We start from the raw sequence: 57,671 nt of genomic DNA, 5'->3' as shown, positions 1-57,671 counted from the left end.
CTGCATGATTGCGATCGGCAACGTCGTCTTGCCGGGGCCGACGAGCGGCAAGGTCATCTCGAGGTTCTCGAACGAGACGATGAAGCCGAACAGCGTGGAGGCGACGATCGCCGGCCGCAGCATCGGCAGCGTGACGCGCCACAGCGTGCGCCACGCACCGGCGCCGAGATTGCGCGCCGCCTCCTCGACGGTGGTGTCGAGCTGGCCCAGGCTCGCGGTGACGAGCCGGATCGTCCATGGGATCGTCAGGCAGACATGCGCGAGCAGCAGGCCGCCGAACGTGCCGACGATGTCGGTGTCGAGCGCATTCTCGGCGCGCAGGTAGAACAGATAGGTCGCAATGCCGGCGACGATGCCAGGCACGACTAATGGCAGCAGCAGCGTATTGCTGACGAGGCGACGCCCAGCAAACCGGTAGCGCGCAAGCGCGAGCGAGGCGGCGACACCGAGCACCACGCCGCCGATCGCGGCGCCGGCCGCGAGCTTCAGCGACAGCACGAAACCATTCGCGAACGCGTCGTTACGCCATGCGTTGACGTACCACGACAGCGTGTAGCCGGACGGCGGGAACGTGATGATCGCGTCCTTGAAGAAGCTCAGCCAGATCACGAAGATCAGCGGGCTCAGCATGAACAGATAGATGAGCGCGACGCCCGCCCTGACGAACCATTTCGCCGGGGACAGACGTGGGTGGGACAAAGCGCGCGCGGAAACGATGCTGCTACCGTCGATCGGAACCTGCGTCACCGCGCTTTCTCCTTGGTCGGGATTACACGTTGGGGTGTGTCCGCCGGAGTGGCGACCTCAGGCCACCCCCCGCTTCGCCTCGGCTGGTCGCAATGTAAATTTGCATAGCCTGACGAACTGCGATTCACAGTAGCATGAATAAAAAAAGGAGCAAAGCGGGTTCTGGCTAGACGCGCGCTGGGGTTTACGCGGGCGCTGGTCGCCCAGGGGAAAGGTGTTTGCGCCGCAATGGCAAACGCGTTGACCGTCGAGGAGGCTTGTATCAGCGCGCCACCGCTGCCCGTGCCCTGCCCGACTTTACGCGCCAGTTCGCGAGCGCGCCGAGCGCCATCAGCACGCTGGTGCCGAGAAACACCGCGCGCATGCCGATGTGTCCGCCGACGAAACCGCCCAGCAACGGGCCAGCCACCTGCCCCGCGTATTGCGACGACACCGAGTACCCAAGGATCGCGCCCGTCACGCTCGCCGGCACGTTATGGCGGATCACGCTCGCGATGCACGGCAACAGGCCGCCCAGTGCCATCCCCATCAGGAAACGCAGCACGATCAGTTGCCAGCTCGCGGTGACGAACGCCTGCGGAACGAGCAACACCGCCGATACGGCGAGGCAGCCGACGATCACATTCCAGTGCCCGGCGCGATCGGCGAATTTGCCGAGACGCGACGACGAGATCACGCTGCCGAGCGCCGCGCCCGACATCACGAAGCCCGCGACCATCGTGACGCTTTGAGGCTTCGTGAGCTGGGCGACGTAGACGGTGATGATCGGCTCGATCGACATATTCGCGACCATCAGCAGCAGACCCGTGGCAAGCATCGCGATGGCCGGCCGCTTGTCGTCCACCGAGGCCCATGCGCCCTGCTTCGGCGCGCTGTCCGCGCGCTTGCGAACCGGCATTTCGCGAATCAGGAACGCCGTCGCGAGAAAGGCGACGAAGATCGCCGCGCCCGAGGCCCAAAAGGTCGCGCGGATGCCGATCAGCGGCGGCAGGAAGCCGCCGATCAGCGGGCCGACCAGATTGCCCGCCATGATCCCCGACGACAGCACGCCGAGCGCCCAGCCCGAACGCGCCTTCGGCGTCTGCGTCGCGACGAGGATCATCGAGCCCGACGCATAGCCGCCGAGCAACCCGGCGAGCAGCCGCAACGCGACCAGCTGCCACGCCGAGTGCGCCATGCCGATCAGCGACATCGCGACCGCCATGCCGAGGCTCGAGCGGATCAGCATCAGCTTGCGGCCGTAGAGGTCCGCGAGCTTGCCCCACAGGGGCGCGACGAGCGCGGCGCTGAAGAAGGTCGCGCCGAACGCGGCGCCGGACCACTGCACGATCGCCGCATGATCCTTTACGCCGAGCTGCTCGACATAGAGCGGCAGGAACGGCAGCAGCAGCGTCATCGCGACGATGGTCGTGAACGAGCCGAACACGCACACGCACAGATTGCGCTGCCAATGCGCGGCGGCTTCATCGCCGGCCGGCGGGGCGGCCTTGGCTGTCGCCGTGGCCTGCGCCTGCGGCGGCACCGGTTCGGCCGATGGTACGTCGAGCTTGCGATTCATCTTCGAGGCTTTCCAAGGTGACGAGGGTCTGTTCGAGCTATCCAAAGCATCGTAACGGGCTGCGCCGCCGCCAGGCAGTCAACCCATCATCCTGGTATCGCTACTACCTCTTCGGAACGCGCGGGCCTGGCTGCGCGCCTCTTTGCAACTAGTGGCCCGCGGGCGACGTGCTGTGCGACGTCTGCGGCGCGGCCGCCGCCGATGCCGCCGCATCCGACACGCCCACCGCGCCGCCCGGCAGATCGGCCGGCTTCGTCGAACTCACCGCATCCGGATAGAGCTGCATCAGCACGCGCAGCACGCCATTGGTCCAGCCAAAGCCGTCCTGCAGCGGATACTCGCCGCCCCCCGCCGACTTGCCGCTCGCGTCGACGTCGTACTTCTCGACCAGCTTGCCGGTGCGCTGGTAGTACGCGACGTCGGTGCGGATCCAGCGCGTCGCGATATCGCGCGCGAGCTCCGGCTCGCTATAGCGGCGCAGCCCGATCACCGCGAGGTACTGCAGCGGCGCCCAGCCGTTCGGTTCGTCCCACTGCTGGCCGGTGTTGGTCCGCGTCGTCGCGAGACCCCCCGGACGCAGCAGATCGCGCCGGATCGTCTGCGCCACTTCGCGCGCGTCGTTGCGTGTCGCGACGCCGGCGTAAAGCGGGTACACCGTCGCGGCAGTAAGCCGGTGCGTGAGCGTGCGGTGCACGAAGTCGTAGTCGCCGAAAGCGTGCAGTTGCGGATCCCACAGCACCCGGCGGATCGCATCGGCGCGCACCCGGGCACGTAGTTCGAGATTCTCGGCGTGGCCTGCATCGCCGGTCACACGGTAGGCTTTCGCGAGCGTGCGTTCGAGGTCCACCATCAGGCAGTTCAGGTCCACTGGCACTAGCGAGGTCACGTCGATGCTCGCGAGCGTCCTGCCGTCGGCGAACCAGCGCGAGCTGAAGTCCCAGCCGGTTTCGCCGCCCGCGCGCAGGTTGCGCCACAAATCCCGCGCATCGCGTTGCGGCATCCGCTGCGCCGTCATCACATCCTCGCGGTACGACTCGTCGCGCGGCGCCGCGCGCTCGTCCCAGTAGCGATTGAGCAGCGTGCCGTCGGCGAGGCGCACGAGATGGTGGGCCGCGTTGCCCGGCGCGAGATGGTCGCTGCCGGCCATCCAGTACGCGTATTCACGGCGCAACTCGGGCAGATAGCGGGCGTAGACCTGATCGCCCTCCTTGCGCGCGACGAGCTGCACCATCTGCGCGAAGAACGGCGGCTGCGAACGGCTCAGGTAATACGTGCGATTGCCGTTGGGGATGTGGCCATAGCGGTCGATCAACGTCGAGAAATTGTTCAGCTCGTCGTCGACGAGCGCGTGCTGGCCGCTCGCGTCGAGCCCCAGCAGGATGAAGTACGAATCCCAGTAGTAGATCTCGTCGAAGCGGTCGCCCGGCACGATGTACGGCGACGGCAGCGGCAACAGCGACGAGTACGGGCTCGCGCTCGCATCCGGTTCGCGACGCAGCACGTTCCACAGCGTATCGATGTGCGCGGTGACGCTCTCGTCAGGATCGGACGCGTAGCGCTTCGGCGCGCGCGGGGGCAGCGTGAAGCGCTGTTCGACAAATTGTTTCAGGTCGAAGCGCGGCTGAGCACGCTGGCTGTCGTAGTCGGCGATGACCTGGGCCGGCGGCTCGCCTGGCGACATATCGGCAAACGTCTTGCTGTCCGGGTAAAGATGCGCGAGTTCGACGTCGCGATACAGCTCGCCGTATAGCTCGGACGGCGGCGTCGGCACGACCGGCGACGGCTGCGCGTGATCCGTGTTTTCGACGTGCCGGTCCGCGGCGCTGCTGGCGGTATTCGCGGCGGCGGCCGATGCGGGCAGCGTAACGGCCGGCGCGGCCGGCGGGGTCTGGCCGACCGTCGGCGCGGATTGCGCAATGACGCTGGTGCTTGCGGCGAGCGCCAGCGCGGCGGCCACGGAGGCCACAATGCGGCGGTATGGCCGCTCGCGGGAACACCAAACGGGAAGATCGTAACGAAATGGCATCGGCGGACCCGTTGAGGACGACGCGGTGACGTCGACGTAGGCGGCCCGCCGCGCGCGCCGATGAGATGCTGCACGCTGCCGCGGGGCTTCGAGACGGTCTCGCCAGCAAGTGCGGGGCCCGCTTCGCAAAACGATGTCGCGCGCAAGCGTTTCTCACCAAACTGCGCTCAAGGCATGAGCCTTCATCAGGCCGTGCATCGCGCCGTGCGCGCTGCCATTCAGAATCCAGCGCGGCCCGGTCCGGCGCCGGCTTGCGGCCCGCTCATTTTAAGCGGAAACCCAGCTTAGCCTCCGGTCCGGAATCCTAGTGACGCCGCCTTCGCGCGCAGATCCGCGAAGCGGTCCGCCGTCGGGTTGATCGCCAGCTTTTGCGACTGATCGATCGCCGCTACGGAGCTTGACGGCGAAGGCGCCGTCGCCCCCAGACAGGTCCCGCCGAACGACCCTTGGGCGACCGTGAACGCGGGAGCGTCGGTGCGCGGCGCGTCGTCGAGATCGAGCGCGTAGGCGAGATTGAACGTCGCCGGATCGCTGCCGCGCACGCCAAGCGGCTGTAAGCCGAAGCGCCATTGCAGCAGCGCGTGAATCGAGCTGGGGTCGAACGGATAGCGCGTGATCGAGTTCGCGCGCACGCGCGGGCCAAGCAGCGCGAGCGGCACGCGAAAGCCGAGCTTGCCGTCGTTGCCGAGTGTGAGCTCGCTGTTGCTGATCGGCCTGGTGGGCGGCACCACGTGCTCGAGAAAGCCGCCCCATTCGTCGTAGACGACGATCATCAGCGTGCGGCTCCACGTCGGGCTCGTGCGCAGCGCCTCGTAGACCTGCGCGAGAAACGCCTCGCCGTCGCGGATATCGGCATGCGGATGATCGTCGGCGGAAACACCTTCCAGCTCGCCCGCGAAGGACGGATCGACCATGCAGAACGGCGGCAGCGTCCCGGCCGCGGCATTCACGAGGAAATCCGCAAACGGGCGCGAAATGCCCAGATAACGCGTGCCATAAAGCGCCGTGAACGGCACGTCGTGGTAGTAGTAGCGACAGTCGATATTGCCGTCGCTCAGCTTGTCCCAGATCGTGGCGAGCGACGAAGTGTCGGTGCTGTCGTCGAGCCGATCCGTTGCGCCGCTATGCAGATAGAGGCGATTGGGAAAGGTGCTGGTCAGGATGCCGCTGAAGTAGAAGTCGCCGATCGTATAACTGCTCGCCACGGCGTTGAAAAATTGAAGATCGACCGACGTGTAGTAGCCGATAGGCAGCAGGTCGCCCGGGATCAGGCTCGTGCCCGGCGTGAGCAGCCAGCCATTCATCGCACCCGATGCCAGTTGCGTGCGCGCCCCCGAGAAGCTGTGATTAGGGTCCTGGTAGGCGCACGCCTGATAGCCGTACGCGGCATTCGCCGCGAGGGAAAACGGCGTTTGCGTCGCGCCGAACGCGTCTTTGAAGTGCTGGTTCGCGGGCATGCCCTCGGCCCCCGGCACCCAGCCGAGGAAATGGTCGAAGGAACGATTTTCCATCGTGACCAGCACGATGAAGTCGATGCCCGAACTGGCCGGCGCGGGCAACGCCGGGCGCGGCAGGCTGTAGCGGTCGGCGGCGTTGGGCGATGGAATGTCGGTAATCGAGGACGCGGGCTCGCTGGCGCTCCCTCCGCCCGGTTGGCCGTCTCCGCCCAATCCACCGCCGCCTCCGCAACCCGATAGCGCAACGCTGCCGGCCACCGCGGCCACGCCCGCAAGAAAGCGGCGGCGGTCGTGTCCGTGATTCTGGTGAGTCTCGTCGCCCATGACACGTCTCCTCGTTGGATGCGGCGCGGGCGTCCGTCCATGCCAGCCTGCCGCGAAGCAAAACGCGCGCGCCGATTCGAGCGGCGGGTTGGTCGTGGGCAGCAAGTTTCGAACCCGAGGTATCCGAGGGCCGTTGCGAAGCGGCGCTCAATGCTAGCGTGGGACAAGGGCGATTCGCCTCCGCCTCGCGTGCTGACTACGCAGGCGCGGCGGTTACGGTGCTGACGCAGCCTGGTCACGCCAACCAGACTGACGAACTTACAGGAGACCACTCCTACTCGATGCCCGAATTGGCCGAGGAGTATCGAAGCAGGCCGGCCGCTGCTCCGCGCTTGCTGAACGGCGCGCTCTAGATCTCCACGCGCGCGCCGACTTCGATCACGCGATTGGCCGGTAGTTTGAAGAACGCCGCGATATTGCCCACGTTGTGCAGCATCACCGCGAAAAGCCGCTCGCGCCATAGCGCCATGCCATGGCCGCGTTTGGGCACCACGGCCGCGCGGCTCAGGAACCACGATGTGTCGTCCAGGTTGAAGGCCAGTTCCGGCGATTTGTAGGCGGCCAGCGTGCGCGGCAAGTCCACTTCGTCCTTGAATCCGTACTTCACCGTTGCGTGCCAGCAACCCGTGCACAGCGGCCTGATCTGCACGCGCTCGCTGTCGGCCACCCACGGCACGTTCTTCGTTATTACGCTCAGGAAAACCGTGCGCTCATGCAGCACACGGTTGTGCCGCAGGTTGTTGACGAGCGCGTGCGGCACCGCTTCGGCGTCCGGCGTCAGGAAGATCGCCGTGCCGCCCACGCGCGTCGGCGAACTTTCGAGCAGCGCAGCGAGGTACGGCTTGAGCGGCGTCTTTCCCGCTCGCACGCGCGCTTCGGCCAGCATCATTTCCCACCCGCGTCCCCACGTCGCCATGACCGTGAACACGATCGCGCCGATCACGAGCGGGAACCAGCCGCCATCGACGATCTTGAGCAGATTAGCCGAGAAGAACAACGCGTCGATCACGAAGAAGAACGCGGTGGACAGCAGGCACAGCAGCCAGTTGTAGCGCCACGCGTAACGCACGACGAAGAACGTCAGGAACGTGGTGATGAGCATCGTGCCGGTCACGGCGATGCCATACGCGGACCCGAGCGCCGTGGACGAGCGGAAGCCCAACACCGCCGCAACCACGGCGATCAACAGGATCCAGTTGATGCCGGGCACGTAGATTTGCCCGATCTCGCGCTCCGACGTATGCACGACGTTCATGCGCGGCAGGAAGGAAAGCTGCATGGCCTGCATCGTCATCGAATAGGTGCCCGAAATAACGGCCTGCGAGGCGATCACGGTGGCGATCGTCGCCAGCACGATCATCGGCACGATGGCCCACTGCGGGAACAGGCGGTAGAACGGGTTTTGCACCGCGCCGGGGTTCGCCAGCAGCAGCGCGCCCTGGCCCAGATAGTTGAGCGCGAGCGCGGGAAAAACGACGCCGAACCAGGTAAGGCGGATGGGTCGCTTGCCGAAATGGCCCATGTCGGCGTAGAGCGCCTCGGCGCCCGTCAGCGAGAGCACCACCGCGCCGAGCGCGACGAACGCGAGCCAGCGGTGATGCATGACGAAGCCGAGCCCTTCCAGCGGATTGAGCGCATACAGCACGACCGGCGCGGACATGATGTTCGCGACGCCCGCCACGCCGATCACGACGAACCAGAGCACCATCACGGGCCCGAACACGGCGCCGATGCCGCCCGTGCCGTGCTTTTGCGTGACGAACAGGATGATGAGCGCGGCGAGCGTCACTGGAATCACATAGGTCTTGAGCCCGGGCTCGACGACTTCGAGCCCTTCCACGGCGCTCAGCACGGAAATGGCCGGCGTGATCACGCTATCGCCGAAGAACAGCGCCGCGCCCATCACGCCCACCACGAGGAGGCCGCGACGCAAACGCGGCCGCGACGCGATCGACGACGCCGCGAGCGCGAGCAGCGCCATGATGCCGCCTTCGCCATGATTATTCGCCCGCAGGATCAGTACGACGTACTTGAGCGAAACGACGATCATCAGCGACCAGAAGATCAGCGAGACGATGCCGACGATATTGAAAGCATTGAGCGTGAGACCGTTGCTGGGATCGAACACGGTGGCGAGCGTATAGAGCGGGCTCGTGCCGATGTCGCCGTAGACCACGCCGAGCGCGGCCAGCGCGAGCGCTGGCAGAGCCGGCGACGCTTCACCGTGGCCTTCCTTCGCCGGCGCGCCGGATGCGGAATGTGCCATGTCTGCCTCCTCATACGAATCGCGCGTGAGCCGTGAGGGCCGCGCCGCGGGTTCGCTTCGATTCTTTCGTTTCGTTGACTTGAATTCGTTTGGGTCGTACGGGCTGGATCGTGCCGGGTGTGCGCTAGAGAAAGTATAGAAATTTCCGGCGAAAGTGCGCTTCGCGCGGGGATGCCAGCTGCCGTCCATCGTCAGCTTAACGTCAGTCGAAACGGCGAAAGCGAAGCTACCCAGGCAGTGACGTCGCGCGTTTCCTGACGCGGATCAACGAGAGAATAAAGGCCGCCCGCCGCCAGGGGTTTCCCCTCCTTCGCCATACCGGAAAATATCCTAGCATCAATGAGTTAAAACTAACTAACTCATCAATTAGTCTGGTGTCCATGCCGCAACCCACCCGTTCCCGAATGGGTCGTCGTCCTCATCCGCAGGACTTCGACGCACGCGAACATCTGCTCGATGTCGCGGTGGCGCTGTTCGCCGAGCGCGGTATCGCCAACACGACGGTTGCGCAGATCGCGGCGGCGAGCGGCGTGACATCCGCGATGGTGCACTACTGGTTCCAGACGCGCGAAAAGCTGCTCGACGCGTTGTTCGAGGAAAGGCTCGTCGCCGCGTTCGGCGCGATCTGGGACCCGGTCGATCCCGAACACGACGAACCGCTCGCGCTGACGCAAGGCATCGTCAAGCGCATGTTCGATGTCACCGAAACCATGCCGTGGCTGCCTTCGCTCTGGCTGCGCGAGATTGTCAACGAAGGCGGTTTGCTGCGCGAGCGCGCGTTTGCGCGCATCCCCGTGCAAAAGCTCGCCGCGTTCGGTCAGAACATCGCGCGTGGCTGCGCGTCGGGTCAGTTGAACGCCCAGCTCGAACCGTTGCTGCTGTTCAACTCGGTGCTCGCTCTGGTGATGCTGCCGCAGGCAACCGCGAGGATCTGGCAGCGCCTGAATCCGCGCACCTCGTTCGATCGCGCGAGGCTCGAACGCCATGTCGTCGCGCTGCTCGCGCAGGGCATGAGCGCAACCACGGCGGTCGAGACCAACGCCAAGGCCGCAACCGGGGCGACGTCCACCGCACGCCGCGCGAAGGGCAAGCCGTCATGATCGTGTTCGCCAGCTCATCCCGACGTGCCGCGTTGCTCGCGCTGTGCATCGCGTGCGCAAGCTGTTCGCGACCACCGGCGAACACGTGGCAAGGCTATGTGGAAGGCGAGTTCCTGTGCCTCGCGTCTTCGCAGGCGGGACAGTTGACCGAGCTCGCGGTCTCGCGCGGGCAGACCGTCGCGCAGAACACGCCGCTCTTCGCGCTCGAAGCGCAGAACGAAACCGACGCCGTCGCGCAGGCGGCCGAGCAACTGCGCTCGGCCCGCGCCCAGCTTGCCGACCTTGGAACCGGCAAGCGTCCGCCGGAAGTCGATGTGACGCGCGCGCAACTCGTGCAGGCCGAAGCCGATGCGGCGCGCGCCGCGACGCAGTTCCGCCGCGACCAACAGCAATTCGGCGTGGGCGGCATCGCGCAAAGCCAGCTCGACGACTCGCGTGCGACCGCGTTGTCGAGCGCCGCGCACGTGCGTGAGTTGCAAAGCCAGCTGGCCGTCGCGCGTCTGCCTGGGCGGATCGAACAGATCCGCGCGCAGCAGGCGCAGGTCGACGCGGCGCAGGCCCAGCTCGGCCAGGCCCAATGGAAGCTCGATCAGAAAAGCGTGCACGCGCCGCACGCCGGCCTCGTGTTCGACACGATGTATCGCAGCGGTGAATGGGTGCCGGCCGGCAGCCCCGTCGTGCGCATGCTGCCGCCGGAGAACGTCAAGGTGCGCTTTTTCGTGCCCCAGGGGGTGGTCGGTTCGCTCGCGCCGGGCCGTCGCGTATCGATTCATTGCGACGGTTGCGCGGCCGATGTGCCGGCCGTGCTCAGCTTCATTTCGGACCAGGCGGAGTTCACGCCGCCGGTGATCTTCAGCAACGAAAGCCGGGCGAAGCTCGTGTTCATGGTCGAAGCCCGACCCCAGACCGCCGATGCGCCGAAGCTGCGGCCCGGCCAGCCCGTCACGGTCACGCTGCAATGAATGCGCCCGCGCCCCCCGGCAATGCCAGCGACCCCGTGTACGCGATCGACGTGCAGGGGCTGAACAAGCATTTCGGCACCAAGCACGTGGTCAACGATGTCACGATGCGCGTGCAGCGCGGCGAGATTTTCGGCTTTCTCGGCCCCAACGGCAGCGGCAAGACCACCTGCATCCGCATGATGTGCGGACTGCTGACGCCCGACTCCGGCAGCGGCACGTGTCTCGGCTACGACATCGTGCGGGACAGCGCGCAGATCAAGCGGCGCACCGGTTATATGACGCAGCGCTTCTCCTATTGGGAAGATCTGACGATCCGCGAAAACCTCGACTTCGTTGCGCGCATCTACGAGATGAAGAACCGCCGCGAGGCGGTCGATCGCGCGCTCGAACAGCTTGGCCTTCAAAGCCGTGCGAAGCAGTTGGCCGGCGCACTGTCGGGCGGATGGAAGCAGCGTCTCGCGCTGGCCGCGTGCATGCTCCATGAGCCGGCCCTGCTGCTGCTCGACGAACCGACCGCGGGTGTCGACCCGAGCGCGCGCCGCGACTTCTGGGAAGAGTTGCATCGCCTCGCCGCGCGCGGCATCTCGGTGCTCGTCAGCACGCACTATATGGACGAAGCGGAACGCTGCCACAAGCTCGCTTATATCGCCTACGGCAAGCTGCTCGCGCAGGGCACGTCGAAACAGGTCATCGATTCGCAAGGGCTCGTGACGTGGGCCGTGTACGGCCAGAATCTCGTCGAGCTCGGCGACCGGCTGCGCCGCTCGCCCGGCGTCGAGCAGACGGTGGCGTTCGGTTCGTCGCTGCACGTGAGCGGTCCGGACACGCCCGAACTCCACACCACGATCGACCAGCTAGCTCATTCGGACCCAGTGCTGCGGATCGAACCACAGGAAACCGGCCTCGAGGACGTGTTCATCTTCATGATGAACCGCTCGACCGACAATTACGCCACCCCTTCGGGCAAAGCATCGTGAATTCCGCGCGCCGACTTCCACGCTTTTCGCTGATGCGTTGGTGGAGCGTCGTGCGCAAGGAGTTTTTGCAACTGAAGCGCGACCGCATCACGTTTGCGATGATGATCGTGCTGCCGATCATGCAGATGGCGCTGTTCGGCTTCGCGATCAATACCGACCCCAAGCATCTGCCGACCGCCGTCATCGCCGCCGATCACAGCGAGTTCACGCGCAGTTTCCTGATGGCAATGCGCAACTCCGATTACTTCGACATCGTATCGACGCTGCCCGACGAAGAATCCGGTCGCCGCGCGCTCGCGCAGGGCAAGGTGCTGTTCGTGCTGAATATCCCCGTCGGCTTCACGCGCGATCTGGCCAAGGGCGCGCGGCCATCGCTGCTCGTCGAAGCCGACGCGACGGACCCCACCGCGGTGGGCACCGCGCTCGGCGCGCTGCCGTCGATCGCGCAGTCGGTGTTGCAGAAGGACCTCACGGGTCCGCTGTCGACGCTCGCGGTTGGCCCGGCCGCTTTCGACGTTCAATTGCACCGGCTCTACAACCCCGAAAGCCTGACCCAGTACAACGTGGTGCCCGGCCTGATGGGCGTGATCCTGACGATGACGATGGTGATGATGACGGGCCTCGCGATCACGCGTGAACGCGAGCGCGGCACGATGGAAAATCTGCTCGCCACACCGGTACTGCCGCTCGAAGTGATGACCGGCAAGATCGTGCCTTACGTGGCGATCGGCCTGGTGCAGGTCAGCATCATTCTCGCGGCGGCGCGCTTCGTGTTCAACGTGCCGTTCGAAGGCAGTCTGATCGCGCTGTATCTGTCCGCTCTATTGTTCGTCGCGGCCAATCTGACGATCGGCATTACGCTGTCGTCGCTCGCGCAGAACCAGTTGCAGGCCATGCAACTGACGATGTTCTATTTTCTGCCCAACATCCTGCTGTCGGGTTTCATGTTTCCGTTCGCGGGCATGCCGAAGTGGGCGCAGTACATCGGCAACCTGTTGCCGCTCACCTACTTCAACCGGCTGGTGCGCGGCATTCTGCTCAAGGGTGTCGGTTGGGCCGACATGTGGCCGCATGTATGGCCGCTGCTGATCTTTCTGTTGGTCGTCATGGGTATCGCCGTGAAGTTCTATCGGCGCACGCTCGATTGAGGAAGGCCTGCAATGTGTTCCGCTCCTGGCTTTCGTGACGCGGTTTTTCATCGCGCGGCTTGTTGGTCCCAGCGTTGCGCCATGCGCCGGCTGGCCGGCTTCTGCGCAAGCGCGGCATTGTGCGCGTGCAGCGTCGGCCCGGATTTCCATCGACCCGAGGTGACCAGCGTGTCGAGCTATACCGCCGCGCCGCTTGCGGCGAGCACCGTCGCAGCCGATGGTCCCGGCGGCGCCGCGCAACACTTCGTGCCGACAGACGTACCCGGCGACGGCTGGTGGCGCGCTTTCGGCTCGCCGGCGCTGGACGCGCTCGTGCAGCAGGCGCTCGACGATAGCCCGACTCTCGCGCAAGCCCGCGCGAAACTCGACGAAGCGCAGCAGGACTATCGCGCGCAGGCGGGCGGCACGCTATGGCCGCAAGTCGATGCGAACCTGTCGACCACGCGCGAGAAAATCGATCCCGAGGCGCTCGGCTTCGGTCAGCTGACGCAGGGCCGCGCGTTTGCGCCGTTCACGCTGTACAGCGCACAGGTCACGGTGTCGTACACGCTCGATCTGTTCGGTGCGAATCGTCGCGCGCTCGAAGCGGTGGCCGCGCAGGTCGACTATCAGCAATACGAACTCGAAGCCGCGCGTTTGACGGTCGCGGGCAACGTCGTGACGGCGGCGATCCGGCGCGCGTCGCTTGCGCGGCAGATCGCCCTCACCGAAGCGCTGCTCGCCAACCAGATGCAGCAACTCGATATCGCCGAACGCCGCTATGGCGCGGGCGGCATCTCCGAGGTCGATCTGCTGAGCCAGCGCACGCTCGTGCAGCAAACCCGCGCGACATTACCGCCATTGCGTACGCAGCTTGCGCAGACCGATCATCAACTCGCGATCTATCTGGGACGCGCGCCGGCGGAATTGGCCACCACCCACAACCTCGCCGCGCTCGACCTGGATACGCTCGTGCTACCGGCGGACCTGCCGCTGACCTTGCCGTCGACGCTCGCGCGGCAGCGGCCCGACATTCGCGCGTCCGAGGCGCTGTTGCATCAGGCGAGCGCGAACATCGGCGTCGCGACCGCGAACCTGTATCCGCGCATCACGCTGTCGGGCAGCGCGGCGACCGAACGCGTCAACGTGTCCGATCTGCTGACGGGCTTCAACGTGTGGAATTTCGGTGCGGGTCTCACGCAGCCGCTGTTCCACGGCGGTGAACTGCTGGCGCGCAAGCGCTCGTCGGAGGCGGCCTGGCAAGCGGCGCTCGCCGTCTACAAGCAAACCGTGCTGCAGGGACTGCAACAGGTCGCCGACGCGCTGCGCGCGCTCGATCAGGACGCGATTGCATTACAGGCACTCGACGCCGCGCAGCGCAGCGCACAGCACAGCGCAGGGATCGCCAGCCAGCGGTATGCGGCGGGCGGCATCAGTCAATTGACACTGCTCGATACGCAGCGTCAGGAATTGCAGACCGGACTCGATCGCACCAAAGCCGCCGCGCAGCGTTATGCCGATACCGCCGCGCTCTATCAGGCGCTCGGGGCGCGGCCTTGAGTCGATCGGTGGTTCTGTCGCGCTAACGATTACAGCTTGAGCAAAGCGTGATATCGGTAGTACTACTCACGCTACCAACGAGTAGAATTGTTCGGCTGCAGTCGGGGCGACGCCATCGTCACACATCTGCCCCTTGCGGATCATGTGTGCGATTTCTATGCCAGACAGGATGATGCGCGCACAGCGGAAATCCTTGAACCCCAGCATCGGTTTGATGATGCGTTTGATGGCACGGTGATCCTGCTCGACGACGTTGTTCAGGTATTTGTTTTGACGGACCTTGATCGGTGTTAAACGCTCGGCATTGAGCGCTTCAAGCGCAGCCAGATTCGCGCCACTCCTGTCCACGGTGATTGTCTCGGGCTCGCCGTTCTGTTCAATCGCCTTCTCGAAGTAGCGGCGCGCCGCGGCCTTGTCCCGATGGGCGCGCAGCAGGAAATCCACCGTATTACCTGTCTTGTCGACAGCACGGTACAAGTATTTCCATTGGCCTTTGACCTTGACGTAGGTCTCATCGACCCGCCAGCTCTTGCCCACAGGCCGTTTGCGTTTGCGGAATGCTTTTTCAAGCACCGGCAGCAGCTTAATAACCCACCGGTGCACGCTCGAATGATCCACCTCGATACCCCGCTCGGCCATCATTTCCTCGAGGTTACGTAGGCTCAGTGAGTACGCCACGTACCACCGCACGCACAGCAGGATCACGTCCAACGGGTAGTGCAGCCGCTTCAGTACCTTGCCAATGCCAGCGGGCAGCGTCTTGCGCGGCGTTTGCGTCTTTGCCATGATGCTTATCATGCGTTGCGGTCCACGGATTTTACTTGACCGCGTTAATGCGACAAAACCCCCGCTAGAAAATCCGAGGCCGTGCCTCAGGCGTACACGTAACCATCGAACAATCGGCGGGAGGTTCGGTAAAACGCGCCTGATTCGGCACGCCAGCCCTCCTCTCCATAACGGACATCGGCCGCCACCGTCAGCACGCCCGAGGGCATCGCCAGCCGCAATGCGCTGGCGTTGCGCCGCGGATCCGCAAGGCGGTTGGGGATGCTGCCGCCAATCTGCATCGCAACAGCCGTGCACAACGAAGCCGTGAGCGGCAACGCCTTATGGGGTTGTCCGCTCGACAGCATCCGTACGACGAGGTCGGCGTCGCTCGCATCAATCCTGCTTCCGTCGCTGGCGATTGTCTCCGTCGGGGCGGCGACGATCGCGATGAACGGAACCGTGCGGATCAGGTCCGCGGCATCGAGGCCGGACGCGATACCCATCGCAACCGACGCATGCCGTCTCAACTCGCCCAGCAACGCCATCGCCTCTCGACGCGTGGCGAGTTCCTCCGCGGACTCGGTACCTGACAAGCCTACCGCCGACGCCTCGACGAACACACACGCATTCGCCGCGTCGATCATCGAAACTTTGAACGCTCCCTCACCCGGTATGAACACGCTGTCGATAACGTTGCCGGTCGGCAATAGCTTGCCGGTGGATGCTCCACCAGGACTCACGAAGTCGAGACGGATAGGCGCCCCGGTTCCAGACACGCCCGAAATGGACAAATCACCGCTCTCGACGCTGCGTCCGTTTGCGACCTGAAAGCTCGAATGAATGATCTTGCCGGTATTCGTGTTGTGAATCCTCACGCGGGCCAGCCCATCGCGAGCAGCGTCCACGAGATTTTCATCGACTGCAAACGGGCCGATTGCCGCCGACATGTTTCCGCAGTTACCATTGTAATCCACCACCGCCTCGTGGATCTGGACCTGCGCGAACGTGTAGTCGACATCCGCATCGGCGACGCTGGGCGGCCCGACCACGCATACCTTCGACAATGACGAGACACCGCCGCCCATGCCGTTGAGTTGCCGTCCATAAGGATCCGGCGCGCCCATCGTGCGAAGAAAGATCTCATCCCATGCCGCGCGGTCGGGCGGGAGATCTTTGGAATGGAAAACAATAGCCTTACTGGTGCCGCCACGGATGAACGCAGCGGGATAACGATTTTTCATGTCATGTCCTCGAACAGGAAGTCGCCCGGCAAGTCAGCTGCGGGATGGAATCGCTTCTCGTCATTCAGCGTTGCCGCCGCACGAGCTCGCCGGGTCGCGGCTCGCCACCGCGAGAACGGTCAGGGTCGCGACGCCAGCCGCGATGACGGCCAGCCAGAAGGCGTCGTGGTAGCTGCCCGTGTGTTTGAAAACAAGCCCGAACAAGGCCGGGCCGCATCCGAGACCGAAGCTGAAGCAGAACATCAGCGCGCCATATACGGCGCCTAGATGGCGTTGCCCGAACTCGCGGGAAGCAAGATAGGCGAGCGCATCGACCTCCGCGCCCAGCGTCAGTCCGATCAGCACAGCGGCCGCCGCGACCGTAATCGCGGAAATACCCGATGCGAGGCAAACAAAGCCGATTGTCGCGCCGCCGAACACGAGCGCGGTGAGACGGGAAGCATCGAAGCGGTCGAGAAGCGCACCGAAGCCAAAACGCGCAACCATCATCGCAACGCCGACAACCGTCATCACGAGTGAACTTTGCTGCGCTTCAAACCCGGCGTCGGACAGAATGATCGGCAGCACATGCGTACCTGCGCCCACCACGACCGAAATCAGATAGAAGCTGATCGCGATCAACCAGAACGAACGTGTGCGTATTGCGTGAGGCAGCGAGGTTCCGTGCATGCCGACAGCGTTCTCCGGACGCAGGCTTCGCTCGCTGGTCGGGGCTTCAGGCGGCGGCTCGAGCAGCAGGAAGGCGACGGACGGAATGCTTATCACCCAGACGATGACCGCGAGCGCAACGTAAGCCATCCGCCAGCCAAACGCGCCGATCAACGCCGCTGATAACGGCGGAATCAACGCGACGCCTGCACCGCTTAGAATCATCGCCGACCCTAATGCGAGTCCAAGCCGGCTCCGATACCAGTTCGAAACGGCCTTCACGTAGGGCACCGGCACCTGGGCGGCACCAAAGAGAAAGCTCAAGGCAAACAGGAACACGAAGGTCCCGGCACTATCCGCTAGCAAGCCGATCAGCATCACCCCGAGTCCCAACGACGGCCCCGCGAAGCGCGCCACCCTTCTCGCGCCATAGCGGTCCACAGCGAGTCCCGTCAGCGGCGCGCCCAGCGCGATCAGCAGTTGCCCCCAGAGGACCGCGGCACTGATCTGGGATCGCGACCATCCCGTGTCCGCGACGATGGGCTTGACGAAAACGCCGAAGCTGAACAGTAATACCTGGCCGGTCCCCATGAACAGATTGAGTCCAGCACCGAGCACTACGCCTCTCACCCGCCACCTGTTTGCGCGACCGGCGACGGACCCGGCCGCCCTGGCGCCCATCGCTATCTTACCTTCCATCACTGCCTCCCTGCTCTGGAAAAATCACATCCATTTGCGCCGGGCAGAAACTCTGCAATCGGGCGGATACGGTCACCTGCCCGATCCATACCATCGATCCCGCGCGCGCTCAGAAGTACGTCTTCACGCCCACCTGAAAGGTTCGGCTGGTCGCGTTTGGCGCGGCAATACTTCCGGTGTAAAGCGCTCCGCCCAGAGACAACGCCGAGCCCCCTCTATTTTTCAATTGCGCGTAGTCTGCGTATAACGTGGTCCGTTTCGACAACGAGTAATAGGCAGCCAGAGAGTAGATAAAAGTGTCCTGTGATTCCGGCAGGTTGTCCGAAGTATTGACGAGCTTCGTCACGCCGCCCACCATCCGACATGCCGGCGTTGGGTAATAAGACATCGCCAGGTTATACAGCGAGTAGCGCTGAACCTGACCAGTGAATTTTCCAGCAGCGTAGCTACTGCTGTTTTTGTCGAATTCGTAATCGAAGGAAAACTTGACTTGCGATAAACGATAGGCAGCGCCGGCGTTGATCGCCTCGTACCCACCCGCACCGTCGGTATCCTCCATATGCACGATACCTGCGCGAGTTTCGAGGTTGTACATCGCGTATTGAAACATGGCACCCGTGGTCTGCCCCGCGGTCACATTGCCCGGCACACCGCCCACGCCGTACATCAAGCGGATCAATGATCCTGAAACCGTGGGCGAGGTGTAAACGATCGAATTGTTGACGCGGACCGTAGTCGTATAAGCACCCAACAGGCCGCGGGTTGTCTTTACTCCGCCGACGGTTACCGTTTCGGCCAACGCTTGCAGACCCGCCGCCAATCCCAGGTTGTGAGGGTCGTTCTGGGTGAATGACCACCACTCAGGCGAGTATTGCCTGCCGAACGTGAGCGCCCCAAGGCGATCCGATTGCACGCCGAGAAAAGCCTGGCGCCCGAACAGAAGGCCACCCTGTTGTAGCGCCCCGTCACTAACACCGAAGCCATTCTCGAACGTGAAGATTGCCGACCAGCCACCGCCCAGATCTTCTTTGCCCGTGAATCCGAGTCTGGACCCCACAGATCCACCCGGTCCCATGCGGGTCACCGTGCCATAACCGTTGTTCGAGATATCAATTGCAGTGTCCAGCACCCCATATAAGGTGACGCTGCTTTGCGCCAACGCCGGCCCGGTTGCCGACGCTGCGACCAGACAGAGCGCCAGCCGGCGCCTCTTGAAGTGTGAGATTGAGATCATTGAAGTTATTGCGCAGTGAAACTGCGCTTTTTTTATGAACGTTCTTCAGCGCGAGCTAGTGCCGCGCATCGTGATTGAAATCATCGATGCGACGCGCCCTCGCACTCCTCCCGCGCCGCAGCACCCGGACTGTCCCGATTCAATCGGGCAAGCCTGTCGACTCATTCCGGCACACCTTGCGCCGCGACTGTCAACCACCGCACGCCAACGTACATCGCGCCAATGCCAACCGCTGCGAAAAAAGCCGGGCTCGCAATCGCCCTGAAGATGAGGTCGTAACTCCAGCCCGTGGATAGAAGGAAGCTTCCCGCCAGCGTGCTGAAGATCGCGCCTATTCTGCCTAGTGCCAGCACGCAACCCAATCCGGTGGCGCGCATCGAGGTCGGATATAGCAAGGTGCCCAATCCGTTGACGCTGGAGTTCGATCCGGTTAGGAAAAATCCGACCATGAACGTAATGCCAGCGGCTAATGAAACGACGGGATAGAACTGCCCGAGCGCAATGATGGTTACTCCGGCGAGCACATAGGTTCCGGTAAGCAGCAACGAGAAAAACGACGAACGCACCCTTCCCGCCAGATAGCCGAGGCACAAGGTGCCGCAAACCCCGCCAATCGAATGCATCGCGGTCACGACCGACGCCGCCTTGATCGACCCACCTGCCGCCGTCAGGATGATCGGCAGCCAGTTCCAGAGCAGATACAGCGCGAAATTGCCCGCAAACGCGGTGATCCAGAGCAGCAAGGTGCGCAAAGCCAGATGCGGCGCAAACAACTCTCGAATCGATACGTGCGTCTGATTCCTTTCCTGACGAACGGCGAACGTGAAGTGATCGGCAATGGGTCCGGCCGCGATGGGTTTCGCAATGGCGCGAATGCGCGCTTGTCCATTTCGATGTTTGACTGCCAGAAAGTACATCGACTCCGGAAGGTAAGCGATCAGAAACGGCGTGAGAAGCAGCGGTACACCGCCGCCCAGCACCAGCATGCTCCGCCAGCCGTACGCGGGCACGAGGTGAGACGCGATCAGCCCGCCTAGCGCCGAGCCCAGGGCCGGTCCCGTGAACATCACGCTGACGAACTGCATTTTCCATTTCGGCGGCGCAAACTCGGCTATCAACGCGACGACACTAGGTCCCGCTCCACCGAATCCCAGTCCGCCAATCAGACGGGCAAGCGCAAGTTGATGGACGTTGTGGCACAGCAGCGTTGCCATCGCGGCCAGGCCGAAGAACAGAACCGACACGATGATGATTGGACGCCGCCCGAATTTGTCGGCAAGCGGACCAAAAACGAATGAGCCGACGGCGGTACCGACCAGAGCAGCCGCGAATACGGGCGACAATTCAACGAGCGAAAATCCCCATTCGTGACGAACTGCCGGCGCGATATACGCGATCAGCCCGATATCCACGCCCTCGATCAGAACCACGAGAAAACATAGCGCCATCACGACGACATGAAACGCCGACAGCCCATTCGCCTCGATAAAATGCTCCACGTCGATGGATTCGGATCGAATCATCGTTGTCTCCCGTATTCCGATTGTTGATTGTTGTTAGTGATAGCGATGCGTGTCGCTGGCCGGCTCATCCCACTGCCGCGATCCTGACGGGTTCGTGCATGGCCGGCCCGACGCAATACACCAGCTCCGCTTCGAGCACGGGCGTGTCGCTCACGTCGCATTCCATCTTGCAAGCCAGCACCCAATGGCCACGCTCGCCCGTCATGCTGGCGGTTTTGACCGCCACGTCGAGGCGCACGCTCGAATCGACCGGCACCGTTCCGGAAAAGCTCAGCCGGTCGATGCCGTGAACGATATTCACGCCGATATCCTCGAGGACAAACACGTCGTGCAGCAAAGGCACGATCAGGCTCAGGATCAGCGTATTCTGCGCGACGGGTTTGCCGAAGGGCCCGCGTCTCGCGCGGGCCTCGTCGACGGAAATCCAGTCCCAGTCGTCGGTCGCCGACGCGAAGGTATTGATCATGTCCTGACTTACTTCGACCCAGCTGCTCTTGCCGAGATGGAAGCCCGAGTAAGCCTTGATCCCTTCGATACCTCTTAACAGTATCGGCACGTTGCTCTCCCGTGGAAACTGGCTCAAGCGCCTTGCTTCATTCGCCAGACTGGCAGTTCGCGAGTCGTTCGCCATTGCCCGCGCCGAGGGATGGCGCCGGCTTGCCAGGCTTTAGCAGATGGCCATTGAAACGAGCCGGATAACGGATCGCACGGACGGTGCCGCCCGGCGTCTGCAGCTCCGAATACAGTTCGTTGTGAATCACCTGCGGGTCGCTGAAATGCGCATGAGGTTCGTTGACGGGCCCTGCCGGCACATCCAGCTCCCGAAACCGCTCGATCCACTCGGCGGTGGTCTTCAGTTTCAGCGGACCGGCCACGCGTTCGAAGAACGTGTGAGTCATCTGCTTGCGGTCCTTGATCTGCTTGAGCTCATCCTTCCACTCCGGGTGGCCGATGGCATCCAGCGTACGGCTAAGCTGTTTGCCCGAAACCGGCGACAGCACCATATGACCGTCACGCGTCGCCAGCACCGGCTGCGGTGCCAGTGTCGCTGCCGCCGTGTCGTCGACGAAGGTCTGGTTGTGGAACATATCGGGAAAGTTGTAGTACGCGATGATGTCGAGCATCGACGTTTCCAGATGCACCGCCTGCTGCGACCGGTCGCGCGAAATCAGCCCGGACAGCGCCATCTGCGCGGCGAATACCGCGGCGACCTTGTCGGCGAGAAACGTGTTGGTCGCGCGCGGTTCGCCGCCGGCGGCCTCATAGCTCAACAACCCCGTGCGGCCCTGAATCAGCGCGTCGAATGCGGGTTCTTTCGCAAGCACGCCGTCCGGTCCATAACCGGTGATAGAGAGTTGGACGATGCGTGAATTCAACGCGCTGACCTGATCGAAACTCAGGCCTAGCGAAGCCGACACATGCGGCCGCCAATTCTCGATGTAGATGTCCGCGTCTTTCAGCAGCGTCTTGAACTTCGCCAGATCTTCTGGTGACTTCAGATCCAGTACAACACTATCCTTGCCGCGATTGGAATTCGTCCACACGGTGCCGACACCTTCCCAGCTGTGACCGAAATTTCGATACGGATCGCCCGACGGCGGTTCGACCTTGATCACGTCCGCGCCGAGATCGGACAGCATCTGCGCGCAGAACGGGCCGGAAATATAACTACACGCCTCGACCACTTTGACCCCTTCGAGGGGACGACGAAAATCACAAGCCGCGCCGGCCGTGCTGGAATTAGACGCAGATGTCATGAATGCAGCTCCCTGGTACGAAGATTATTTAACGCGGTGCCCTCGCGCAGTCCGGCTAGCGCGAGAACGGTATCGAGTGTCGGCGTGCGCATATCGGCAAGTTCGCGTACGGCCTCCAGTGAACGTTGCAGCGGTTCCAACTCGAGCGGGCGTCCCGCTTCGAGGTCCTGCAACATGGACATCTTGTGATGCGGCGCACTGAGCGTCAGCGCGATGCGCCTGTCGGGATCCGGGCCGACTTCGAGTCCCATGGCCACCGCGAGCGCGTCGGCCTCGCGCATCATCGTCCTGACGAGCAGCACGACGTTCGCGGCGTCGCGCATTTCGCCGAGTGTTCCCTGCGTCAGCATCGCCACCGGGTTCCAGCACAGGCTATTCACGAACTTCACCCAGATTGCCGCGCGAATGTTGTCGTTGAGCTTTGCCGGAATACCGCTTGCGCCCAGCAATTCACTGAGACGGCCCGCTCGCTCCGAGTGGCGGCCGTCAAGCTCGCCGAGCGGGCAACCGGCTTTCGCGCCGTCCTGCGCGACGACACCAGGCGCGACCACGTGCGCACCGATCCAGTACACACAGCCCAGTACCTGCGCCGGGGGAATGGCCTGCCATTGCCGTGCGCCGGGATCGAGCACGGGCATCTGACGATCGGGAAAAAAATAATAAGGAATCCCGGTGGTCGGCGGCAGCACGACTGTGCGCGCATCCATCAGCGAACGGATCTGCTCGAGTGCATCGTCGACCTGATGCGTTTTCAGCGTGACGAAAACATAGTCCTGGACGCCGAGTTCCCGGGCATCTCCAACGGCATTCACACGCACCGTGAAGTCTTCCGACGCGGTGATCACACGCAGTCCCTGGCTACGAATCGCCTCAAGCGTTTCGCCGCGTGCCACCACGCTGACCTCGCACTGTCCCGCCCGGGCGAGATGCCCCGCGATATATCCGCCGATCGCACCACCTCCGAAAATACACACCTTCAGCATAGGTCTCTCTCTTGCAACTCATGGATGCGGCCTTGCCCCGACGCCTTCGACAGCAAGACGCGGATAACGCCGAACGATGAGCAGACGATATGGTGCCGTCAGGTGATAGGGGAAATACTAAAAAACGATGATTCGAGCGCATCGGCGTATAGCTGACCTGAACCGACCCGGTCAGTGGCAACCCCGGCGCCGGACGCGCATCACCCCGACCGCATGCCATCGCATCCGTCAGACGATCATGCCCCGCGTCCAATTGAGACGATCCGTAAAGTTAAAGAGATGATTGCTTATGGAACATCTCGCGACGTTTCGATAACGTGTGGAAACTCGAACCGGCGACGCATGGATATCCATGCGATGCATCGGACAAAAAATGCCTGCTGAAGGGCACTAAAAAACGGAGACATTGCATGAGCAAACTCGCGAACAGAGTGGTGATCGTCACGGGCGCGGCGCAAGGCATGGGCCGCGCGATCGCGATCGAAGCGGCCCGTCAGGGCGCCGCGTGGGTCATTCTGGCCGATCTCCAGGAAGACAAAGGCGTAGCCGCAGCCGAGGCGGTCAAGGACGCCGCCGCGAAATCCCTGTTCATCAAAACCGATTTGTCGAACAGTGCTTCGATCCGTCACATGATCGAAGAAACAGCCGCCCAGGCGGGCGGCATCGACGTGCTGGTGAATAACGCGGGTGTCACCGACGACGGCCTCACCGGCCGCGCTCCGACGATCGAAGATCTGCCGGAAGAAGTCTGGGACACGGTGATGAACGTCAATCTCAAGGCGATGTGGCTGGCGGCGAAATTCGCCGCCCCTCATCTGCGCAAATCGACCCGCGGCCCCGCCATCGTCAACGGCGCGTCGGTCGCGAGCACGGTGGCGTATCCGGGATTGCCCGCGTACGCGGCCAGCAAGGGCGGCGTCGTGATGCTGACGAAAGCCATCGCGCTCGATCTGGCCGACGCGGGTATTCGCTGCAATGCGTACGTGCCCGGCGCGATCGACACCCCGATGCTCAGCCGCAGCCTCGCCCATGCGCCCGATCCGGAGAAGGCACGGGCGCGCCTGTGGGGCACGCATCTGCTCAAGCGACTGGGCCAGCCGGAAGAAGTGGCCCGTCTCGTGTGCTTTCTCGCGTCGGACGAGGCCTCGTTCTCGACCGGCAGCATGTTCGGCGTCGACGCCGGCACGCTGGCGTGGCGCGGCGTGCACTAACTCACTCGACTGCCAAATCACGATGAACCTCGCCTACTGGCTGCGACTGGTCAGCCTGGCCCTTTACATGACAGATCCGGGTCGCGCGGCATTCGACCCCGCGCTCGTGAGCGAATATGCGGCCGGTAGGCCGCGCGCTCGCTCTGCCGGGCGTTAGCGACACGACCTCAATACAGGAGTGCGGAAATGAACATGCGCCAACTTCAATACTTCCTGGCAGTGGCTTCCGAATTGAATTTCACTCGCGCGTCCGAGCGCGTGAACATTGCGCAGCCCGCGTTGAGCGCGCAAATCATTTCCCTCGAAGACGAACTCGGCACCGCGCTCTTCACGCGGGAAAAGCGCAAAGTACTGTTGACCCCGGCGGGTGAGATTCTCGTCGAACACGCGCAACGCGTGCTCAATACGGCATCGGCTGCTATTGCGGCGGTGCGCGCGTCGGGACGCGGCGCCCGCGCGCATCTGATCGTCGGTTCCATCTATACCGCGATCTACTGCTTTCTGCCGAACACGCTGCGCCTGTTCAAATCGCTTGCACCGGACTCGGATGTCAGTTTGCAGGAGATGACCATCTCCCAGCAGATTGCGGCACTCAAGGAAGGCGCGATCGAAGTCGGCCTGGTACGTGGTCATATCTATGACCACAACATCGTGACCGAGCTGCTCTATCGCGAGCTGCTGGTGGTCGCGGTGCCGGCCGGCAGCGAATACGACGTACCGGGCCCCGTCAATCTGCGCGAACTCGCAAACTGGCCGTTGATCGCGGTAGCGCGCGGCACGGCCACGGAGCGTGGCTACGGCGACCGGATTCTCGATATCTTCGAAGACGAAAACCTGAAGCCGACGATCGCCAAGGAAGCCCACGACATGCACACGTCCGCGTGCCTCGTGGCAGCGGGCGTCGGCGTCGCGGTGGTGCCGGCCGTGATGCAGCTGATGCAACCGCTCGGCGTCGCCTACCGGCCGTTGAACGCGGATACGCCGGGCGTGTCGTTGTCGCTTGCATGGCACAAGGATCGCGTGCCGCCTTTGCTCGGCGCATGGCGTGAAGCAGCGCGTGCGAACGCGGCAGAACTGACCGCACGCCATCCGCAGTATTTCCTCGATCCCTCGCGTCCGGAGCTGATCGAGCAGGCCGCCTGACTCAGTGCTCCTCACCAAGCCAACGCTCGAGCGCTTCGCTGTGTTCGCCGAGCAACGGTGCGCCCGCCACGTCGTTCGAGGCCGCGCCGTGAAAGCGCACCGGCGCGCGCATCTCCAGATACTCGCCTTCCGTCGCGTGCGTTTTGCGCCTGAAGAACCCGACCGCCCGCAGATGCGGATCGTCAAATACATCGTCCAGACTTTTGACTTCGGCAGCGGGGATATCGTGCTGCGCAAGCAGTTCGAGCCAGTAGCGTAGCGGTTTGCCGGCCACGATCCGGGCCAGTTCCGTCTGCATCCTGCCCAGCCCATTGAAGCGCTCGCGCGCGGTCGTGAGCCCTTCACGTTGCAGGAATTCCGCGTGACCGGTGATTTCGAAGAAGCGCAGCCAGCGTGCGTCGGTATAAGGCGCAATCGACAGATAACCATCCGCGCATTTGACCGGCTGACGCAACGGGTCGAGCTGTCGCGGATAGCCGGCGGGATCATTGGGCGGCACAAAAGCGCGCCCATACAGATGATCCTGCAGCAGGAAATGCGTGAAGCTTTCGAACATCGGCACTTCCACCTGTTGTCCCGATCCGGTCCGTTCCCGATGCAACAACGCGCCGAGTACCGCATACGTCGCATGCAGGCCGGCAACCTTATCGGCCATCGCCATCGGCAGAAAACGCGGCATCGGGTTGCCATCGGTACGCGGCAGCAGGCTGGCCGCGCCGGAGGCGGCCTGGATGATATCGTCGTACGCCGGCTTGCCGGCGAGCGGTCCCCCCTCACCGAAGCCCGAGCAATGCACGTACACGAGATCGGGGCGGATCGCGCTCGCGGCTTCGTAGTTCAGGCCCAACCGGTCGATCGCATCACCACGCAGGTTGTGAATGAATACGTCGCAGCGCTTTAATAAGCGAACCAGCGCCGCCATCCCACGAGGGGTCTTGAGATCCCAGACTACCGAGCGCTTTCCGCGATTCAGCGTCATATGCGCCGGCCCCATGCCGCGAGTCGCCGCGGGACGTCCTACGCGCCGGATTTCGTCGCCGGAAGACGGCTCGATCTTGATCACCTCGGCGCCCATCTCGGCGAGCGTGGCCGTGCAATAAGGACCGAAGATCACCGAAGTCATATCGAGGATGCGGATGCCGTCGAGTATCGGAGAAGCCTTCGTCATGGTGTTTGCCGTGTGCCTGTTCGTGCGTACTCAGGCCGTCACCGCGGCGGCGAGCAACGACTTGAGATCAAACGTGAGGTCCGCGGCCTGCGCCCGCGACGGACTGATCCGCCGCTGCAACAGGCGCCGGGCGGCCATGTGGTCCGCCGGACGGTTGAAAGATTCAACCGCGGTGAGCCGGTCATAGCGGTAGCGGAACACGGAGAACGCGCCGCTCGCAGGATCACCGCGCAATACGCTCGCGTCGAGCCGGCGCGCGACACCGGCCATCTGCAGCCGCATGCCGCCCTGATCGCTCCAGAACACCGGCACCTGATCGTAGGGTGAGGCATCGGCCGCACCCGCGATGCGACGCGCGACATAGCAGGCCTGGTCGACGGCGTTCTGCACCGACTCCAGTCGCAGCTGGTCGCCGCCGTCGAATGCGTAGGGAAAGGCCGCGCAGTCGCCGATCGCGGAGATCGAGTGATCAGTAGTGCGCAGTTGTTCGTCGACGATGACGCCGTTGTAGATATCGAGTCCGCACGCAAGGCCAAGCTCGCTGTTCGGCACGACACCAATCGCGACCAGCACGAGGTCGGCCTCGATCCGGCTGCCGTCGGCGAGCTTCACCGCCCTGACACCGCCATCTTCCGTACAGAAACCATCGACGCCCGCATTGAGCGAGAACGCCACGCCTGCCGCGCGATGATGCCGCAGACTCGCCTCCGACATCTCGACCGAAATCGCCCGCCGCATCAGCCGGTCGGCCGACTCGACGACATGCACGTCGCAACCTTGCGCAATCGCGATGCTCGCCACCTCGAGACCGAGAAAGCCCGCACCGATCACGACGACCCGACGCGACGCGCGCAACTTCGACGCGAGTGCCGCCGCATCGGCCACGGCGCGCAGCGAGATCACCCCATGAACCGGCTCGCTCAATGCGGTCAGTGGCCGGTTGCGCGCACCTGTCGCGAGGATCAGATGGTCATAATCGAGCGTTTTCCCCGAGGACAGCTTCACGCGCTTCAAACGCCGCTCGATTGCTTCGACATGCGTATCGCCCCATCGCTCGACGCGCTGTTCGTCGAACCACGCCGCCGTTTCCAGATGCAACTCCTCAACGGCGAGATTGCCCGACAGATAAGACTTGGAAAGCGGCGGTCTCTGGTACGGAAGGCCCGGTTCATCGCCAAGCAGATGAATCGCGCCGCCATACCCTTCGGCGCGCAACGCGCTCGCTGCCTGCACACCGGCCTGGCCCGCACCGACGATCACGATCGAACGCGCACTCGTACTCACAGCCCGCTCTCCTGCGCAACGGCGTCATCCGCGATCTTCTCGACCTTGATCGCTTTCGACGGACATTTGCGCGACGCGCCGAGTACTTTTTCGTAAAGCGCCTCGTCCGGCGACGTCTGCAGCAATTTGACGACACCGTCTTCGTCGCGCTGATCGAATACTTCGCTCGACGACAACACGCACAATCCCGCGCCTACGCACACGTCCTGATTCACGGACACCCGCAGTTTGAAGCCGCTCTTCGACATGTCTGCCTCCTCCGTCCGGACGCACCGGATCAATTGAAATTCACCAGGTTACCGGCAGGGATTCGAGGCCCTGCACGAAGTGATCGCCCTTGCCCTTGATCTGATCCTGCGGCACGGCGAATCGCAGCGTCGGAATCCGTTGGAACAGCGTGGCAAACACTACTTGCAGTTCGACGCGCGCCATCGGTTGACCCAGACACTGGTGGATGCCGTAACTGAACGCCACGTGATGATCGGCCTTGCGCGTAATGTCGAACTTCTCGGGATTCTCGAACGCGCTGGCGTCGTGATTCGCACCCGAAATCAGCGCGACCACGCCGTCCCCCTTGCGGACCAGCTGGCCCGCGACCTCGACATCTTCCAGCGCAACGCGGAACGCGTTGTAGTGAACGATGGTGTGAAACCGCAGCATTTCCTCGACGGCGCCACGCAGCAGCGAAGGATCGTTGCGCAATAGTTCCAGCTGATCCGGGTTGGTCAGAAAGCTGTACACGCCCAAGGCCATCTGGTTCGCTGTCGTTTCGTGGCCGGCCATCAGCAGCAATTCGGCCATGATCACGAGTTCGCGATGCGTCAGATGCCCCGGCCGAACCTGCTCGACAATCAGGCGGCTCAACAGATCTTCACGGCTGTCGGCATCTTTGGCGCGCTCGGTAATGAGCTTGTCGAGATACGTGAGAATGCGGTCCGAGGCCGCCTTCGGAATGGCCGGGTCGACGTCGAGCAGCACCTTCAGGCGGCTCTGCTCCTGAAAGAAGCCGTGATCCTTGCCGGGCACGTCGAGCAGCCCCGCGATGACTTCAGAGGTCAACGGCAGGAACAGATCTTCCACCAGATTCGCGGGCGGCCCCTTCGCGAGCAGCTCGTCGAGTAGCCGGTCGAAGATCGATTCGATACGCGGGCGCATCGCGCTGACGCGCTTGATCATGAACTCCTTGGTCAGCATGCGCCGGAAACGCCCGTGCTCAGGCGGGTCCATGCGAATGAAGGCCGGCTCCAGATCGAGCACCGCGTTTCTTGCGGGCGACAGGCTCGGAAAGCCGGTCACGTGCGGATCACCGCTAAAACGGTTGTCGCCCAGCACAGCCCGCACGTCGTCGTAACGCGTGAACAGCCACGCATCCTTGCCGTCCCACATCTGCACTTTGGCGGGACCCGGCTGCTGCTGAAAATCCCGGTACTCCTGCGGCGGCAGAAACGGACATTGCCGTGGCATTGGAAATGCCGGTTTGCTGAAAGGACATCCAGACATGGTTCCTCCGGTCACATTGATCAGTGAGAACGTTTTTTCCAGAGGAAAATCACAATCCGCCGTTGACGTCGAGCGTCGCGCCCGTCACATAGCGCGCGTCGTCGCTGACGAGAAAGCCCACCGCCGAAGCAATTTCTTCCGGCTCCGCCGCGCGTTGCAGCCCCGAACTTGCGATCAGTCTGTCGCGCACCTCTTTGGGCACCTTCTCGCCCATCGCGGTGTTGATCGTGCCCGGCGATACGGCTGCGACGCGGATACCATGCGGGCCCAGCGGCTTCGCGAGACTCTTGGTGAGATTGACCACCGCTGCTTTCGAACCGCCGTAGTCGGTTACGCCGCTGCCTAGCGTCGCGACAATCGAGGCGAGATTGACAATCACACCGCCGCCGCCCGCCTTGATCAGACGCTTCGCCACTTCCTGGCTCAGGAAGAACGGCGCACGCGTATTCACGCCATAGGTAAAGTCATAATCGGACGGTGCGATGTCGAAGAACGTCTTGCCGTGCCAGACGCCCGCGTTATTCACCAGCACGCGAATCGTGCCGTACTGGGCATCGATCGCCTCAACCGACGCGGTGATCTGCTCGTAATCGGTCACATCGCACTTGCGGTACGCGTATTCGCCCTTGCCCGAATCCGCGATATCCATCCCGACGACGGTGTAGCCCCGTGCCGCCAGATCCTTGCAAATCGCCTGTCCGGTCAGTCCATTGGAACCCGTGACCACTGCAACCTTCTTCGTCATGCCTCACCTCATCTCACGATATAGTTTTGAACGATCTTCTGTGTCGGTGCTTTGCGCATTTGTTCTGCAAAGCCTCAGACTCAAGATTCGACTTAAATCGCAGTCGGGTCCAATACTGTTTTGCGAGATCGTGAGACCGATTTCTTATGGTTTGAAGCGGGCGCGGACAAGTCGACGGATCAGCGCCTGAGGACGCGCCCGGATTGCTCGCGATCCCAGCAATCCGCCGTCACGCCTTCATTGCGAAGCCGATATTTTTCGACGCGCTCGCTCGGCGTTTTGGGCAGCGTCGCGCGAAAGGCGATATAGCGTGGTATCGCAAAGTAAGCGAGCCGCGGCTCGCACCAGTCGATCAGTTCGGCTTCCGTCACGACGTGTCCCGCTTTGAGCACGATCACGGCCTTCACATCGTCCTCGCCGAGTTCGGAAGGCACGCCGACCACACAGGTTTCGACGACCGCTGGATGCGCGCTGATCACAGCCTCCACCTCGAACGACGAAATGTTCTCGCCGCGCCGCCTGAGCGCCTGCTTCTTGCGATCGACGAAGAAGAAATAGCCGTCCTCGTCCTGAGTCGCGAGATCGCCCGTATGAATCCATAGATTGCGGAATAGTTCGAGCGTGGCTTCCGGGTTCTTGTAGTAGCCCGTCGTGCCCAGATAGGAACGTTGCGGACGCACCGCCAGTTCGCCCACCTGCCCCGGTGCTACGGCGTTGTCGAGATCGTCGACCAGCTGCACGTCGTAGCCCGTGCCCGCCTTGCCGCATGAGCCGGGTTTGCGCGCGTCGAAGGGATTGACCAGCGCGCTGCTGCACTCGGTCATTCCATAGAGTTCCAGCAGCCGCGTATTGAAGCGCTTTTCAAATGGATGCCAGAGATGCTTTGGCGCCGCCGCGCCCACCATCAGTCGCAGCGGGTTGTCGCCGTCTTCAGCACAAGCCTGCTGCTTCATCAGAATCGACACCATCCCGCCGATATATTTCGCCGACGTGCAGCCCCAGCGCCGGCAGTCATCGATCATCCGGCTCGCGGAAAAACGCTCGACCAGCACCGCCTTCGCACCGGTCAGAATCGCGGGGCCCGTCGTGCCGTGCGCGCTCGTATGGAAGAACGGCAAGCCGGTGTAGAGCACATCGTCTTCCGTATAACGTGCATAGCGCACCGCCTCCGACCATATTTCGTACCAGTAGTGATGACTCATCATCACGCCTTTCGACAAGCCCGTCGTGCCGGACGTATACGAGATGGTCGCGAGACTTCTAAAGTCGACAGTGATATCCGGCGTGGTTTCAGGGCGGCTTAGCAGATCGTCGAAACGCAAGTTCTCGACGCCCGGCCACGCATCGAGCCGCACCGCATGCTGATCGGCAACCACGATCGAATGGCGCAGCTTCGACAACTGGCCGCTGATCGCGTCGAGCGCCTCGAAAAAGCCTTCCTCGGCAACGAGTGCAATACAGTCGGCCTGATCGATCTGATACGCGAGGCCCGCACCTTTGAGCGCGATATTGATTGGCACGCAAACCGCGCCGATCCGGTTCAGCGCGAACCACGCAAGCAGAAACTCCGCGCGATTCGACAACATCAGCGCGACCTTGTCTTCGGGGCGGATGTCGAGCGCAATCAGGCCGTTGGCGACACGATTGACCAGCAGATTCAACTGCTCGTACGTGATGACCCGGTCGCGGAACTGAAATACTTCGCGGTAAGGTTGCCCGCGTGCCTTGTCTTCGATGATCCGGCCAATCACGCGGTCGGTCTGCGCATATTCCTGCATTTTCCAGCTTGCCCACTTGCGTTCGGCGCGCTCGAATTTATCGTCCCACTGGCCCATACGCTTCATTCCCCTGATGGTTCTCGCGTCGCTCATGACGTTCGCGCAATAGCCCCTCCTGCATCGCCGTGCTGACGAGAAAGCCGTCCTGATAGAGCGCGCCGCGGCCCAGACCGCGATTGTTGGTAGCGCCCGGACCTTGCAGGTCGTAGTAGAACCAGCGATCCGGACGAACCGGCGCATGAAACCACATTGCGTGGTCGAGGCTTGCCGCCTGCACGGTTCTATCCAGCGAGCCGCGGCCGCGTGGCCGCATCGCGGTGTTCATCAGATCGAGATCACACACGTACGCCAGCAACGCCTGGCAGAGCAGCGGATCATCGCCGCACGGCGCCCTCAACCTGCACCAGATGCCATTGACCGGCGGTAAAGGTCCAGGGTCGAGCCACGCGCGCCAACGCTCGCTGCGCCGTTCGAAAAGCCGCATGATCAGCGGCACATGCGATCGGCAGTTCTCCAGCAGATGAAGCTGGTCCGCATAGAACGCGTCTTCGGACTGCATCCGTTCGGGTGGGGCGACCTCGGGCATCGCATCGAGCCGCTGATAGTCACCCTCGGGCGCCTGGAACGATGCGGCACCACTGAAGATCGGCTGATCGTCCTGCAACGCGAGCACAAGCCGTGTGCTGAAGTTGCGCCCTTCGCGGATGGGCCGCACGTCGAACGTGATCGGTTTGGTCACGTCGCCCGGTTGCAGGAAATAGCCCTGCATCGAATGCAATCGATGCGGATCCCGCACCGTTTTGCCCATCGCCATGATCGACTGCGCGAGCATCTGACCGCCGTAGATGCGTCGCGCGCCGTCGAGCGGCGACCAGCCGGTAAAGCGCGTAGCCGTCCCCCGTCTGAGCTGCAACAAGTCGATCAGCCCGCCTACCGTCAGCGCCATGAGGGCTCGCTCAAGCCGGAATCGCGACGACAAGGCCGTCGAGCTCGGGCGTGATCTCGATCTGGCAACTCAGGCGGCTATTGCTGCGCAGCGCGCTCGACGCGGCCAGCATGTCCTTTTCGATGTCGCACGCTTCGCCGACAATCTCCATCCACGCCTGATCGACGTGTACCTCGCAGGTCGCGCAACTGCACGCGCCGCCGCACTCGGCGGCGAGACCTTCGACCATATGATCCACCGCGCCCTGCATCACCGAACTGCCAAGCGGCACATCGGCTTCGACGACCTGACCATTCGACTGCACGTATTTGATGACTGGCATTGCATACCTCTCTTAAAGCTGGAGTCAATTAATCTGCAACTTTGGCAATTTCAATCAGCGACTTGAGCGGCAACGCCTCGTCGGCGAGTTGCGCTGCGCTGACCTCGATCTGTTCGGCAATCAGTTTCTTGCTGAACATGAATTCCTGCGGACGGTTCACGCAATCCGCCGCGATCAGACGGCCGTCCTTCAGATAGAACGCGCAGAAGCTGCGGCCGCTTTCCAGGTCGCCGCGCACCGCGACCTGGTCATAGCCCTGGTTGAGCCCGGCAATCTGCAACTTGATGTCGTATTGGTCCGACCAGAACCAGGGCAACGCGGCGTAGGGCTTCTCCTTGGCGCACACCGAGGCCGCCGCGCTCTTTGCCTGCTCGGTGGCATTCGGTACGGATTCCAGCCGGATATAGCCGTAGTACGGCGACGGGTGCATCGTGCAATCGCCGGCGGCGACGATGTCGGGGTCGCCGGTCCGCGCGCAGGCATCGACGAGGATGCCGTTGTCGGTGGCGAGATTCGCCTGCGCGGCGAGTTCGACGTTCGGCATCACGCCGACGCCGATAATCACGAGATCGGCAGCGAACACCGTACCGTCCTCACAGACGACCTGTTCGACACGCGACGTGCCTTCGAAACCACGCACTGCGATTTCAGTGCGGATGTCCACGCCCTCTTCGCGATGCACCCGCTCGAAAAAGCCCGATACCTGCGGAGCGGTCACGCGCGCCAGCACGCGCGGCGCCATTTCGAGAACCGTGGTGTGCATGCCGAGCTTCGTCAGCACGGCCGCCGTTTCGAGTCCGATATACCCGCCGCCGACGATCACCGCGCGGCCACCGGCACGCACATCGGCCTTGATGCGATCGATATCGTCGATATTGCGCAGATAATGGACACCCAGCAACGTCGAACCGGGCAAAGTGACCGTGCGCACGCGAGTGCCGGTGCATAACGCGAGCTTGTCGTACGCCAGCTTTTCGCCGCTTCGCAGCGTGACCGTCCTGTCACTCCGGTCGATCGAATCGACCCGCTCGCCGAGGCGAAACTCGATATTGAAACGTGCGTACACGTCGGCGGCGCGAATCAGAAGATCGTCCGCCTGTTTATCGCCGAGCAGATACGCCTTGGACAGCGGCGGCCGGTGATACGGCAAACGCGGCTCGTCGCCAATCACGACGATGCGTCCCTCCCAGCCTTCCTGCCGAAGGCTCGGCGCCAGCTGCGCCGCCGCGTGGCTGGCGCCGACAATGATGCAGGTCCGTTCCATCACACTCGTCTCCTTGCCGGCCTTTGCGTTGTTGCGTGATTGCGTTTGCGCTTGGGTGTAGTTGCTAACTGTTGCTAGCCGTCGATCGACGGCCATCCGCCAGCGCCACGCCCAAGTACTTCTTCGTTATGTTGCCCAAGCAGTGGCGGCGCACTGCGGATCTGCGTCGGCGTACCCGAGAATTGCAGCGGGTTGTTGATGACCTTGAACTCGCCGCCTTTAGGATGCTGCACGGTCTTGAGCAAGGTATCGACCACATGCGGGTCGCTGAACACTTCGGGCCATGTACGCACCGAGCCGTAAATGGCGCCGGCAGCGGACAGCACGCTTTCCCATTGCGCGAGACTGCGGGTCGCAAAAATCTCCGAGAGCTTCGCATCCACCGCGGCGCGGTTCTCGAGACGTGCGGCTTTGGTCGCGAAACGCGGGTCGGTCTTCAGTTCGCTCGCGGCCATCGCGTCGCAGAGCACGTGCCAGAACTTGTCGTTGATCGTGATGATCATGATGTCGCGGCCGTCGGCGGTCGCGTACGTATTGTTCGGCACGATGTCCCAGTGCTGGTTGCCCATCCGGGCCGGCGTCTTGCCCGTCAGGTCGAAATAGACATCGCGAGGCACCTGGCTGAAGATGCTCGCGTCGAGCATCGACAGATCGACGCGCTGTCCTTCGCCGCTTCGCTCCCGCGCCTGCAATGCGGTCAGAATGCCGATGTTCGCGAGCAATGCCGTAATCAGGTCGGAGAACGGAAAGCCGGTTTTCAGCGGCCCCGATTCTTCCGTGCCGGTCACCTGCATGACACCGGATACGGCCTGAATCACCATGTCGAGCGCGGGCCGGTTCCGGTCTGGCCCGTTGCGGCCGAACCCCGAGATCGAACAGTAGACGAGGCGCGGATTCAGCTTGCGCAGCGCGTCGTAGCCGAGGCCCGCCTTGTCCGTCAGACCTGGCCGGAAGTTCTCGACCAGCACGTCCGCTTCCATCGCAAGCGCGAGCGCCCGGGCGCGCCCTTCCTCGCTCTTCAGATCGAGCACGATGCCGCGCTTGTTGCGATTCACGCCCAGAAAGAACGCGCCGTCGCCATTCAACGTGGTTTCGCCCGAACGCCGGAACGGATCGCCGTCCGGCTGCTCGACCTTGATCACGTCAGCGCCCGAATCGCCCAGCATCATGGTGGCGAACGGTCCCGTCATCATCTGCGTGAAGTCGAGAACTTTGAGTCCTTTGAGCGCGGTGTTCATGCCTTTTCCTTCGCGACGTAAAACTCTTCGCGTTCGTGATTCGACGCGCGCACACCTTTGTCGCGGCGCTGCTTCATGAAGTTGTATTCGTCGGCTTCGTAGCGAACGTTGGTGGCCAGTGCGTGCAGCACGTGTCCATACGAGAACTGCGCGTCGATGCCTAGCGCGTTCATCGCCAGGTTCGTCGCGGCCTTGCCCATGACGATGCCGTCGCGCGGCAGCCGCACGATCCGCTCCGCCCACTCCTCGCCGGCGGCCGTCAGCGAGTCGAGCGGCACGACCTTGTTGACGAGGCCATTGGCGAGACAGGTCTGCGCGTCCCACACGTCCGCCATCAGCAACAGTTCACGCGCTTTGCGCGGACCCAGCGTCATCATTTCCCAGGCGGCGAAATACGCCGCGCCGGAGAGGCCCAGTTTCTGTTCCGGATGCCCCATTTTCGCGGTATCTGCGGCGATCACGAGGTCCGACGCTTCCGCGAGGTAGAGGCCTCCACCGAGGCAATAGCCCTTGACCAGTGAAAGCGTCGGCTTCAGAAACTTGAAGATGCGCTCGAACCGTTCGATGTAGCGCTTGTCGTGCAGCAACCGTGCGCGCTGACTCGGCTTGCGCGGGCGGCCTTTGTCGTCGTAAGTGGTCGCCCCGTACTCGGTGCCGACTTCAGCGAGGTCGTGCCCGGTCGTGAAGTCGGCGCCAGCGCCTTGCAGCACGACGACCCGCACGTCGTCGTCAGCTTCAGCGCGGTCGTAGCCCGTCATCAGCTGATCGAGCATGGCGCTGGTCATCGCATTCTTCTTCTCGGGGCGATTGATCGTGATGTATGCCCGCCCATCCTTCGCGACGTAATCGATGCTGCCAGTCATGCCGTTCTCCTCCGCACCCGGTCTGAACCGGGCGCCGTTATCAATTGTTCAGGTTGATCGCTACCGCTTTGACCTCGGTGTACAGCTTGATCGCGTCGTAACCTCGCTCACGGCCCCAGCCGGATTGCTTGTAACCGCCGTACGGCAGGGTTGCGTCCGGCGAGGACAACGCATTCACGTTGACGATTCCCGCCTGCATCCGGCGCGCCAGCTTGTGCGCCCGGCCGATGTCCCGGGTCCAGATGCTCGCGGCCAGTCCGTAGGTGGTGGCGTTGGCGGCCGCGGCGATGCCGTCGAGGTCGTCGTCGTTGAAGGACATCGCGCACAGCACGGGGCCGAAGATTTCCTCGTCGTGCACGCGCATGCCGGGCTTCACGCCCGTGAGAATGGTTGGCTGAACGAAGTAGCCGTGCTCGCTGCTGGAGCCGCCGCCAGCGAACACGGTCGCGCCTTCCTCTTGCCCCTGGTCGATATAGCCCGCGACACGATCCAGTTGACGCCGGGAAATAACCGGACCCATCTGCGTGCCGGCATCCATGCCGTGGCCCATCTTCATCGCATTCGCGCGTTTGGCGATACCTTCCAGTACCTCGCCGAACGCCCGTTCATGCACGTAAAGACGCGAACCGGCCGCGCAAATCTGCCCGGCGTGGAAGAAGATCGAAGAACACACGCCCGCCGCCGCCGCATCCAGATTCGCATCGGGAAACACGATGACCGGCGACTTGCCGCCCAACTCGAGCGACACGCGTTTCAGATTGCCGCTCGCGGCCTGCACGATACGTCGCCCCGTCTCACCGGAGCCGGTGAACGCGACCTTATCGATACCCGGATGCGCGGCAATCGCCGCACCCACGGGATTGCCGAAACCAGTGACGATATTGAGCACACCGGCGGGAATACCAGCTTCGAGCGCGAGTTCACCGAGACGCAGCGCGGTCAGCGGCGTCTGTTCGGACGGTTTCATCACGATGGTGCAACCAGTCGCGAGCGCGGGCGCGATTTTCCACATCGCCATATTCAATGGAAAATTCCACGGAATGATTTGCCCGACCACACCGACCGGGTCGCGCAGCGTGTACGCGTGCCATTCGCCGGGCAGCGAAACATTCGGCGTTTCACCGCCCATTTTCGTGGTCCAGCCGGACATGTAACGCAGCATCTCCGCGATGCCGACCACATCGCCATTGCGGCAGAAAGGCAACGGCTTGCCACTGTTGATGCACTCGAGTTCCGCGAGTTCGTCCGCGTGATCTTCGATCAGCGTGGCGAAACGCAGCATCATCCGGGTGCGCTCGGCGGGCGTGACCTTGCTCCACGGTCCTTCAAACGCACGGCGCGCGGCGGCCACGGCGCGATCGACGTCGGTTGCCGATGCCTCGGCGGCCGTGGTAATGACTGCACCGGTGCCGGGGTCGACGATCTCGGTACGGCGGCCGGAATCGGACTCTTCCATACGGCCGTCGATCAGCAATTGATGCGTACGCGCCAGAAAGGCGCGCGCCGCGTCGCCGAGTCCGGGATGTAACGTCGAAGTCATATCAGTATCCTTCCTGTGTCATTGGATTGATGGCGTGCTTCATTTGCCGAGCAACTGCCTCGCGATGATCACGCGATGAATTTCGTTCGTGCCTTCCAGAATCTGGTTGAGCTTGGCATCGCGCATGAAGCGTTCGACCGGATACTCCGTCGAGTAGCCATACGAGCCATGGACCTGCACCGCTTCCAGTGCGACTTCCATCGCAACGTCGGTGACATAGCATTTGACGATCGAAGAAAGCATCGTGAGACGGCTGCTGTCGCCTGCGTCGATCTCCTGGGTGCTCGAATAGAGCAGCCTGCGCGCCGCTTCGATCTTCATCGCCATGTCGGCGAGCTTGAACTGGATTGCCTGAAAGTCGCCGATCCGTTTGCCGAACTGACGGCGGTCTTTTGCGTAGTTGATCGATTCGTCCATCGCGGCCTGGGCCAGACCTAACGACGATGCCGCCACCGAGGGCCGGTTCAGATCGAGAATCTTCATGCACGCCTTGAAACCGTTGCCCTCTTCTCCGAGCAGACAATCGGCATCGATGCGCATGTTTTCGAAGAACACCTGATAGGTGGGCGAGCCATGCCGGCCCATCTTCACTTCCTTGCGGCCAATCTTCAGACCGGGTGTTTTCGTATCGACGAGAAACACGCTGATGCCCTCGTGCCCGCGCCCATCCGCGGTGCGCGCGAACAGCAGCATGTAATTCGCCTGGGCCGCCCACGTGATCCAGCTTTTCTGACCGTTGACGACGTACGAATCGCCGTCGCGCCGCGCGGTGGTGCGAATCGCCGACACGTCGGAGCCCGCTTCCGGTTCGGTGATCGCCACCGCTGAAATCGTGCGTCCCTTGGCCGCCTCGGGCAGATAACGCTGCTTCTGCGCTTCGCTGCCAAAATGCAGCAGCGGCAGAATTAGCCCGATCGAGTTGTTGGCGCACAAGGTCGATGCAGCCAGCGACACCTTGCCGATTTCTTCTTTCGCAATGCATACCGACGTCAGATCGCCACCCGGGCCACCGTATTCATCGGGCACCCACATCTGCAGCAAGCCGAGATCGCCGAATACTTCGACCAGTTCTTCCGGAAAGCGCTTGGTCTCTTCCATCCCCGCGACGAGCGGCCGAACCTGTTCTTCGGCGACCCTGCGCACCATGTCGCGCAGCATCTCCTGTTCTTCGCTGAATTTCACTACCGTCTCCTTGCGTCGCGTGTATTCAAAGGTCTTTAAAAGTGATTCGGCGGCTTCACGCGGACTTCAGCTCACGAAAGCCGAGCGCCGTCATCACCGGTTCGTCGCTCACGCGTATCAGTTGCGACCAGTCATCGAGCCCTTCGATCGTGAACGCGTGCCAGCACGGAATCGCGATCACGTCGCCGCGCACGAGATCGACTACGCCGAGTTCTTCGACGGTCATGCGCACACTGCCGCGCGTCACCGTGTACAGGTTGTTGTCGATCCGTTTGTCGTGCGAGCGCGACTGCGCGCGTTCAATCCCGACTGCCTGAAGACCGATTGTTTTGAGTCCGGCGGACGCAAAATCCAGCGTGCCTGCGTCTCGTGCGCCACGTTCGAGTTCGACGCCCTTGTGCCGTAACGGCGAGTCGGGCTCGTGCGAGACCATCGGCTCGTTGCGTTGCGGATGGTCCTCGAAATACATGCATTCGAGGTTTTGCACGAGCGGCACGTCGAGAAAGTCGATCCAAAAGGCGGGCTCGCTACCGAAGTTGCTATGTCCATGCCAATGCCACGAAGGCGTCAACACCACGTCGCCCGGCGCGACATCGACCTGCACGCCGTTGACGATCGTGAACGTGTCGGCACCCGCATCGAGAATCAGGCGCAGCGCATTCGGCGAATGACGATGCGAGCGCGCCGTCTCGCCGGGCAACACCAGCTGATACGCGGCCACCAGGTTGCGACAGGTCGGATAGATGTTGTCGGCAATCGGATTCACCATGATCAGGTTGCGGCGCTCGGCCTGCTCCGGCGAAACGAAGGCGCAGGCTGCATCGAGCGCGGCGCGCGCGTCGGCGTAGCGCCATACCGCGGGGACGAAGCGCGGGCGCGGCACCGGCCACATCTGTGGCACCTTCTTCGCCCAGCCCGGTGACAACGCACGGGCCTCGAGCGAATCGAAGAAGCCTTCTGGTACCACCTGATCGGGTGTAGCGGATTCAGACATCACGGTCCTCTGCGAAAGTGCCGTCGTGAGTCGACAGCTTGCGATACGGCTTGTTTCAAGCGCTGCAACATCACACGGCCAGCACGCCTTTCTCCGTGTCCCACACCGGGTGATCGCCGACCGTTCCGCGCGTCACCGGCAGACGCATCGACCCCACGCCGTCGATCTCGATCTCGATGACATCACCGTCCTCGACCGGCCCGACGCCTGCCGGCGTCCCGCTGGCAATGATGTCGCCGGGCTCCAGCGTCATCACCGCCGAGGACATCGCGATCATCTCCGGGATATTCACGATCAGATTGCGCGTGGACGCGGATTGCCGTTCCTCGCCGTTCACGCGCAGGCGCATTTCGATGTTGTCGAAGTCGGCGATTTCGTCGGCGGTCGTGATCCAGGGACCGGTCGGGCAGAACGTGTCGTACGACTTGCGCATCACGCGCTCTTCCTTGCCGCGCACCACCATGTCGAGCAGGCACGTAAAGCCGAAAACGTATGACCGGCTATCGGCATGCGACACGCCCCGGCCACGCTTGCCGACGATGATGCCGAGCTCGCACTCGTGATGGATCTCGCGGCCCGCCAGCGGCGGCAGCACGATTGCATCGGCCGGGCCGCTCAGGCTTGAATTCGCCTTGAGAAAGAAACCTTGACCGCTGGCCTTGAATGTTGAAATCACACCAGTGCCGGCGCCCTGCTTCATTTCATCGATGTGCGCGTGATAATTCGCCGGAAACGCGATCACCTTGTTCGGCCATTGCACCGGTGCGTCGAGACGCACCTCGCTCAATGCACGGCCGGCTCGCGATCGAACCGCATCCAGCAACGCTGCACGCGAATCTTCCCAGTGCGCGATAAAGCGCACCATCCCGACCGGCGGCCACGCGCCAGGAACGGCGCCGGCGATGTCGCTGACGTCGATCACATGACCTTCCTTAACCACGCCGATGCGGCCATTGTCGAAAGTTACGAGTCTCATCGCGCGGCCACCTCTTCGGCGACGCGCTCCGTCACGCTTAGCGGCTGCACGCCACGGGCAATGTCGATCAGTGCATCGGCGTCGTCCGGCTGGCTGTTCGCCCGCCAGGTGACGTGACCGTCAGGACGCACCAGCACCAGCGCGCATTCATACAGTGCACGGGCCTGCTCGTTGTCGATATCCACGACGGTCAACGGCATGCGGGCCCGTTTGGCAGCCTCCGTCATCGCGTCGGCGGAAACCGAGCGGTCGAAGCGCATCAGCACGAACTTGCGTCCCAGCAGATCGAGCGTCGATTGCCCCGGCGCGAGCCACACATGCGGCGCCCGATGTCCGGGCCGCGCCGTCTGTACGTAGGTGCTGACCGTGTCTTCCGGTTCGGGCGTGCCGTCCGGTACGACGATCGACGAACCCTCGTAACGGAAGCCAAGATGAATGCCGATCGTGTACCACTCGCGTTTCATCATCTGCGTGTACGCATCGCCGAACACCTTGCGAGCCTGATCGCCTTCCGGTCCCGCTTCGAATACGGCTGGAGTCAGCGTCTCGCGTGGCGTCAGCATCAGCTTCAGATTGTTGGTCGCCTCGTTGACATTGCGGATCGCGACCGGCCGACGCTCGAATTCGTACGTATCGAGCAGGTGGGCGCCGCCCCAGCCCTCCACCATCGCCTGCAACTTCCAGCCGAGATCCACCGAGTCCTGCACGCCCATGTTCATGCCGAAACCACCGGTCGGCGACGTCAGATGCGCGGCATCGCCGGCGATTTTCACGCGCTGCGTGCCGTAGTTGTCGGCAACCAGCTGGCGGCGAATCCACGGCATCACGGAGATGATCCGGAAATCGACATCGTCGCGCCCCACCGCGCGCCGGAACGCTGCGGCGACATCGTCTTCGGTGAGCGTTCGCATGGTCCCGTCACCGACAATCGAAAAGCGCCACCAGTTGCGCCCGTTGATTGCGACGACAGTGCTCCAGGTCCCTTCCGGCCCAATGAAGATGTAGCGATAGCCTGGCTTCTTGTCGTGCAGCTTCTCGAGACCCTCGCATTCGATGATCGCGTTCGTCGTATACGTGAGCGCCGGCGTGCCGGTCATCTTGATGCCGAGCGCTTCCTTCACGCGGCTCGCCCCGCCATCGCAACCGACCAGATACTGGCACTCGATCTTCTCTTCTTCACCCGTGACCAAGTTGCGAACCGTGACCGTGACGCCGTCGCTACACTCGTCGTGTGATACGTACTCGGTGCTATACCGGATCTGTACATTGCCGGTTCTGGCGGCGAATCGCGTCAGCACCGGATCGAAAAAGTTTTGCGGGCAACGCTCGCGTTTTTGCGGGCTCTGCTCCGGTTTGGGCTCGTCGCGCACCGTCGGAAACGACTCACGCCCGAACTCATAGCCGCCGTGCAGTTGCGACACCCATGCATAGTCCTGCGAATAATCGCGGTTGTAGCCGGCATTCTCGACATCGTCGACAATGCCCCAGCGGCGGCAAAACTCCATCGTGCGGATTCCGACCATGTCCATCTTGGGCTGGAACACCTGGCCGTCGCCGCGTTCGATCAATACACACGGCACGCCCCGCCAGCCGAGATCGCCGGCTAGTGCCAGGCCAACCGGCCCCGCTCCCACGATCACCACAGGGGTGCGCCCCACTTCGCTCTTCTGCGCCATAGTCGAAAGCTCCATCATCTTTTTGCGTGTCGGCTTGACTGTGCGTCGCGCCCTTTGAAAGTGAACTCACGGTGCTGCAATGTGGAGTCAATGTACCCGGCGCATGTTTGGTAAGGCCAATACTGTTTCCGAAGGGATTAAGAGGATTTCCTTATGATCCGACGCAAGGTTCTTCGTCTCAGTGGATCGGAAAATCGTATTGGTGTGCGCGGTATGCGCGTGACTATCCTTTGGACCAGCCTCGGCTCCTCGCAGCCGTTGCCCGATAAAGACAACACTCAGGAGACGTCAATATGCATACGAATCATGAAAGGCCGTGGTACCGGTGGTACGTGCTGTTCATGCTGACCTTGATCTATACGTTCAGTTACGTCGACCGCCAGATTGTCACGATCCTCGCGCCGTATCTGAAGAAAGACATGGGCATTTCCGATGCGCAGCTGGGTTTGCTGTACGGCACGTCGTTCGCGCTGTTCTATTGCGTGTTCGGCATTCCGCTGGCACGTCTCGCGGACGGCTGGAGCCGGGTCCGCACGCTCGCGCTAGGGCTGTCTTTCTGGTCCTTGATGACCGCGATGTCCGGCCTGTCACGTAATTTCACGCAGCTCGGCATGGCGCGTATCGGGGTCGGCGTGGGCGAGGCCAGCGCGACGCCCGCGGCCGTCTCCCTGCTCGGCGACTATTTCGAGCGTGCGAAGCGCGGCACCGTTCTGGCGCTGTATTCGGTGGGCGTGTATGTCGGCGCGGGCGCGTCGCTCGCGATCGGCGGATCGATCGTAGCCGCGTGGGAGCATGCATACGGCACAGGCGGCGTGTCGGCGCCGCTCGGGTTGTCGGGCTGGCAGGCGTCGTTTATCTGCGTGGGCGTTCCCGGATTGCTGTTCGCGCTGATCGTGCTGCTGACGATTCGCGAGCCCGCGCGCGGCCGCCTCGATGCCGTCGCCCCCAGGAAAGACCCTCATCCGTTTGCGCATGCCATTCGCGATCTCGGCGCGATGGTGCCGCCGTGGAGTTGGCTGACCCTGCGCACGCTCGGCGCACCGCGCCGCGAATACGTGCGCAACGCCGTGTATCTGCTTATCGCGATCTGCGTCGTGGTGTTCGCCACTTCCGCGACCAATCACGTGCTGTCCGCCAGCCGTAACGCGCGAATCGGAACGCTGTTCGGCATGCCGGTGACGAGCAATCTGATCCAGTGGCTCGCCATCGCGATTGCGGTCTATGTGTGCTCGAACTGGTATCAGGCGACTCGACTCGGCGACGCCGTCGCTCACCGCCTGATCACGGGATCGAAGACCTTCTTTTCGTTGACGGTGGCCGGTGCGTTCCTCGCGTTCGCGATGAACGCGGTGAACGGGTTCGTGTTCGTCTATGCGAGCCGCGACCTCGGCTTGACCGCTCAGGCCGGCTTGCATCTCGGGATCATCGCGATCATTGCGGGCGGCACCGGGATCAGCGTCAGCGGCTACCTGTCGGATCTCGCGCGGCGCAAGCATCCGCTCGGCAGACTCTACTGCGTGTGCTTTACCGCGACGATGTTCACGGCCGCCAGCGCGCTCCAGTATGTGACGCGAGACGTCACCGTGTTCTATTGCGCGTACGCCGTCGCGACGTTCTTCGTGCCCATGTGGTTTGGCCCGCTTCAGGCGACCACGCAGGATCTGGTCATTCCGCGACTGCGCGGCACCGCATTCGCGGCATTTTCGCTCGGAGCCAACATCTTTGGCCTGGGGCTTGGACCGTATTGCGTTGGTCTGATCAGCGATGCATCGGGCAATCTGCGCCTGGCAATCCTCTGCGCACTCGCTGTTTTGCCCGTTTCGATCGGCTCACTGGTTCTGGCTAGCCGGACTCTGGTCAGCAGCGAAGCGATCGCTCGCGCGGAACTGGAACGCTTCAATACTCAAGCCAGCGAAGAAGAGATCGAGTTGGCCGGCGCCCAATTGACTCACTGATTGTGCGCTGACGATAGCGCTATCGATTAGCGGCGAAGGCGGCTCGCGCTCTGCATTTCGCAGGCGAGCCGCCTATTTTTATTGCGGCTGAAAATACCGAATTGCCGCGCCCCGATTACTTCAGCCGGTAACGAATCGGCAGTGACTTCAAGCCGCTGATGAAATTGGACTGCAGCAATCTTGGCTCTCCTGCCAACTCCACGTGGGCCAATCGCGGCAACAATTCTTCGAACAGAATTCGCATATCAAGCTTCGCCAGATGTTGCCCGATACACATATGCGGACCATTACCAAATGCCAGATGCGGATTGGGATCGCGGTCGACTCTGAATACGTCCGGGTCGTCGAACACGTCCTCATCACGATTCGCGGACGGATAACTCAGCAGCAGCCGGTCGTTTGCCCGAATCGATTGGCCCCGCACTTCCACATCTCGCGACGCGCACCGCATGAAGTGCTTGATCGGCGTCGACCAGCGGATCGATTCGTTGATGAATGACGGAATGAGTGCGGGCGACGACTGCAGTTTTGCAAATTGCTCCGGGAAGGTAAGCAGGCCCAGCATCCCGCCCGCGGACGCCGCCGAGGTCGTGTCGTGGCCCGCCGTAGCGATCGCGACGTAGTAGTCGACCTCGCGATCCTCATCGATCAACTCTCCGTCGAAACGCGTGTTCGCAATCAAGGAAATGAGGTCATTGCGAGGACGAGCGCGACGTTCGTGGCTAAGTTCACGGAAATATCCGTAGAAGTCTTCAAGCGTCGCGCGCCACGCCCGCGCCGCCGCGTCCGGCCCCTCCGGGATCTCCGCCCGGCGTTCATCCGGATCGTCTCCACCAAAGAGTTGTTGCGTCAGCTTGAGCATCCGCGGCTCGTCCGATGCCGGCACGCCCAGGATATCCATGATCACGCGTAACGGATAGTAGAGAACGAAATCCTTGACGAAATCGCACTCCCCTCCGAGTTCGACAAATTGCTGGACTGACTCACGGGCAATTTCCCGCATTCTTTCGTCGAGGCGCTTTACCGTACCCTGCATGAACCAGTTGGACGTGATGCCCCGATAGCGGCCATGCTCCGGCTGATCCATGTAGGCCAGCGAATTCATCGAGCGCACCTTGCCTTTATTCGTCTTCCGCGTGAATGCATCGCTTTCGCGAGTCTGCAGAATCAGATTCTGGTCGCCATTGATGAAGGTTTTGTTGTCTCGCGAAATGGCCATCACGTCGGCATGTTTCGACACGATCCAGAACGGGTCGTAACCTTCCACATCGGCTTTTGCAAGCGGTTGATGATTGCGAAGCCACTTCAGCGCCGGATAAATCACGTTGTCGTCAGCATAGGATCGACTCGACACGACCGCTGATGCAATTTCATCCGGAATTGATTCCGCACTGAGATTACTCGACACAAAATCCAGAGCACTCATTTTACACTCCTTGATATAGCGTCGCCGAAAATCATGTTTATTGAAATAAATTCAAAGTAAGGGGAATACGAGATTCAACGCAGTGGAACGATATGACCTTATCCGGCCCGTGAGCCCTGGGAGAAACCCGCGAGAAGCGATAGCGTTTTATTATGAAGTCATATTATTTTCGTCTCTTATGATCGGCACGCGAAATACTTGCTAATCTGCGTCTAACGGACAATCTTCATATCAAGAGGTGAAAAATGACAAAAGCCTGGGTGGAGACGCGCGCTGGGCAGACAATCGAAATTGAAAGTGAGCCGGGATACAGCCTGATGGAGGCTATCCGGAATAATGGCGTCGAAGAACTGCTTGCCATGTGTGGTGGTAGCTGTTCATGCGCCACTTGTCATGTCTATATAGACGACGCATTCGCAAGCCGCCTCAACCCGATGACGGCGGAAGAAAAAGGTATTGTCGAAGGGTCGATGCATTTTACCGCCCAGTCGCGACTGTCCTGCCAGATACCTTTCGACGAAGCGCTTTCCGGCATCAGGTTCGTCATAGCACCGGAAGAATAATGCCGCGATTATCCCCGTCGCGATGCCGGTAAATATCCTCAAAAGCCCGCCGGCTTATTAACACTTCCTAATTTATACGCACATCCAAACACCGGCTTTTCTACCATTTATGAACCAAGAACTTCTGATCGACGGAAAACTAGTCAAAAGCGAAGGAACCATTCCTGTCATCGATCCCGCTACAGGTCAACCATTCGCGTATTGCGCAAAGGCCTCGCTGCGTCACGTCGACGAAGCAGTGGCTGCGGCATCGAGGGCCTTCGCAACGTGGCGTCGCCGGCCGCTCGCCGATCGCCAGGCCGTACTGCGCGAAATCGCCGGCATCGTCGAGGCCCATCGCGACGAACTCGCGCGGCTGCTCACGCAAGAACAGGGCAAGCCGCTGGCGGACGCGCAGTGGGAAGTCGACGGCACCGCCTACATCTTCCGGCACTATGCGGCAACGAACATCGCCGTCAAGGTGATTGCCGACGACGCAACCCGGCGCGTGGAGGCGTATCGCGAACCGCTCGGCGTGGTCGCGGCCATCCTGCCGTGGAACTTCCCGCTTTTCATGGCAGCGGCCAAGATCGCGCCAACCCTGTTGACCGGCAACACGCTGGTCCTCAAACCCGCGCCCACTACGCCTCTCGCAACGCTGCGGCTGGGCGCGCTGTGCCGCGATGTGATCCCTGCTGGGGTTCTCAACCTGCTCGCCGATGAAAACGACATCGGTCCGGCGCTCACTGCCCACCCCAATGTCCGCAAGCTCGCGTTCACCGGCTCGACGCAAACCGGGCTCAAGGTGATGAACGCCGTCGTCTCCACCATGAAGCGTCTGACGCTCGAACTCGGTGGAAACGACGCCGGCATCGTGCTCGACGACTGCGATCCCGAAGCAACTGCCGCGGGTCTGTATGCGGCCGCATTTACGAACAACGGCCAGATCTGCGTGGCGATGAAACGTCTCTATGTCCCCGACGCTCTTTACGACGCCGTCTGCGATGCACTCAAAGCCGTGGTGCAGAGCAAGGTGGTCGGCCCCGGTCTGGACCCTCGCAGTCAGTTGGGACCGATCCAGAATCGCCAGCAATTCGACAGGCTGAAGTCGTTGATCGACTCGGCACGCCGCGACGGCGAGATCATCTGCGGGGGCGAGGCGGCGCCGAACGGCGGCTATTTCATTCAGCCCACGCTCGTACGCGATATCGGCGACGACAGTGCACTGGTCAAGGAAGAACAGTTCGGCCCGGTGCTGCCGATCATCCGCTATCAGCACCTCGATGACGCAATCGCGCGCGCGAACGACACACCGTTCGGACTCGGCAACTCCGTCTGGTCGCCCAATCTCGATCGCGCGCACGAAGTGGCGCGTCAACTGGACTCCGGCACGGTCTGGATCAACAAGCATGGCGACGTGACGCCGGATGTACCGTTCGCCGGCGCGAAGCTATCGGGTATTGGTGTCGAATATGCGGAAGACGGTTTGCATGAACTGACGCAACTGAAAATCATCAATCTCGGCAAGGCGCAACCCGCGCAATCCGATGCCCCCGCGATAAGAACTGAAAAAAGGTAATCGCGATTCAGGAGGAGACAGAAGTTGGAAAACCGCCTTGTAAAAGACGATGGTATCTACGACTACGTAATTGTGGGCGGCGGCGCCGCCGGTTGTGTTCTTGCGAATCGGCTGAGCGAAAATCCGTCGACCAAGGTGTGCCTGCTCGAAGCCGGTCCCGATGACAACAACCTCTACATCGGCATGCCGGCTGGATTCGTAAAAGTATCGGGGAACGCCCGCTATACGTGGAATTTTTCCACCGAGGCCACCGCGCTCACCGGTGGCCGTCCTATTGGACTCCTGCAGGGAAAGACGCTCGGCGGCGGTACGTCGGTCAACGGCATGGCGTTCAATCGCGGGCAACGCGCTGACTTCGACGAGTGGGCCGCGTTGGGCAATCCTGGCTGGAGCTATGACGAGCTTCTGCCGGTGTTTCGCGACCTCGAGTCGCGCGAAAGCGGCGACCCGCACTATCGCGGCCGCAATGGTCCGGTGGCCGTGACCGACGTGAAATGGAACGACGGTCTGTGCGAGGCATTCATCAACGGCTCGGTTGAATGCGGCATTCCCCGCAATAGCGACACCAATGGCGAACGGCAGGAAGGCGTCACGTTCTCGCAGGTCACGATCAAAAACAATCGTCGTGTCAGTTCATCCAGCGCCTTTCTGCGACCGGCGCGCAGCCGCCACAATCTCCGCGTCGTGACAGAGGCACTGGCAACGCGGGTGCTGTTCGATCACAAACGGGCGACCGGCGTTATCTATCAACGCGGCGAGACATTGCATCGCGTTCAGGCCACCCGCGAAGTCGTGATTGCCTGCGGCGCGATCAATACGCCGCGGCTGCTTCAGGTGTCCGGAGTCGGTGACGCGCGCTTGCTCAAGGAGATCGGAGCGCCTGTCGTACACGATCTTCCTGGAGTGGGTAGCAATCTCCAGGATCACTACATGGCATTGCTGGTGGCGCGGGGCCGCAATTTCCGCTCGATCAATCAGTTGGCTCGCGCACCGCAGGTTTGGTGGCAGGTGCTGCTCTGGTCAATGGGCATGCAAGGCATTTTGAGCTTGCCGGTGGCGCTCGTGCATTACTTCTTCAAATCGGGGCTTGGTAACGGCGATGCCGACATTCAGGGCATTTTCACGCCCGCGAGTCATATGACGGGCGAACAAGGCACGCTCGACAAAGCCGCCGGCATGACGTGCGCGGTCTGGCAGCATAGGCCGCTCAGTCGCGGCCATGTCAAAGCACGGTCGATCCAGATGAGCGAAACGCCGCTCATTCAGCCCAACTATCTCGATCATGAACTCGATCGCAAGGTATTGATTGCGGGCTGTCGCAGAACACGCGCCATCCTCACCTCCTCTGCGATGAAGGCGTATTTCGACACCGAGATGATGCCGGGCGATTTCGTGCAAAGCGACGACGAGTGGCTAGACTTCGCCCGGCAAACTGGGTCAACCGTCTTTCACCCGGTTGGCACCGCAAAAATGGGACCTGCCAGCGACACGATGAGCGTCGTCGATTCATCGCTTCGCGTACATGGCATTCAGAACCTGCGCATCGCCGATTCGTCGATCATGCCGACCCTGACCTCCGGCAACACCGCAGCGATCTGCATGGTGATCGGCGAGAAGGCGTCGCGTCTGATTCTCGATCGTCAGAACGCGAAACGGGCCGCGTAGCCCACCGCGAGAGCCAACCTGAAATCGCGGTATTGACATCTCCGGGGCACCGCTCCGGAGATGTCCCATGTCGCCCGCGAATATGTTTCGTCTAGTACGCAATCCTATATAGGCAAAAGAATCGTGACCAATCGCCAGATTGCAGTAGCGGGCTGTCTGCTCGCCCTGACAGGCAGTGTGCATGCCCAATCGTCCGTCAACCTGTTCGGCGCCGTCGATGCAAACATTCGCTATATCGCCTATTCGCAAGGTCATGGATCGGCAGTTAGCATGGGTTCGTTCGGCGGCAGCCCGTCGTTCATCGGCCTGCTCGGCAAGGAGGATCTCGGCAACGGCTACCGTGCGACGTTCCGGATCGATGCGGGCTTCGTTCCCGCTACGGGTCAAGCAGCGCCGTCCGCATGGAATTTCCCCTTCTTCGACCGCTCCGCGTGGGTAGGCCTGGAAAGTCCATTCGGCGTCTTGCACTTTGGTCGCGAATGGTCGCCGACCTATACGAACATGTGGACGTATGACCCGACCTACAATCTCGGCGTGGGCAATCTCGCTCATTTATCGAATCTGCTCAGCCATGCGATCGTGCCGAACTATGACTGGAACGCGAATTCGATCACCTATTACACGCCGGAGAATCACTACGGCATTTCCGCGGCGCTCCAGGTCGCACCGCGCGGCGACGGACTTGGTTGCGCGGGCAATCCGGTTTGTTCTACCACAATCGGTAGTTTCGTCGGCGGGAGATTGGTCTATGACCTTGGGTCATTTGAAATTGCCGGGGCACTAGGGCAAACCGGCATCACCTCCAACACGGTGGCGCCACAATCTTCCGGGAAGTGGACCCAGGCGAATCTCGGAGTCTCCTATGACTTCAAGGTCGCAAAACTGATGCTGGCACTGAACGATGAATCGTTCGTCGGACTGAAGGAGCGGCGTGCGAGCATTGGTGTGCAAATTCCGGTCGGCGTGCATTTCGCGTGGGCCTCGTATGGACTCACCCGGACCGATGCTGACGCACAGGCGGCCGGACTGTATGGCGCTCAGGCCTTTGCTCTAGGCTTCATCTATAACCTATCCAAATCTACGGCGGCGTATGCTTCGGTTGCCTACCTGAAAAACTCCGGACGGGGGACGCTTAGCGTCGAGGATGTCAACTCCTATACCGGCAACACGCCTTTGGGAGGAGCAACCACCGGCGTCGAGATCGGCATCCGGACGGCTTTTTAATTGCGTCGCGCCTATCCTGGCGAGCATTGTGCGGCGTGGATCTGTGTGAAAGGTCAGAAGATCCTGACCTCACGTCTACATCGAGGAGTTGGCTCTATCACGATTGCTCCGCCATTAACGGTGCGCTGTCTCCATTGAGCGGTTTCTGCGGACTATCTGGCACCGAAAAATCAAGCTGTGTTCATTGACAAGTCAATGAATGGCCAGAGACGAAGGGGCGGATAGCCACAAACTATCATCCCCTTCATTTTGGCATCCCGCGCCGGTTGTCTCATGCAGACTCGGGCGACGCAGCAGCTAAAGTCGACAGATGCAACCATGGACGCCCAAACTGAGTGGCTCCGTGAAGCGACTCTGACAAATAGCGGGAACGGGTTCGTCCTATTAAGATAAGTTTTCTTATGTGCGACGTGAGGTCGCTTCGTTCGTTGTTTTACCGTCGATGTCTGGCGGGAGGAAACCGGGCGTTCCGTCGCTCGTAGTCTATTGGTGCATGCGGGGCTGGTAACGGCGCCGTGTGAAGCCACCGAGACAATGTAGCCCGGCGCAAGCTAAGCCGTGGTCGTGAGACGACGGTGCCCCTGCGAGTGTCAATGCGGAGGGGGCGCTAGACTGGATGGCATGGTTAAAGTATTTGAACTGCTGATAAACATCGTTAACTTAGACGGGCCAAAGACACTGATAGGCCCCACCCAAAACGGGAACGTAGCAGGTCTGCCCTTTATAAGATGGGGCAGCGCGGACATGGTGCTACCGGTGGAGAAGCAGAGCCTAAACCATTCCTGCGAACGATGCGGAACACGGAAACCCCGTATCTCTGCCCAGTCGGGCAAGCCGACCGTGAGGAAAGCTGTTGGAGGTGCGGGAACAGGAGTGCGGAGAAAGCGAACGCCGTCCTGTAATCGGACGGATAGGGATTGCGCCGCAAGGCAACATCATCCTACGCGAAAGCGGGCAGACTTCCGCATGGTCTTTCGTCACGAAAGAGTCTGACGAACCTTCAAAGGAGGAGAAGCAAATGACAGTGCAGCAAGCCGGCACCGGTGCGTCCTCCGATCGCGCAATGCATTGGAACGATGTCGATTGGGCCCGATGCTATCGTGAGATTCGAAGGCTGCAGGCTCGCATCGTGAAGGCGACACAGGACGGCAAGTACGGCAAGGTGAAGGCTTTGCAGTGGTTGCTGACCCACTCGTTCAGCGGCAAGGCACTCGCCGTCAGACGGGTGACTGAGAATCAGGGTAGACGGACTCCCGGCGTAGACGGCCTCACATGGTCTACGCCGAGGTCCCGACTCCAGGCAGTGAAGTCTCTAAAGCGGCGGGGCTACCGCCCTCTGCCGCTGAGACGAATATATATCCCGAAAGCCGACGGGAAACGGCTGAGACCTCTTGGAATTCCCTGCATGGTCGACAGAGCGCAACAGGCGCTTCATCTGCTTGCACTCGAACCTGTTGCAGAAACCATGGCGGATCCGAACTCTTATGGGTTCAGAGCCGCCCGCTCCACGGCCGACGCGATAGAACAGTGCTTTATCTCACTGGCCAGCAGCAATCGCGCGCAGTGGATTCTGGAGGCCGACATCCGGAGCTGCTTTGATGAAATTTCGCATGATTGGTTGGTCGCCCACATCCCAACGGACAAAGCGATACTGCGAAAGTGGTTGAAGGCTGGCTACCTTCACAACAGTGTCTTTCACTCGACGGAAGCGGGTACGCCTCAGGGCGGTATTATCTCGCCCACGTTGATGAACATGACTCTCGATGGGTTAGAACGAACACTTCTTGCGAAGTTCTGCAGAGGCGGCCGGAATCCGTCGAAGGTTAACGTCGTTCGATATGCAGATGACTTTGTTATCACTGGCGCGACGCGAGAAGTGCTGGAGGATGAAGTCATGCCGCTGGTCGTGCAGTTTCTTGCACAGCGGGGATTATCGCTGTCACGGGAGAAGACCCGGATCACGCATATCAACGATGGGTTCGATTTCCTGGGCATGAACGTTCGCAAGTACGACGGCAAGTTGTTGATCAAGCCGGCCAAAACGAGCGTTCAGCGCTTCATGCGGAAGCTTCGGGACGTCGTGAAAGGCAATGCAACGCTAAGACACGATCGTCTGATCCGCCTGCTCAACCCAAAGATTCGCGGTTGGGCGGATTATTATCGGCATGTCGTGGCGAAGCGCACCTTTAACAAGGTTGCTCATGCGATTTGGGAATGTCTATGGCGTTGGGCGAAGCGCCGACACCCGCAGAAGAACTCGCACTGGGTACGTCGGAAGTACTTTCGAACCGTTGGCGCCCGCCAATGGGTCTTTGGTACGGCGACGGACAAAGTGCTCAGCAATGGAAAGCGTGAACTTCTGACGCTGTACGACATTGACGGCACGTCGATCCGGCGGCACCGCAAGATCAAGGGTGCCGCAAACCCGTTCGACCCGCAGTGGGAAAGTTATTTCGAAGAGCGGTTGGGCTTCACGATGATGGACTCGCTCAAGGGCCGGATGCGGCTGATCCGGTTGTGGCTCGATCAGCAGAGGTCCTGTCCGGTCTGTCGTCAAATGATCACGAAATCCAGTGGCTGGCGGCTGTACCACCTGGAGCGAAAGATCGATGGCGGTAAGGACACGATCAGCAACCTGACGATGCTTCACCCGGATTGCCATCGGGCCGCGCGTGCCCTCGGACTCTCAGTAGTGAAACCGGCCTCGGCAATGGGGCTTTGAAAGGCTTGAGCCGTGTGCTGGGAAACTCGCATGCACGGTTCTTAGGGGGCGGCGGTGCAGTAATGCACCGCTGCTACCCGACCTAAAGGCACCTGTTTGCAGGCTAAACTCCGGGGTATGAAAAGGCGCCTCACCCTGCCCTCCGCGCCCGCTGCTGACGCTGAATCTTCCGGATCCGGTTTTCCCGATGCCGACGAGCTTGCCGTGCTGCGCGCGTGGTACGCCGGCGTGTCCGTGCGGCAGGCCGTGGCGCGTTACCTGCCCTCCGCACTCGGTGACGGGAAATCGGCGCGCGGCGTCCTCGGGCGCATCCGCGGCAAGCTGCTGGACGTTGCGCGCGCGGCCCATCGCGACGATCTCGTCGCACTCCTCACTCATCCTGTAGCGGGACGCGAGCAGCAAGCGAAAGGCGTGGCGCAGGCGATCGATGCGCTGCGCACGGCGCGCTCTCCGGAACCGCAGATCGCCGACGACATCGCGCAGTGGTTTTCCCCGCGCGCGGTGCGCGTACTGCACGCGTACGGCATCACGACGCTCGCCGATCTCACCGTGCTATTCCGCGCCGGCGCCAGTGGTGGAAGGCCGTGCCGGGGTTCGGCACGGCGAGCGCCCGTTCGATCGAGGCGTTCTTCGCCGCCTGGCCCGCGCTCACGGACAGGGCGCATGGGCTGGTGGTCGCGAGCCAGCGCGGCGACATCGTGCCGTGGGAAACCCTCAAATTGCCGCACGAGGTCGACGGCTCCGCCGGCACGTTCCGCGCACCGCCCGCCACCTGCACGCTCGACGCGTCCAACGACTACGAGGCCGTGCAGACGTGGCTGTCCCTGCACGAGTCGCCCGCCACGCAGCGGACCTACCGCAAGGAAGCCGAGCGGCTGATCCTCTGGGCCATCGTCGAGCGCGGGCGCGCGCTATCGTCGCTCACGACCGAAGATGCGATCGCGTACCGGACGTTCCTGCGCCATCCGGCGCCGCGGGGACGCTGGATCGGCCCGGTGCGCCCCCGCACGTCACCGGACTGGCGGCCGTTTAACGGCACCCTCTCGGCGCGCTCGGTCGCGCACGCGCTGTCGATTCTCGGCGCCCTGTTCCGCTGGCTGGTCGAACAGCGCTACATGCTGGCCAATCCGTTTGCAGGCATCAGGGTGCGCGGCGGCAGGACGGCATCGACGCTCGACGCGTCGCGCGCCTTTACCGACGGGGAATGGGCGCTGGTACGTACGATGGCCGAGGGGCTGGAATGGTCTCACGGCTGGACGGTTCCGGCCGCGCAGCGCTTGCGGTTCCTGCTCGATTTCGGCTTAGCGACGGGTTTGCGCGCGAGTGAGCTGGTCGGCGCGACGCTCGGCCACGTCGAGACGGACGCACGCGGCGAGCACTGGCTGCGCGTCACCGGCAAAGGCGGCAAGATCGCACGGGTGGCGCTGCCGCCGCTCGCGTGGGACGCCCTCGCCCGCTATCTGGCCGGGCGCCAGTTGCCAACTACTACGGCGCGCTGGCGGCCGGACACACCGGTCATCGGCAGCCTGGAAGCAGACAGTGACACGGCCATCAGCAGTGTGCGGCTGTGGAGCGTGCTCGAGCGCTTTCTCGTCCTTGCCGCCAATGCCATCGAGACCGATCACCCGCCGCTCGCGGAGAAGCTGCGCCGCGCGAGCCCCCACTGGTTGCGGCACACCCACGCTACCCGCGCGCTCGGCCACGGCGCCGAACTCACCACGGTGCGCGACAACCTGCGGCACGCTTCCGTCTCCACGACCTCGATTTACCTGCACAGCGACGAAGTGAAGCGCGCGCGGCAGATCGGCGAGGCTTTTACAACCCGGAGCTGAGAGTACCACCTCGCTTCGCGAACGCGAATGTCAGGAGCCGCCCGTTATGCCCGCCTGCGCGCGTCACGATGCCCCGCAGCCTGTACCCTGATGCCGGCGGCAATCGCCAACCTCATCAGACCGATACGCATACCGCTTTAACCGCATAAACGACAACGCCCTGAAACCCGTCATGGAAAAACCTGAATTCGAGCCGCAGATTCTGGCAAGCCGCCAAGGCGTGTCATTCCGCCTCGTCAGAGGGCAAACCCTCGTCGAATGCGTCATCACGACCGCAGCGCTCGAGGCTCATTTCTGGCTTGAAGACCGGGCCGACGACCTGCGGATCCTCAGGACCTTCCGCGACGGATATAGCCGCATCCGCGCGATCGCTGAACGCAAGCTGCTCGCGCACCCGGGCGCACGCGTCGAACTGACACCTGACGATTTCGGGCGCCACTGATCAAAGCGAGCACGGCAGGTGACGCCACATCGTTGTCCGCCAGGAAATCACGGGTTGCTCAACCCGCATGCCCTTTTCGGACGGACCAGGGTCGTGGCCCGCTATCCCATACTGCTGCCAGACGGGGTGGCGGCGAAGCCAGGCCGGAGGGCGCCAGCGCTTGACAGTTAGTTGCGTCACGAGCATCGGACGTGAGTACGCGCGGGCTGCTGCGCCGTCTCTGGCGCGTAGCCGAAACGGAAAAGCCGATGGACGTTGCGACTGGGCCTTGTACTGAGCCATTCGCCTGCGACGATAGGCTGCCGGGAAAAGGTCCCTTGCGGGGCCTATGAGCCTATGAGCGACGCGCGGCGATGCGTCGCGTTCGCATGGCGTCGACTGGAGATCTGCGTCTGCCCGTCAGCAGTCTGAGGCGGAGCACACTCCGGTTTTTCTGAAGGACGGTCATCGAGGCCGTGACGGTTTTGCGCGTGAGACCGACGCGCAGACGAACCACCTATTCCTCCCTGAACGATAGCTCTATGCCAATCCCGCTCTCTGCCGACGATCGCGTTTCTCGCGATTCGGAGGGCGGGTGACGGAGCAGTCCGGTCCGTGGCGCCAGCTTCCCGAGTGCGGCATTTCGGCCATTGCCGACGTTGGAGAGGACTGGATTCTACGTCGGCAGTGGACGGATTGCCGACGGTGGCGGTATCGAGGGGCCGGGCGGCAGCTTCCTGCATCAGCGAACTCACACTCCCGACCCACTGCGGCCGGTCGCCCGTGCTTCAACCGTACGGCCGTTGTCTGTGCAAAAGCGACGGAGAGTGATGAGTATGTGCTGCTACAGCTAGTTCTCTCCGTCTTCCCTAGGGAGGTCGCCGACACGCGACCTGGCCTGCCGTGGCAAGTCCGCAGCCCGCTGCAGTCGTGCGACAATCCGTCATCGCGTTCCAGCTTGGCCGGCATTGCCGCGTTCTTTCGAACGAATGTCCATCTCAACGCCCTTGTCGTCGTTTGCGCGCATCTCCGCAGCACACCTCGATGAACTCATCGCGCTGCTCGAGATCCGCGTCCTAGGCCTGTCCGAGTGTCTCGTCAGCGAGGGGTTCGTGCTCGAACTCGACGGCAACGACGCGCCCGGCATCCACTACATTCTTTCCGGCAGCGGGCTTCTACACATCGGAGGCGCCGATTCGGTACCCCTTACACCGCACACGCTGCTGATCGTCCCACCGCGACATCCGCTGAAGCTCGAGGTGCCCGCAAACCAGGCGGGCATCGCACCGGTCGTCGTATCCGGCCGCGAGCATAAGCGTGTCGTCGATTCCATCAACCGGTTCCGCGCCGGATCGACTGAGCCCATGACCGTGATGATCTGCGGTTACTTCACCGCAGCTTTCGGCGCCTCGATTAATCTCTTCGAAATGCTCTCGATGCCGATCGTCGAGCAATTCGATCCGTCCGACCGGCTCGACGTCTATCTGCGCACTGCCTTCGAGGAGCTGATGGCACAGG

General features: G+C 62.3%; 45 protein-coding genes and 1 pseudogene (1 of these 46 running past the window's edge). 16 read left to right on the top strand and 30 right to left on the bottom strand.

The window, feature by feature from the left end; all coding sequences use genetic code 11:
- The 5 genes from OKW26_RS15565 to OKW26_RS15545 form a co-directional block, all read right to left on the bottom strand.
- Positions 1–747, bottom strand: the 5' portion of a protein-coding gene (locus OKW26_RS15565; protein ID WP_429354303.1) for an ABC transporter permease. The gene continues 117 nt to the left of window position 1, outside the view; 747 of the gene's 864 nt are visible here — the first part of the coding sequence; it begins with the start codon at positions 745–747; the stop codon falls past the left edge of the window.
- Between the two features lie 262 nt (positions 748–1,009).
- Complete coding sequence (locus OKW26_RS15560; protein WP_429354302.1) at positions 1,010–2,305, bottom strand: MFS transporter; 1,296 nt, start codon at positions 2,303–2,305, stop codon at positions 1,010–1,012.
- Between the two features lie 148 nt (positions 2,306–2,453).
- On the bottom strand, positions 2,454–4,262 hold the full coding sequence (gene treA / locus OKW26_RS15555; RefSeq protein ID WP_429354301.1) for an alpha,alpha-trehalase TreA: 1,809 nt from the start codon (positions 4,260–4,262) through the stop codon (positions 2,454–2,456).
- Between the two features lie 353 nt (positions 4,263–4,615).
- A complete protein-coding gene (locus OKW26_RS15550) occupies positions 4,616–6,112 on the bottom strand; it encodes an alkaline phosphatase family protein (protein WP_429354300.1) in 1,497 nt (498 codons plus the stop codon).
- A gap of 349 nt (positions 6,113–6,461) precedes the next feature.
- Positions 6,462–8,378, bottom strand: a complete 1,917-nt coding sequence (locus OKW26_RS15545; protein WP_429354299.1) for a potassium transporter Kup — start codon at positions 8,376–8,378, stop codon at positions 6,462–6,464.
- Between the two features lie 404 nt (positions 8,379–8,782).
- Here OKW26_RS15545 and OKW26_RS15540 point away from each other — a divergent pair, with 404 nt between their 5' ends.
- The 5 genes from OKW26_RS15540 to OKW26_RS15520 are packed head-to-tail and all read left to right on the top strand — an operon-like array spanning position 8,783 to position 14,104.
- Positions 8,783–9,478 carry a TetR/AcrR family transcriptional regulator gene (locus tag OKW26_RS15540; protein ID WP_429354298.1) on the top strand — a complete coding sequence of 232 codons (696 nt, stop codon included), beginning with the start codon at positions 8,783–8,785 and terminating at the stop codon, positions 9,476–9,478.
- Complete coding sequence (locus OKW26_RS15535) at positions 9,475–10,440, top strand: HlyD family secretion protein (RefSeq protein WP_429354297.1); 966 nt, start codon at positions 9,475–9,477, stop codon at positions 10,438–10,440. The genes OKW26_RS15540 and OKW26_RS15535 overlap by 4 nt, the downstream gene beginning before the upstream one ends.
- The gene (locus tag OKW26_RS15530) at positions 10,437–11,417 is read left to right on the top strand and encodes an ATP-binding cassette domain-containing protein (RefSeq protein ID WP_429354296.1); all 981 of its coding nucleotides are present in this window, start codon (positions 10,437–10,439) and stop codon (positions 11,415–11,417) included. Before OKW26_RS15535 ends, OKW26_RS15530 begins: the two co-directional genes overlap by 4 nt.
- 32 nt (positions 11,418–11,449) lie before the next feature.
- Positions 11,450–12,565: an ABC transporter permease gene (locus OKW26_RS15525; RefSeq protein ID WP_429355226.1), complete on the top strand. Its 1,116-nt coding sequence runs from the start codon at positions 11,450–11,452 to the stop codon at positions 12,563–12,565.
- Between the two features lie 12 nt (positions 12,566–12,577).
- Positions 12,578–14,104, top strand: coding sequence for an efflux transporter outer membrane subunit (locus tag OKW26_RS15520; RefSeq protein ID WP_429354295.1), 1,527 nt, complete (start codon positions 12,578–12,580; stop codon positions 14,102–14,104).
- A 66-nt stretch (positions 14,105–14,170) separates the two neighbouring features.
- Here OKW26_RS15520 and OKW26_RS15515 read toward each other — a convergent pair whose 3' ends face one another.
- The 8 genes from OKW26_RS15515 to OKW26_RS15480 all read right to left on the bottom strand — a co-directional run bounded on the left by OKW26_RS15515 (position 14,171) and on the right by OKW26_RS15480 (position 22,957).
- Positions 14,171–14,902, bottom strand: a complete 732-nt coding sequence (locus OKW26_RS15515; protein ID WP_429354294.1) for an IS6 family transposase — start codon at positions 14,900–14,902, stop codon at positions 14,171–14,173.
- 74 nt (positions 14,903–14,976) lie between these two features.
- The gene (locus tag OKW26_RS15510; protein ID WP_429354293.1) at positions 14,977–16,113 is read right to left on the bottom strand and encodes a 2-methylaconitate cis-trans isomerase PrpF family protein; all 1,137 of its coding nucleotides are present in this window, start codon (positions 16,111–16,113) and stop codon (positions 14,977–14,979) included.
- A 60-nt stretch (positions 16,114–16,173) separates the two neighbouring features.
- Complete coding sequence (locus tag OKW26_RS15505) at positions 16,174–17,460, bottom strand: MFS transporter (protein WP_429354292.1); 1,287 nt, start codon at positions 17,458–17,460, stop codon at positions 16,174–16,176.
- Positions 17,461–17,569: 109 nt separating this feature from the next.
- The gene (locus OKW26_RS15500) at positions 17,570–18,694 is read right to left on the bottom strand and encodes a porin (RefSeq protein ID WP_429354291.1); all 1,125 of its coding nucleotides are present in this window, start codon (positions 18,692–18,694) and stop codon (positions 17,570–17,572) included.
- 161 nt (positions 18,695–18,855) lie between these two features.
- Entirely contained in the window at positions 18,856–20,217 is a 1,362-nt protein-coding gene (locus tag OKW26_RS15495) for an MFS transporter (RefSeq protein ID WP_429354290.1), read from the bottom strand.
- A gap of 64 nt (positions 20,218–20,281) precedes the next feature.
- Positions 20,282–20,773 carry a MaoC/PaaZ C-terminal domain-containing protein gene (locus tag OKW26_RS15490; protein ID WP_429354289.1) on the bottom strand — a complete coding sequence of 164 codons (492 nt, stop codon included), beginning with the start codon at positions 20,771–20,773 and terminating at the stop codon, positions 20,282–20,284.
- A gap of 37 nt (positions 20,774–20,810) precedes the next feature.
- The gene (locus tag OKW26_RS15485; RefSeq protein ID WP_429354288.1) at positions 20,811–21,974 is read right to left on the bottom strand and encodes a CaiB/BaiF CoA transferase family protein; all 1,164 of its coding nucleotides are present in this window, start codon (positions 21,972–21,974) and stop codon (positions 20,811–20,813) included.
- Positions 21,971–22,957, bottom strand: a complete 987-nt coding sequence (locus tag OKW26_RS15480; RefSeq protein ID WP_429354287.1) for a ketopantoate reductase family protein — start codon at positions 22,955–22,957, stop codon at positions 21,971–21,973. The genes OKW26_RS15485 and OKW26_RS15480 overlap by 4 nt, the downstream gene beginning before the upstream one ends.
- A gap of 410 nt (positions 22,958–23,367) precedes the next feature.
- Here OKW26_RS15480 and OKW26_RS15475 point away from each other — a divergent pair, with 410 nt between their 5' ends.
- Together OKW26_RS15475 and OKW26_RS15470 are read left to right on the top strand one after the other, a co-directional pair.
- Entirely contained in the window at positions 23,368–24,168 is an 801-nt protein-coding gene (locus OKW26_RS15475; protein ID WP_429354286.1) for an SDR family NAD(P)-dependent oxidoreductase, read from the top strand.
- Positions 24,169–24,360: 192 nt separating this feature from the next.
- Positions 24,361–25,311, top strand: a complete 951-nt coding sequence (locus OKW26_RS15470) for a LysR substrate-binding domain-containing protein (RefSeq protein WP_429354285.1) — start codon at positions 24,361–24,363, stop codon at positions 25,309–25,311.
- Position 25,312: 1 nt separating this feature from the next.
- Here the strand turns inward: OKW26_RS15470 and OKW26_RS15465 are convergent, their stop codons facing one another.
- The 16 genes from OKW26_RS15465 to OKW26_RS15390 all read right to left on the bottom strand — a co-directional run bounded on the left by OKW26_RS15465 (position 25,313) and on the right by OKW26_RS15390 (position 42,787).
- The gene (locus OKW26_RS15465) at positions 25,313–26,479 is read right to left on the bottom strand and encodes a CaiB/BaiF CoA transferase family protein (protein ID WP_429354284.1); all 1,167 of its coding nucleotides are present in this window, start codon (positions 26,477–26,479) and stop codon (positions 25,313–25,315) included.
- A 30-nt stretch (positions 26,480–26,509) separates the two neighbouring features.
- Positions 26,510–27,763 (bottom strand): NAD(P)/FAD-dependent oxidoreductase, encoded by a 1,254-nt coding sequence (locus tag OKW26_RS15460; RefSeq protein WP_429354283.1) that lies wholly within the window; start codon positions 27,761–27,763, stop codon positions 26,510–26,512.
- Entirely contained in the window at positions 27,760–28,011 is a 252-nt protein-coding gene (locus tag OKW26_RS15455) for a ferredoxin (protein ID WP_429354282.1), read from the bottom strand. The genes OKW26_RS15460 and OKW26_RS15455 overlap by 4 nt, the downstream gene beginning before the upstream one ends.
- A gap of 40 nt (positions 28,012–28,051) precedes the next feature.
- The gene (locus OKW26_RS15450; protein ID WP_429354281.1) at positions 28,052–29,227 is read right to left on the bottom strand and encodes a cytochrome P450; all 1,176 of its coding nucleotides are present in this window, start codon (positions 29,225–29,227) and stop codon (positions 28,052–28,054) included.
- 85 nt (positions 29,228–29,312) lie between these two features.
- Positions 29,313–30,008: an SDR family NAD(P)-dependent oxidoreductase gene (locus OKW26_RS15445; protein ID WP_429354280.1), complete on the bottom strand. Its 696-nt coding sequence runs from the start codon at positions 30,006–30,008 to the stop codon at positions 29,313–29,315.
- Positions 30,009–30,187: 179 nt separating this feature from the next.
- The gene (locus OKW26_RS15440; protein ID WP_429354279.1) at positions 30,188–31,879 is read right to left on the bottom strand and encodes an AMP-binding protein; all 1,692 of its coding nucleotides are present in this window, start codon (positions 31,877–31,879) and stop codon (positions 30,188–30,190) included.
- Positions 31,824–32,732, bottom strand: coding sequence for an acyl-CoA thioesterase (locus OKW26_RS15435; RefSeq protein WP_429354278.1), 909 nt, complete (start codon positions 32,730–32,732; stop codon positions 31,824–31,826). The genes OKW26_RS15440 and OKW26_RS15435 overlap by 56 nt, the downstream gene beginning before the upstream one ends.
- Positions 32,733–32,742: 10 nt before the next feature.
- Positions 32,743–33,054 (bottom strand): 2Fe-2S iron-sulfur cluster-binding protein, encoded by a 312-nt coding sequence (locus tag OKW26_RS15430; RefSeq protein ID WP_429354277.1) that lies wholly within the window; start codon positions 33,052–33,054, stop codon positions 32,743–32,745.
- Between the two features lie 28 nt (positions 33,055–33,082).
- A complete protein-coding gene (locus OKW26_RS15425; protein WP_429354276.1) occupies positions 33,083–34,318 on the bottom strand; it encodes an NAD(P)/FAD-dependent oxidoreductase in 1,236 nt (411 codons plus the stop codon).
- A 74-nt stretch (positions 34,319–34,392) separates the two neighbouring features.
- Entirely contained in the window at positions 34,393–35,556 is a 1,164-nt protein-coding gene (locus OKW26_RS15420) for a CaiB/BaiF CoA transferase family protein (protein ID WP_429354275.1), read from the bottom strand.
- Complete coding sequence (locus OKW26_RS15415; protein ID WP_429354274.1) at positions 35,553–36,419, bottom strand: enoyl-CoA hydratase-related protein; 867 nt, start codon at positions 36,417–36,419, stop codon at positions 35,553–35,555. Before OKW26_RS15415 ends, OKW26_RS15420 begins: the two co-directional genes overlap by 4 nt.
- Positions 36,420–36,459: 40 nt before the next feature.
- Complete coding sequence (locus tag OKW26_RS15410; protein WP_429354273.1) at positions 36,460–37,959, bottom strand: aldehyde dehydrogenase family protein; 1,500 nt, start codon at positions 37,957–37,959, stop codon at positions 36,460–36,462.
- Positions 37,960–37,998: 39 nt separating this feature from the next.
- On the bottom strand, positions 37,999–39,141 hold the full coding sequence (locus OKW26_RS15405; RefSeq protein WP_429354272.1) for an acyl-CoA dehydrogenase family protein: 1,143 nt from the start codon (positions 39,139–39,141) through the stop codon (positions 37,999–38,001).
- Positions 39,142–39,196: 55 nt separating this feature from the next.
- Entirely contained in the window at positions 39,197–40,135 is a 939-nt protein-coding gene (locus OKW26_RS15400; protein ID WP_429354271.1) for a cupin domain-containing protein, read from the bottom strand.
- Positions 40,136–40,205: 70 nt separating this feature from the next.
- Positions 40,206–41,111, bottom strand: coding sequence for a fumarylacetoacetate hydrolase family protein (locus OKW26_RS15395; protein WP_429354270.1), 906 nt, complete (start codon positions 41,109–41,111; stop codon positions 40,206–40,208).
- Positions 41,108–42,787, bottom strand: coding sequence for an FAD-dependent oxidoreductase (locus OKW26_RS15390; protein ID WP_429354269.1), 1,680 nt, complete (start codon positions 42,785–42,787; stop codon positions 41,108–41,110). The genes OKW26_RS15395 and OKW26_RS15390 overlap by 4 nt, the downstream gene beginning before the upstream one ends.
- A 293-nt stretch (positions 42,788–43,080) precedes the next feature.
- On the opposite strand from OKW26_RS15390, the gene OKW26_RS15385 reads away from it, so the two are divergent.
- On the top strand, positions 43,081–44,742 hold the full coding sequence (locus OKW26_RS15385; RefSeq protein ID WP_429354268.1) for a spinster family MFS transporter: 1,662 nt from the start codon (positions 43,081–43,083) through the stop codon (positions 44,740–44,742).
- Positions 44,743–44,857: 115 nt separating this feature from the next.
- Here OKW26_RS15385 and OKW26_RS15380 read toward each other — a convergent pair whose 3' ends face one another.
- Entirely contained in the window at positions 44,858–46,168 is a 1,311-nt protein-coding gene (locus OKW26_RS15380) for a cytochrome P450 (RefSeq protein WP_429354267.1), read from the bottom strand.
- Between the two features lie 245 nt (positions 46,169–46,413).
- Between OKW26_RS15380 and OKW26_RS15375 the strand changes: the two genes are divergently transcribed.
- The 8 genes and pseudogenes from OKW26_RS15375 to OKW26_RS15340 all read left to right on the top strand — a co-directional run.
- A complete protein-coding gene (locus tag OKW26_RS15375) occupies positions 46,414–46,731 on the top strand; it encodes a 2Fe-2S iron-sulfur cluster-binding protein (RefSeq protein ID WP_429354266.1) in 318 nt (105 codons plus the stop codon).
- Between the two features lie 109 nt (positions 46,732–46,840).
- The gene (locus OKW26_RS15370; protein ID WP_429354265.1) at positions 46,841–48,289 is read left to right on the top strand and encodes an aldehyde dehydrogenase family protein; all 1,449 of its coding nucleotides are present in this window, start codon (positions 46,841–46,843) and stop codon (positions 48,287–48,289) included.
- 24 nt (positions 48,290–48,313) lie between these two features.
- On the top strand, positions 48,314–49,954 hold the full coding sequence (locus OKW26_RS15365) for a GMC family oxidoreductase (RefSeq protein WP_429354264.1): 1,641 nt from the start codon (positions 48,314–48,316) through the stop codon (positions 49,952–49,954).
- Positions 49,955–50,077: 123 nt separating this feature from the next.
- Positions 50,078–51,178, top strand: a complete 1,101-nt coding sequence (locus OKW26_RS15360) for a porin (RefSeq protein ID WP_429354263.1) — start codon at positions 50,078–50,080, stop codon at positions 51,176–51,178.
- A 1,018-nt stretch (positions 51,179–52,196) separates the two neighbouring features.
- A complete protein-coding gene (gene ltrA / locus OKW26_RS15355) occupies positions 52,197–53,900 on the top strand; it encodes a group II intron reverse transcriptase/maturase (protein ID WP_429354262.1) in 1,704 nt (567 codons plus the stop codon).
- A gap of 117 nt (positions 53,901–54,017) precedes the next feature.
- Positions 54,018–55,732 (top strand): annotated as a pseudogene (locus tag OKW26_RS15350) (phage integrase family protein).
- A gap of 172 nt (positions 55,733–55,904) precedes the next feature.
- Complete coding sequence (locus OKW26_RS15345) at positions 55,905–56,174, top strand: DUF1488 family protein (protein WP_090812210.1); 270 nt, start codon at positions 55,905–55,907, stop codon at positions 56,172–56,174.
- A 968-nt stretch (positions 56,175–57,142) separates the two neighbouring features.
- The coding region (locus OKW26_RS15340) for a cupin domain-containing protein (protein ID WP_429354261.1) at positions 57,143–57,671 on the top strand (529 nt) is incomplete at its 3' end.

It is taken from the genome of Paraburkholderia sp. 32 (assembly GCF_050435345.1).
In the GTDB taxonomy this organism is placed as follows: Bacteria; Pseudomonadota; Gammaproteobacteria; order Burkholderiales; family Burkholderiaceae; genus Paraburkholderia; species Paraburkholderia tuberum.
This window is presented reverse-complemented; position numbering and strand designations above follow the sequence as displayed.

What these genes read in the sequence shown, in the direction of transcription:
- OKW26_RS15425 (WP_429354276.1), bottom strand. Translation starts at nt 34,318, where the DNA reads ATGGAACGGACCTGCATCATTGTCGGCGCCAGCCACGCGGCGGCGCAG.
- OKW26_RS15415 (WP_429354274.1), bottom strand. Translation starts at nt 36,419, where the DNA reads ATGACTGGCAGCATCGATTACGTCGCGAAGGATGGGCGGGCATACATC.
- OKW26_RS15495 (WP_429354290.1), bottom strand. Translation starts at nt 20,217, where the DNA reads ATGATTCGATCCGAATCCATCGACGTGGAGCATTTTATCGAGGCGAAT.
- OKW26_RS15480 (WP_429354287.1), bottom strand. Translation starts at nt 22,957, where the DNA reads ATGCTGAAGGTGTGTATTTTCGGAGGTGGTGCGATCGGCGGATATATC.
- OKW26_RS15430 (WP_429354277.1), bottom strand. Translation starts at nt 33,054, where the DNA reads ATGCCAGTCATCAAATACGTGCAGTCGAATGGTCAGGTCGTCGAAGCC.
- OKW26_RS15345 (WP_090812210.1), top strand. Translation starts at nt 55,905, where the DNA reads ATGGAAAAACCTGAATTCGAGCCGCAGATTCTGGCAAGCCGCCAAGGC.
- OKW26_RS15440 (WP_429354279.1), bottom strand. Translation starts at nt 31,879, where the DNA reads ATGAGCGACGCGAGAACCATCAGGGGAATGAAGCGTATGGGCCAGTGG.
- OKW26_RS15455 (WP_429354282.1), bottom strand. Translation starts at nt 28,011, where the DNA reads ATGTCGAAGAGCGGCTTCAAACTGCGGGTGTCCGTGAATCAGGACGTG.
- OKW26_RS15530 (WP_429354296.1), top strand. Translation starts at nt 10,437, where the DNA reads ATGAATGCGCCCGCGCCCCCCGGCAATGCCAGCGACCCCGTGTACGCG.
- OKW26_RS15390 (WP_429354269.1), bottom strand. Translation starts at nt 42,787, where the DNA reads ATGGCGCAGAAGAGCGAAGTGGGGCGCACCCCTGTGGTGATCGTGGGA.
- OKW26_RS15435 (WP_429354278.1), bottom strand. Translation starts at nt 32,732, where the DNA reads ATGGCGCTGACGGTAGGCGGGCTGATCGACTTGTTGCAGCTCAGACGG.
- OKW26_RS15445 (WP_429354280.1), bottom strand. Translation starts at nt 30,008, where the DNA reads ATGACGAAGAAGGTTGCAGTGGTCACGGGTTCCAATGGACTGACCGGA.
- OKW26_RS15420 (WP_429354275.1), bottom strand. Translation starts at nt 35,556, where the DNA reads ATGAACACCGCGCTCAAAGGACTCAAAGTTCTCGACTTCACGCAGATG.
- OKW26_RS15520 (WP_429354295.1), top strand. Translation starts at nt 12,578, where the DNA reads ATGTGTTCCGCTCCTGGCTTTCGTGACGCGGTTTTTCATCGCGCGGCT.
- OKW26_RS15380 (WP_429354267.1), bottom strand. Translation starts at nt 46,168, where the DNA reads ATGAGTGCTCTGGATTTTGTGTCGAGTAATCTCAGTGCGGAATCAATT.
- OKW26_RS15550 (WP_429354300.1), bottom strand. Translation starts at nt 6,112, where the DNA reads ATGGGCGACGAGACTCACCAGAATCACGGACACGACCGCCGCCGCTTT.
- OKW26_RS15510 (WP_429354293.1), bottom strand. Translation starts at nt 16,113, where the DNA reads ATGAAAAATCGTTATCCCGCTGCGTTCATCCGTGGCGGCACCAGTAAG.
- OKW26_RS15515 (WP_429354294.1), bottom strand. Translation starts at nt 14,902, where the DNA reads ATGATAAGCATCATGGCAAAGACGCAAACGCCGCGCAAGACGCTGCCC.
- OKW26_RS15370 (WP_429354265.1), top strand. Translation starts at nt 46,841, where the DNA reads ATGAACCAAGAACTTCTGATCGACGGAAAACTAGTCAAAAGCGAAGGA.
- OKW26_RS15475 (WP_429354286.1), top strand. Translation starts at nt 23,368, where the DNA reads ATGAGCAAACTCGCGAACAGAGTGGTGATCGTCACGGGCGCGGCGCAA.
- OKW26_RS15505 (WP_429354292.1), bottom strand. Translation starts at nt 17,460, where the DNA reads ATGGAAGGTAAGATAGCGATGGGCGCCAGGGCGGCCGGGTCCGTCGCC.
- OKW26_RS15385 (WP_429354268.1), top strand. Translation starts at nt 43,081, where the DNA reads ATGCATACGAATCATGAAAGGCCGTGGTACCGGTGGTACGTGCTGTTC.
- OKW26_RS15540 (WP_429354298.1), top strand. Translation starts at nt 8,783, where the DNA reads ATGGGTCGTCGTCCTCATCCGCAGGACTTCGACGCACGCGAACATCTG.
- OKW26_RS15450 (WP_429354281.1), bottom strand. Translation starts at nt 29,227, where the DNA reads ATGCCACGGCAATGTCCGTTTCTGCCGCCGCAGGAGTACCGGGATTTT.
- OKW26_RS15485 (WP_429354288.1), bottom strand. Translation starts at nt 21,974, where the DNA reads ATGACATCTGCGTCTAATTCCAGCACGGCCGGCGCGGCTTGTGATTTT.
- OKW26_RS15525 (WP_429355226.1), top strand. Translation starts at nt 11,450, where the DNA reads ATGCGTTGGTGGAGCGTCGTGCGCAAGGAGTTTTTGCAACTGAAGCGC.
- OKW26_RS15560 (WP_429354302.1), bottom strand. Translation starts at nt 2,305, where the DNA reads ATGAATCGCAAGCTCGACGTACCATCGGCCGAACCGGTGCCGCCGCAG.
- OKW26_RS15465 (WP_429354284.1), bottom strand. Translation starts at nt 26,479, where the DNA reads ATGACGAAGGCTTCTCCGATACTCGACGGCATCCGCATCCTCGATATG.
- OKW26_RS15375 (WP_429354266.1), top strand. Translation starts at nt 46,414, where the DNA reads ATGACAAAAGCCTGGGTGGAGACGCGCGCTGGGCAGACAATCGAAATT.
- OKW26_RS15470 (WP_429354285.1), top strand. Translation starts at nt 24,361, where the DNA reads ATGCGCCAACTTCAATACTTCCTGGCAGTGGCTTCCGAATTGAATTTC.
- ltrA (WP_429354262.1), top strand. Translation starts at nt 52,197, where the DNA reads ATGACAGTGCAGCAAGCCGGCACCGGTGCGTCCTCCGATCGCGCAATG.
- OKW26_RS15535 (WP_429354297.1), top strand. Translation starts at nt 9,475, where the DNA reads ATGATCGTGTTCGCCAGCTCATCCCGACGTGCCGCGTTGCTCGCGCTG.
- OKW26_RS15410 (WP_429354273.1), bottom strand. Translation starts at nt 37,959, where the DNA reads ATGACTTCGACGTTACATCCCGGACTCGGCGACGCGGCGCGCGCCTTT.
- OKW26_RS15400 (WP_429354271.1), bottom strand. Translation starts at nt 40,135, where the DNA reads ATGTCTGAATCCGCTACACCCGATCAGGTGGTACCAGAAGGCTTCTTC.
- OKW26_RS15500 (WP_429354291.1), bottom strand. Translation starts at nt 18,694, where the DNA reads ATGATCTCAATCTCACACTTCAAGAGGCGCCGGCTGGCGCTCTGTCTG.
- OKW26_RS15395 (WP_429354270.1), bottom strand. Translation starts at nt 41,111, where the DNA reads ATGAGACTCGTAACTTTCGACAATGGCCGCATCGGCGTGGTTAAGGAA.
- OKW26_RS15545 (WP_429354299.1), bottom strand. Translation starts at nt 8,378, where the DNA reads ATGGCACATTCCGCATCCGGCGCGCCGGCGAAGGAAGGCCACGGTGAA.